Origin of the sequence: Eisenbergiella tayi, assembly GCF_001881565.1 — a bacterium.
GTDB classification, from domain to species: Bacteria; Bacillota; Clostridia; order Lachnospirales; family Lachnospiraceae; genus Eisenbergiella; species Eisenbergiella tayi.
Genome location: NZ_MPDJ01000003.1, coordinates 105,477 through 148,278 on the forward strand (window position 1 = coordinate 105,477; position 42,802 = coordinate 148,278).

41 protein-coding genes and 1 tRNA gene are annotated in these 42,802 nt (G+C 47.9%); 34 read left to right on the forward strand and 8 right to left on the reverse strand.

Annotated features, from left to right (window positions below):
• Positions 1–119: 119 nt before the first annotated feature.
• The 3 genes from BLA28_RS11750 to BLA28_RS11760 form a co-directional block, all read right to left on the reverse strand.
• The gene (locus tag BLA28_RS11750) at positions 120–896 is read right to left on the reverse strand and encodes a LytR/AlgR family response regulator transcription factor (protein ID WP_069158911.1); all 777 of its coding nucleotides are present in this window, start codon (positions 894–896) and stop codon (positions 120–122) included.
• Positions 897–1,246: 350 nt separating this feature from the next.
• Positions 1,247–1,543: a DUF1294 domain-containing protein gene (locus BLA28_RS11755; RefSeq protein ID WP_009250907.1), complete on the reverse strand. Its 297-nt coding sequence runs from the start codon at positions 1,541–1,543 to the stop codon at positions 1,247–1,249.
• Positions 1,544–1,553: 10 nt separating this feature from the next.
• Positions 1,554–2,774: an argininosuccinate synthase gene (locus tag BLA28_RS11760; protein WP_009250906.1), complete on the reverse strand. Its 1,221-nt coding sequence runs from the start codon at positions 2,772–2,774 to the stop codon at positions 1,554–1,556.
• A gap of 408 nt (positions 2,775–3,182) precedes the next feature.
• Here BLA28_RS11760 and argC point away from each other — a divergent pair, with 408 nt between their 5' ends.
• The 27 genes from argC to BLA28_RS11910 all read left to right on the forward strand — a co-directional run bounded on the left by argC (position 3,183) and on the right by BLA28_RS11910 (position 29,792).
• Positions 3,183–4,250 carry an N-acetyl-gamma-glutamyl-phosphate reductase gene (argC, locus tag BLA28_RS11765; protein WP_069159141.1) on the forward strand — a complete coding sequence of 356 codons (1,068 nt, stop codon included), beginning with the start codon at positions 3,183–3,185 and terminating at the stop codon, positions 4,248–4,250.
• A 33-nt stretch (positions 4,251–4,283) separates the two neighbouring features.
• Positions 4,284–4,520, forward strand: a complete 237-nt coding sequence (locus BLA28_RS11770) for a PF20097 family protein (RefSeq protein ID WP_044968670.1) — start codon at positions 4,284–4,286, stop codon at positions 4,518–4,520.
• 74 nt (positions 4,521–4,594) lie between these two features.
• Positions 4,595–5,092: a GNAT family N-acetyltransferase gene (locus BLA28_RS11775; protein WP_069159142.1), complete on the forward strand. Its 498-nt coding sequence runs from the start codon at positions 4,595–4,597 to the stop codon at positions 5,090–5,092.
• A gap of 10 nt (positions 5,093–5,102) precedes the next feature.
• Positions 5,103–5,861, forward strand: coding sequence for a nucleoside phosphorylase (locus tag BLA28_RS11780; RefSeq protein WP_044968704.1), 759 nt, complete (start codon positions 5,103–5,105; stop codon positions 5,859–5,861).
• A 130-nt stretch (positions 5,862–5,991) separates the two neighbouring features.
• Complete coding sequence (locus tag BLA28_RS34545) at positions 5,992–6,882, forward strand: GNAT family N-acetyltransferase (protein WP_081330180.1); 891 nt, start codon at positions 5,992–5,994, stop codon at positions 6,880–6,882.
• 142 nt (positions 6,883–7,024) lie between these two features.
• A complete protein-coding gene (locus BLA28_RS11795; protein ID WP_069158912.1) occupies positions 7,025–7,573 on the forward strand; it encodes a DNA-deoxyinosine glycosylase in 549 nt (182 codons plus the stop codon).
• Positions 7,548–7,991 (forward strand): GNAT family N-acetyltransferase, encoded by a 444-nt coding sequence (locus BLA28_RS11800; RefSeq protein WP_009250898.1) that lies wholly within the window; start codon positions 7,548–7,550, stop codon positions 7,989–7,991. The genes BLA28_RS11795 and BLA28_RS11800 overlap by 26 nt, the downstream gene beginning before the upstream one ends.
• A gap of 101 nt (positions 7,992–8,092) precedes the next feature.
• Complete coding sequence (gene argJ, locus BLA28_RS11805) at positions 8,093–9,316, forward strand: bifunctional glutamate N-acetyltransferase/amino-acid acetyltransferase ArgJ (protein ID WP_069159144.1); 1,224 nt, start codon at positions 8,093–8,095, stop codon at positions 9,314–9,316.
• Positions 9,317–9,340: 24 nt separating this feature from the next.
• Positions 9,341–10,228: an acetylglutamate kinase gene (gene argB, locus BLA28_RS11810; protein WP_044968666.1), complete on the forward strand. Its 888-nt coding sequence runs from the start codon at positions 9,341–9,343 to the stop codon at positions 10,226–10,228.
• A 73-nt stretch (positions 10,229–10,301) separates the two neighbouring features.
• Entirely contained in the window at positions 10,302–11,522 is a 1,221-nt protein-coding gene (locus BLA28_RS11815) for an aspartate aminotransferase family protein (RefSeq protein ID WP_069158913.1), read from the forward strand.
• Between the two features lie 17 nt (positions 11,523–11,539).
• Positions 11,540–13,033 (forward strand): sugar ABC transporter substrate-binding protein, encoded by a 1,494-nt coding sequence (locus BLA28_RS11820; protein ID WP_069158914.1) that lies wholly within the window; start codon positions 11,540–11,542, stop codon positions 13,031–13,033.
• Positions 13,034–13,370: 337 nt separating this feature from the next.
• Positions 13,371–13,802, forward strand: a complete 432-nt coding sequence (locus BLA28_RS11830) for a DMT family transporter (RefSeq protein ID WP_009250893.1) — start codon at positions 13,371–13,373, stop codon at positions 13,800–13,802.
• A gap of 450 nt (positions 13,803–14,252) precedes the next feature.
• Entirely contained in the window at positions 14,253–14,906 is a 654-nt protein-coding gene (locus tag BLA28_RS11840) for a ComEA family DNA-binding protein (RefSeq protein ID WP_081330181.1), read from the forward strand.
• A gap of 40 nt (positions 14,907–14,946) precedes the next feature.
• Positions 14,947–15,636, forward strand: coding sequence for a response regulator transcription factor (locus tag BLA28_RS11845; RefSeq protein WP_009250890.1), 690 nt, complete (start codon positions 14,947–14,949; stop codon positions 15,634–15,636).
• Positions 15,637–15,716: 80 nt separating this feature from the next.
• On the forward strand, positions 15,717–17,207 hold the full coding sequence (locus tag BLA28_RS11850; protein ID WP_009250889.1) for a sensor histidine kinase: 1,491 nt from the start codon (positions 15,717–15,719) through the stop codon (positions 17,205–17,207).
• Between the two features lie 80 nt (positions 17,208–17,287).
• Positions 17,288–18,247 carry a GerMN domain-containing protein gene (locus BLA28_RS11855; protein ID WP_069158917.1) on the forward strand — a complete coding sequence of 320 codons (960 nt, stop codon included), beginning with the start codon at positions 17,288–17,290 and terminating at the stop codon, positions 18,245–18,247.
• Positions 18,244–20,619 (forward strand): DNA internalization-related competence protein ComEC/Rec2, encoded by a 2,376-nt coding sequence (locus tag BLA28_RS11860; RefSeq protein WP_069158918.1) that lies wholly within the window; start codon positions 18,244–18,246, stop codon positions 20,617–20,619. Before BLA28_RS11855 ends, BLA28_RS11860 begins: the two co-directional genes overlap by 4 nt.
• A gap of 65 nt (positions 20,620–20,684) precedes the next feature.
• Complete coding sequence (gene holA, locus BLA28_RS11865) at positions 20,685–21,686, forward strand: DNA polymerase III subunit delta (RefSeq protein ID WP_044973070.1); 1,002 nt, start codon at positions 20,685–20,687, stop codon at positions 21,684–21,686.
• A gap of 26 nt (positions 21,687–21,712) precedes the next feature.
• Entirely contained in the window at positions 21,713–22,315 is a 603-nt protein-coding gene (locus BLA28_RS11870) for a hypothetical protein (protein ID WP_069158919.1), read from the forward strand.
• Positions 22,316–22,355: 40 nt separating this feature from the next.
• The gene (locus BLA28_RS11875) at positions 22,356–22,802 is read left to right on the forward strand and encodes a GatB/YqeY domain-containing protein (RefSeq protein WP_009250884.1); all 447 of its coding nucleotides are present in this window, start codon (positions 22,356–22,358) and stop codon (positions 22,800–22,802) included.
• Between the two features lie 119 nt (positions 22,803–22,921).
• Positions 22,922–23,554: an HAD family hydrolase gene (locus tag BLA28_RS11880; RefSeq protein WP_141702982.1), complete on the forward strand. Its 633-nt coding sequence runs from the start codon at positions 22,922–22,924 to the stop codon at positions 23,552–23,554.
• Positions 23,555–23,617: 63 nt separating this feature from the next.
• Positions 23,618–24,292, forward strand: a complete 675-nt coding sequence (locus BLA28_RS11885; RefSeq protein ID WP_069158920.1) for an HAD family hydrolase — start codon at positions 23,618–23,620, stop codon at positions 24,290–24,292.
• Positions 24,293–24,624: 332 nt separating this feature from the next.
• Positions 24,625–25,002 (forward strand): hypothetical protein, encoded by a 378-nt coding sequence (locus BLA28_RS11890; RefSeq protein WP_009250878.1) that lies wholly within the window; start codon positions 24,625–24,627, stop codon positions 25,000–25,002.
• 251 nt (positions 25,003–25,253) lie between these two features.
• Positions 25,254–25,826, forward strand: coding sequence for a DUF1653 domain-containing protein (locus tag BLA28_RS11895; protein ID WP_009250877.1), 573 nt, complete (start codon positions 25,254–25,256; stop codon positions 25,824–25,826).
• A gap of 49 nt (positions 25,827–25,875) precedes the next feature.
• Positions 25,876–26,826: a 5'-nucleotidase gene (locus BLA28_RS11900; protein WP_069158921.1), complete on the forward strand. Its 951-nt coding sequence runs from the start codon at positions 25,876–25,878 to the stop codon at positions 26,824–26,826.
• 59 nt (positions 26,827–26,885) lie between these two features.
• Complete coding sequence (mutY, locus tag BLA28_RS34875; protein WP_069158922.1) at positions 26,886–28,682, forward strand: A/G-specific adenine glycosylase; 1,797 nt, start codon at positions 26,886–26,888, stop codon at positions 28,680–28,682.
• Positions 28,683–28,766: 84 nt separating this feature from the next.
• Positions 28,767–29,792 (forward strand): glycosyltransferase family 2 protein, encoded by a 1,026-nt coding sequence (locus BLA28_RS11910; protein WP_044973078.1) that lies wholly within the window; start codon positions 28,767–28,769, stop codon positions 29,790–29,792.
• A 150-nt stretch (positions 29,793–29,942) separates the two neighbouring features.
• Here BLA28_RS11910 and BLA28_RS11915 read toward each other — a convergent pair whose 3' ends face one another.
• From BLA28_RS11915 to BLA28_RS11925, 3 genes are all read right to left on the reverse strand, one after another.
• Positions 29,943–30,452: a helix-turn-helix domain-containing protein gene (locus BLA28_RS11915; RefSeq protein ID WP_071699212.1), complete on the reverse strand. Its 510-nt coding sequence runs from the start codon at positions 30,450–30,452 to the stop codon at positions 29,943–29,945.
• Between the two features lie 98 nt (positions 30,453–30,550).
• Complete coding sequence (locus BLA28_RS11920) at positions 30,551–31,234, reverse strand: phosphatase PAP2 family protein (protein ID WP_069158924.1); 684 nt, start codon at positions 31,232–31,234, stop codon at positions 30,551–30,553.
• Positions 31,235–31,254: 20 nt separating this feature from the next.
• Positions 31,255–32,235 carry a diacylglycerol/lipid kinase family protein gene (locus tag BLA28_RS11925; RefSeq protein WP_069158925.1) on the reverse strand — a complete coding sequence of 327 codons (981 nt, stop codon included), beginning with the start codon at positions 32,233–32,235 and terminating at the stop codon, positions 31,255–31,257.
• A gap of 237 nt (positions 32,236–32,472) precedes the next feature.
• Between BLA28_RS11925 and glyA the strand changes: the two genes are divergently transcribed.
• The 6 genes from glyA to BLA28_RS11955 all read left to right on the forward strand — a co-directional run bounded on the left by glyA (position 32,473) and on the right by BLA28_RS11955 (position 39,162).
• Positions 32,473–33,711 carry a serine hydroxymethyltransferase gene (gene glyA / locus BLA28_RS11930; protein ID WP_044973084.1) on the forward strand — a complete coding sequence of 413 codons (1,239 nt, stop codon included), beginning with the start codon at positions 32,473–32,475 and terminating at the stop codon, positions 33,709–33,711.
• Between the two features lie 102 nt (positions 33,712–33,813).
• Positions 33,814–34,650: a TraX family protein gene (locus tag BLA28_RS11935; RefSeq protein WP_169897239.1), complete on the forward strand. Its 837-nt coding sequence runs from the start codon at positions 33,814–33,816 to the stop codon at positions 34,648–34,650.
• A 197-nt stretch (positions 34,651–34,847) separates the two neighbouring features.
• Positions 34,848–35,291 (forward strand): ACT domain-containing protein, encoded by a 444-nt coding sequence (locus BLA28_RS11940; protein ID WP_025485118.1) that lies wholly within the window; start codon positions 34,848–34,850, stop codon positions 35,289–35,291.
• Between the two features lie 34 nt (positions 35,292–35,325).
• Positions 35,326–36,537, forward strand: a complete 1,212-nt coding sequence (locus BLA28_RS11945; protein ID WP_069158926.1) for a homoserine dehydrogenase — start codon at positions 35,326–35,328, stop codon at positions 36,535–36,537.
• Positions 36,538–36,571: 34 nt separating this feature from the next.
• Positions 36,572–37,795 carry a cofactor-independent phosphoglycerate mutase gene (locus BLA28_RS11950; protein WP_069158927.1) on the forward strand — a complete coding sequence of 408 codons (1,224 nt, stop codon included), beginning with the start codon at positions 36,572–36,574 and terminating at the stop codon, positions 37,793–37,795.
• Between the two features lie 47 nt (positions 37,796–37,842).
• Positions 37,843–39,162 carry an aspartate kinase gene (locus BLA28_RS11955; protein WP_069158928.1) on the forward strand — a complete coding sequence of 440 codons (1,320 nt, stop codon included), beginning with the start codon at positions 37,843–37,845 and terminating at the stop codon, positions 39,160–39,162.
• 123 nt (positions 39,163–39,285) lie between these two features.
• Here the strand turns inward: BLA28_RS11955 and BLA28_RS11960 are convergent, their stop codons facing one another.
• The gene (locus BLA28_RS11960) at positions 39,286–39,921 is read right to left on the reverse strand and encodes a lactate utilization protein (RefSeq protein WP_081330184.1); all 636 of its coding nucleotides are present in this window, start codon (positions 39,919–39,921) and stop codon (positions 39,286–39,288) included.
• Between the two features lie 1,049 nt (positions 39,922–40,970).
• Here BLA28_RS11960 and BLA28_RS11965 point away from each other — a divergent pair.
• On the forward strand, positions 40,971–42,290 hold the full coding sequence (locus BLA28_RS11965) for a glycoside hydrolase family 3 protein (RefSeq protein ID WP_069158930.1): 1,320 nt from the start codon (positions 40,971–40,973) through the stop codon (positions 42,288–42,290).
• Between the two features lie 181 nt (positions 42,291–42,471).
• Here the strand turns inward: BLA28_RS11965 and BLA28_RS11970 are convergent.
• Positions 42,472–42,544, reverse strand: a tRNA-Gly gene (locus BLA28_RS11970).
• Positions 42,545–42,802: the final 258 nt, after the last annotated feature.

The following is a 42,802-nucleotide window of genomic DNA, read 5'->3' on the forward strand; positions in this document are numbered from 1 at the left end:
AGATGGTTGTTGTTAGCCATCTTTTTTTCTTTTTGAGGAAATAGTTCAGGGGCCGGTGTGACTCGCTTGAGTCACACCGGCCCCTGTCTGGGACTATCTATTTCCCGACAGCCCCTTTTTTAGAAATCTGTTCTGATTTCGGAAATCATGGCGCACAGCGCCTTTCTGCTAGAGGGCGAAATTTTTATCTTATGTCCGTCAATCATGGAAAGCTGGAAAAAGGAGATCTTGTCCACATATTTCAGATTGATTACCGCGCTGCAGCCGATCATGGCAAGAAGGCCGGATTCACTCACCCGGATATAACCGATGTCGAGCTTTGTGGTGCCTCTTGCGGAATAATCGATGTCAAATCCAAGAGTGGCGCAGAAGTTCAGCATGGTGGCAACGCATTCCCTGTTCTCCCCGTTTGCCTGATGAATGCGGACAAAACGGTCGTCAGGATAAGCGTACATGATATCTTCTTCCTTCAGGTAAAAGGTCTCCGTATCCGTCCGGAATTCCAGCTTTTTTTCCTGGCTGTTTTTTATCGTGAGGAGAATTTCCACCATTTCGGTCAGCTTGTCGGGCTGTATCGGCTTGTCCAGAAAATAACAGTTATCCGGCAGATCCTTTTCTTCCCTGTAATTTATTTTGGAACAGCAGAAGATGATAGGAAGCCTGCTTCCCGCTTTTCGCAGCTCCCGGGCGATTTCTGCCGCATTGCAGCCATCCTCCACCATATCCATAAACAGACCGTCGTAAATCATAGGGGTGGAAAGAATCGCATTTCTGTTGCCGAAAGAGTCCACATACAGGACTCCGGTAGTATTGATCCTCCGATCCGATTCCCTTCCCAGAAGACGTTCCGTCTGTTTTCTGTCCGCAATATTGTCGTCACATACCGCTAGATGCATAGTGCTTCCTCCTGTTATTTTTATTATACTCAAACCTTGCATGAGCCAAGAGGCTTTCCGTCCGCTGTCGGATCAGTGTTACCGGGACTGAAAAGGAATTTTCTCCAGTACTTTTCAGACCATGGAGATGAGACCGGTCAAGTGTGGCAGCCTCATCTGGCACACTTGACGCCTTCGGGCTCATCGGAATGTCCGGTCTGACGGACTGGAGAAAATCCTTTTCAGTCCCGGTAACACTGATCCGACAGCGGACGGAAAGCCTCTTGGCTCATGCAAGGTTTGAGTATTGTACATAAATCCATATGGAAAGGCCCGTCTGAGTATTGTATCAGACGGGCCGGATTCTTTTGCTACATAAGAGTGAACTGTACAGGTGCTGCTAACAAAAGGTATAGAATCGCTGCCAGCTGAACAATCAGTATGGCAGGCATGCCGAAAACAAAGCTTTTATGCTTGGTCTTATGGCGGAAGGCATACATTCCTGCTATGCAGCCTATGCTGCCGCCTATCACGGCGATCAGGAAAAGATTGGCCTCCGGTATGCGGAAAGCGCCTCTTTTGGCCCTTCGCTTGTCAATTCCCATCTCGGCAAAACCCACTATATTCACTATTATAACATAAAGAAGCAGAATTAAAATAACATTCATAAGAAAACCTTTACTTATTTTTTTCGATTTCCTGATGCTTCATGGCGCGTACCTTGCTGGAGAGGCCGAACAGATTGATGAAGCCTTCCGCGTCATGATGGTCATACAGGTCACCTGTGGTAAAGGAAGCGATGGATTCGTTGTACAGGGAATAAGGGGAGGTGGTGCCCGCCTTGATGATATTTCCCTTGTAAAGCTTGAACTTCACTTCTCCGGTAACGTATTCCTGTGTGCTGTCCACAAAAGCCTGAACTGCTTCACGAAGAGGAGTGAACCATTTTCCTTCATATACGATCTGTGCAAATTTATTGCCCATATCCAGTTTCATGGTGGAGGTTTCACGATCAAGAATCAGTTCCTCCAGCTGCTGGTGAGCTTCATAGAGAATGGTTCCTCCGGGAGTCTCGTAAACGCCGCGGGACTTCATGCCCACAACACGGTTCTCCACGATATCCACGATACCGATGCCGTGCTTGCCGCCAAGCTCGTTCAGCTTGCGGATAATATCGGAAACCTTCATCTTTTCTCCGTTAACACTGACAGGAATTCCTTTTTCAAAGGTCATGGTCACATATTCCGGTTCGTCCGGAGCTTTTTCAGGAGTGGTGCCGAGAACAAGCAGATGCTCGAAGTTAGGCTCGTTGGCAGGATCCTCCAGCTCAAGGCCTTCATGGCTGATATGCCACAGGTTGCGGTCACGGCTGTAGCTGCTGTCTGCGGAGAAAGGAAGGTCAATTCCGTGAGCCTTGCAGTATTCGATTTCGGATTCACGGGAATCCATGGTCCACTTGTCATTTCTCCATGCGGCAATAATTTTCAGATCAGGAGCAAGGGCTTTGATTCCCAGCTCAAAACGGATCTGATCATTTCCCTTACCGGTAGCGCCGTGGCAGATGGCGGCAGCGCCTTCTTTGCGGGCAATTTCAACCAGCTTCTTGGCGATGAGGGGCCTTGCCATGGAGGTTCCCAGCAGATACTTGTTCTCATATACGGCATGTGCTTTTACGCAGGGCATTACATATTCGTCACAGAATTCATCGATAACGTCCAGGACATAAAGCTTGGAAGCGCCGCAGAATTTAGCTCTCTCTTCCAGGCCGTCCAGTTCTTCCGCCTGTCCGCAGTCGATGCAGACACAAATGACCTCATAATCAAAGTTTTCTTTCAGCCAGGGGATGATAGCTGTGGTGTCAAGTCCGCCTGAATAAGCAAGGATTACTTTTTCTTTCATAATGTTCCTCTTTCCTGCCGCAGATGCCGGCATATTTGTTATATGTAGATTAATAGGAGCCTTCCGCCTGAAAGGGCCGGCTCATTTGTTCTGGATTTAATATACAACAAAACTTTTTAGATTGCAAGTGAAAAAATATGCATATTTTTGCTCATTATTTATGGAAAATATGCATAAACTTTAAAAAACTATTGCATATTATGCAAAATGGACGTATAATTATGCGAAAACCGGAGCCGGGATGATCTTTGTTCCATTAAATAATAGAAAAGGTTGAGTTTCCTGGAAAATCTGATTATACTGAGGTTAGTGCCGGTACAGGCAGGCGGATTGCTGCTTGCGGAAATACAGGAAAACGGATGGATGCAGGCGAAGGCCAGCCATACGGAACAGAAAGGAATGGAAAAAATGATAAAAGCAGGAATTATTGGAGCAACAGGATATGCAGGCGGAGAACTGGTGAGATTGTTAACCGCACACCCGGAGGTGGAAATCGCCTGGTATGGTTCCAGAAGTTATATTGATAAGAAGTATTACGAAGTTTACAGGAACATGTTCCGTATCGTGGATGATAAATGTATGGATGATAATATGGAAGAACTGGCGGATCTGGTTGACGTGATTTTTACCGCAACCCCCCAGGGCCTGTGCGCCTCCCTTGTGAATGAGGAAATACTCTCTAAAGTGAAAATTGTGGATTTGAGCGCGGATTTCCGTATTAAGGATGTAAAAACCTATGAAGAATGGTATGGCATCGAACATAAATCCCCTCAGTTTATTGAAGAAGCGGTATACGGTTTATGTGAAATCAACAGAGAAGCGGTGCGCGGCGCACGTCTTATTGCGAATCCGGGATGTTACCCCACCTGCTCCACCCTTTCCATTTATCCGCTGCTGAAGGAAGGCCTGATTGATCCCTCCACTATTATTATAGACGCCAAGAGCGGTACCTCAGGCGCAGGGCGGGGAGCCAAGGTGGATAATCTTTACTGCGAGGTAAATGAGAATATAAAAGCCTATGGCGTAGCAAGCCACAGGCATACTCCGGAAATAGAGGAACAGCTTTCCTATGCGGCTGGGCAGGAGGTGCTTCTCAACTTCACCCCTCATCTGGTTCCCATGAACCGCGGCATCCTGATCACGGCTTATGCGTCTTTGATGAAAGAACAGCTGCCGGACGGAACCAGTGTGTGCCCTTCCTATGAAAAAGTGCGCGCGGCTTATGACAAATATTATGATAAGGAAAAATTCGTCCGCGTTCTCGATAAGAATATCTGCCCCGAAACCAAGTGGGTGGAGGGCAGCAACTATGTGGACGTGAATTTTAAGATAGACGAAAGAACCGGCCGCATTATCATGATGGGCGCTATGGATAACCTGGTAAAAGGTGCAGCCGGCCAGGCTGTGCAGAATATGAACCTGATGTTCGGAATGCCGGAGACGGAAGGTCTGGAGCTGGTTCCGATGTTCCCGTAGGAAAAGGATACCTTAAATAAGGGGGAAATAATTATGGAATGTCCCTTTTGCGGCAGGCCTATGCAGGCCGGCAGAATCGATACGGCAAAGCCTGTAAATATTGAATGGTATCCGGAAGATAAGGAATCTTATCTGGAAAAAGCCGAAAACAGCATCACTGTAAAGAATACATATAAATTCGAGCGCCCGGTCGCATATTTATGCTTTCACTGCCACAAGCTGGTGATGGATGTGCCGGAGAGGGCAAACTTCAGGTTTACACAGGACTGATGCCACCAGGGAAAAATATTTTGTTTCAGAAGTTAATCTTCGCTGCAGGCAGCGCGGAGAAAAGGAGAACTGCCATGAGACTGCGTCCATACAGGAAGAGTGATGCCAAGGCCGTTAGGAACTGGATAGAAGACGAACGCACCCATGCCCTATGGTGCGGGAATCTTCTGCCGTTTCCTTTCACGGAAAAGGATTTTAACCAATATCTGGAAGAGACGGAGGAGCGCCGGGGCAACAGCAGCTTTACCGCTGTCATGGATGACGGTACCCCCGCAGGGTTTCTCCGGATGGGAATAAATCCTGCCCTGAACAGTGGATTTTTAGGATTTGTTGTTGTAGATGCCGGGGAACGGGGAAAAGGCTACGGAAAAGAAATGCTGCGTCTGGCTGTAAAATATGCTTTTGAAATAGCGAGTGTGCAGTCTCTGGCTCTGAATGTTTTTGACTGTAATAAAGCGGCCATGGGACTTTACCGGAATATAGGCTTTGAAGAAACCGCCCTGACACCGGAATGCTTTGTATTCCATGATGAAAAATGGGGAAGATGCAGGATGGAGATTAAAAAAGAATGAGGAAAAAATCATGCTGACAGAAACGTTTGATAAGGATACGGAACAAATGATCAGCCCGGAAGCTGTTTACGGAGTCCGGGAAAAGGTTTGCGATATCTGCATTGTTACCTTTTCTGATGTGGTGGTGGAAGAGATAAGGAAAAATTTCGATTGTACCACGGTGGCTGAAATCGGGAGTGTGAACGGGGGACGCCCGATCTATCTTCTGGAATATAAAGGGAAAAAGATTGCTTTCTACATGACGATGATTTCGTCCGCGGCGGCAGGCGCCTGCCTGGAAGAAGCCCGATGCCTTACCGGAGCCGGCAGCTATATTATGTTCGGCTCCTGCGGAGCACTGAATCGTGAGATCACGGCAGGAAAAATCATTGTTCCCACCCAGGCATACCGGGATGAAGGGCTTTCCTACCATTATGCGCCTCCTGCCGACTATATTACGATGAAAAACGCGGGACGGGTGTCGGAATGGCTTGAGGAAATGGGACTCCCCCATGTGTCAGGCCGTACCTGGACCTCCGACGCCATTTACAGGGAAACAAAAGCAAATGTGGATAAAAGAAAAGCGGAAGGCTGTATTGCCGTGGAAATGGAATGTGCCGGTATGCAGGCAGTCTGCGATTTCAGAGGCCTTGACCTGTATTATTACCTGATCAGCGGAGACCTCCTGGACTGTGAGGAATGGGATATGAGAATCCTGGGCGATGATGAAGAAAAGAAACATCAGCTGAAGAATTTTTATATTGCGTTGGAGATGGCCTTGAAGATTTAGATGGTATTTGGGAAGTGTATCATTCCTGGATGGACAGTCATTTGTCAGATTATAATACGGATCTTTATTATCAGGCAAGAGATTATATTGCGGCCTGTTATAAGGCTGGAGAAATATTGTAGGTGTAAAAATGGACCAGAACCAAATCAGAGAATTTGTAAATAAATATGACCCTTCCATCACCCGGTATGAGGCTTATTACTATGGCTATCCGGAAATAGCGGATGAACTGTGCCGCCTTGTAATGGAAGGAGAAAAAAGAGCGACCACCGGGCTGCTGAAACTGTATGAGCTGGAGAACGAGCCTCTGCCCCGGGAAGGAGATTATTCCGTCATCCTGGACAGCCGGGAACAGCCGCGCTGTATCACACGGATCAGCCGGGTGACACAGGTTAAGTTTTCAGATATTACGGAAGAGTATGCCCGGTGTGAGGGGGAAGGGGATAAATCCCTCGCCTATTGGAAAGAAGCCCACAGACAGGTTTTTGAGCGGGAATGCAGAGAAGACTGCGGAATCGGATTCACGGAAGACATGATTTGTGTATGCGAAGAATTTGACGTAGTATATAAGGAAGAAACAGTAGTTATAGAAGTGATGAAACCTGAGGATTATGAAGAAATACTGGATTTATGGCTGAATACGCCCGGAATGGGGCTGAATGAAAGTGATGATTCCAAAGAAGGCATTACGGCATATCTTAAGCGCAATCCAAATACCTGCTTCGTAGCCAGGAAGGGTGCCCGGATTGTGGGGGTGATCCTCAGCGGACATGACGGAAGAAGAGGCTTTATCCATCATACGGCGGTAGCGGTGTCCGAAAGAAAACAGGGAATAGGAAGCGCCCTGGTGGATGCGGCTTTAAAAAGTCTGAAACAGGAAGGTATCAAAAAGGTGGCTTTGGTGGTATTCCGAAATAATGAAACGGGGGATGCTTTCTGGGAAAAACAAGGTTTTTCCGTACGGGAGGATTTGAACTACAGGAATAAGGCACTGGCCAATCTTGTCAGGATTGATACGTAGGGGCACATTCCGTCTGCGCCGGTACCCGTCCCCCGTGCAGACAGAAGTGCAGGGCAGGTAATGACGTGCTGGGGATTGACAGATAAGATACGTAGGCGTAAACTGCAATGGGTTTTAAAATATATGCATAAGGAATGCTAAAATGGAACATGTATCACATGAATTTGAGCCGGTATGGAATAAGGATTCCCGTGTGCTGGTATTGGGCACCTTTCCTTCGGTGAAGTCCAGGCAGCAAAAGTTTTATTACGGGCATCCGCAGAACCGTTTCTGGAAGGTGACGGCGGCGCTGCTGGAGCGCGGAGTGCCGGAAAGGATTGAAGAAAAGAAAAAGCTGCTTCTGGAAGGCCATATTGCTGTTTGGGATGTGATTGACAGCTGTGATATTGAAGGCTCAAGCGACAGCTCCATACGGAATGTGAAGGCGAATGATATTGGCGGCCTTTTAGGAAGGACTTCCATACAGGCCGTATTTGCCAATGGGGATAAAGCGTATCAGCTTTATCTGAAATACTGCAGGGAGCAGGCGGGGATGGATATTATAAAGCTTCCCTCCACCAGTCCGGCCAATGCGGCCTGGTCACTGGAAAGGCTGACGGAAGCCTGGCGCGTGATGGAATGTTTTTTGCAGACAGAATCAGAATATAAAATGAAGGAGTATGGACATGGTACGAACGATGACAATCGATGATTATGAGGAGGTCAGCCTGCTGTGGCATAAAATCAAGGGATTTTCCATCCGCAGCATCGATGATTCCAGGGAAGGAGTTGCACGTTTCCTGAAACGCAATCCCGACAGCAGCGTGGTGGCAGTGGAGGATTCCAGGGTAGTGGGAGCGATTCTGTGCGGTCATGACGGCAGACGGGGATGCATGTACCATGTATGCGTGGATCCGGAGTACCGGATGAGAGGTATTGGCAAATCGATGGTGGTATTTGCGATGAATGCCCTGAAAAAAGAGCATATCAGCAAGGTTTCCTTAATTGCTTTTACTAAAAATGATGTGGGAAATAAATTCTGGCGCTGTATCGGATGGACAAAGCGCGAAGATCTGAATTATTATGATTTCGTCTTAAACAGTGAAAATATAGAGCGGTTTAACGATTGAGCTCCGAAACCTTTAAGCCAGGCAAGGCCGGGCATAAAGGTAAGGCTTTTCAGAAGAAAAGCTATGAAAAACGGGATTCAAGAGAACGGAGAGGAGAGAATATGGAGCGGATTAAGGGCGGCGTTACAGCCGCAAAGGGATTTCAGGCAGCAGGTGTGGAAGCAAATGTAAAGTACAAAAACAGGAAGGATATGGCAATGATAGTGAGCGGGGGTCCCTGCAGGGCCGCCGGTGTTTTTACCAGCAACGTGGTTAAGGCAGCACCGGTGGTATGGGACAGGGAACTGATTGATAACTCCCCTTACATTCAGGCGGTGGTAGTGAATTCCGGTATTGCGAATGCCTGCACGGGACGTCAGGGATATGCATACTGCCAGGAAACAGCACAGGCTGCGGCGTCTGCCTTACATATACCCGAGAACACGGTGCTGGTAGCTTCCACAGGTGTTATCGGCATGCAGCTTCCCATGGATAAAATCACCGCGGGCGTGGAAAAACTGGCTGTTTCTCTTTCGGATACACCGGAGGCGGGAACCCTGGCGGCGGAGGCTATTATGACTACGGATACCATTTCCAAGCAGGTGGCCGTACAGTTTGAAGCAGGCGGAAAAACGGTTACTGTAGGAGGAATGTCCAAGGGCAGCGGTATGATACACCCCAATATGTGCACCATGCTGGGCTTTGTCACTACGGATATCGCGATCTCCAAAGAGCTTCTGCAGGAAGCGCTCCGTGAGGATGTGGTTGATACCTTCAATATGATTTCTGTGGACGGCGACACCTCCACCAATGACACTCTGGTGGTGCTGGCTAACGGGTGTGCGGAAAATCCGGAAATAACGGAAAAGAACGAAGACTATGAGAATTTCGTAAAGGCCCTTCATGAAGTCAATGAAACACTTGCCAAGATGATGGCAGGCGACGGAGAAGGGGCAACCGCCCTTTTTGAAACCAGGGTAATACATGCAGCTACCAAAGAAGACGCCAGAACTCTCGCAAAATCCGTGATCTGTTCCAGCCTTACCAAAGCGGCGATCTTCGGGCATGACGCCAACTGGGGCAGGATCCTGTGCGCTCTCGGCTACAGCGGCGCCAAATTCGATCCGGAAGCCGTTGAGCTCTATTTTGAAAGCGAAGCCGGAAGAATCCTGATCTATAAGGACGGACAGGCGGCAGATTACAGTGAAGAAGAAGCGACCAAAATCCTTTCCTATCCTGCAGTGACCGTAGTGGCGGATATGAAAATGGGTGAAGCACAAGCTACGGCATGGGGCTGTGATCTGACCTATGATTATGTGAAAATAAATGCGGATTACCGCTCGTAGAAAAACGCTCAGGGAGGAAGAAAAATGGAACAGAAAGAAATGGATCAGGTAATGCAGAAAGCATCGGTGCTCATTGAAGCCCTGCCCTATATCCAGAAATTCAACCGTAAAATCATTGTGGTAAAGTATGGCGGAAGCGCCATGAGCAACGAGGAACTGCAGAGAAACGTCATTCAGGATGTCACCCTGCTTAAGCTGGTAGGCTTCAAACCCATTATCGTGCATGGCGGCGGAAAGGCCATCAGCAAATGGGTGGGAAAGGTAGGCAAGGAAGCGAAATTCGTGAACGGCCTGCGTGTGACAGATGAAGAAACCATGGAAATAGCGGAGATGGTTCTGGGCCGTGTGAATAAAAATCTGGTAACCATGGTGGAGGAGCTGGGCGTAAAAGCTGTTGGTATCAGCGGCAAGGACGGCGGTCTTCTCAAGGTGAATAAAAAATATGCGGACGGACAGGATATCGGTTATGTCGGTGAAATAAACAAGGTAGATCCCAAGGTGCTCTATGATCTTCTGGAAAAGGATTTTCTTCCTATTGTAGCGCCTGTCGGGCTGGATGATGATTTCAATACCTATAATATCAATGCGGATGACGCGGCCTGCGCCGTTGCCAGGGCCGTGGGCGCGGATAAGCTGGTTTTCCTCACGGATATCGAAGGCCTGTACAAGGATATCAATGACAAATCCTCTTTTATATCCAGATTATCCGCCGGCCAGGCAGAGGAACTGATTAACAGCGGAGTTATCGGCGGCGGTATGCTGCCCAAGCTGAACAATTGTACCGCGGCTATCCGGAACGGCGTAAACCGGGTACATATCCTGGACGGCAGGGTTCCTCACTGCCTGCTCCTTGAGATATTTACCAATGAAGGGGTAGGAACGGCGATTTATTCCGATGACGATGCGCTTTGAAGGGAGAATTTTGAAACAAAGTACATTTCAAATATTGAATTAATGTCCGCTGAAGCGGACAAGGGGTAAAAAAATGATGGATGAAAAAGTTTTAAGCATGAAAGAATATATCGATGAGGCGGAAGCCGCACTTTTACATACCTATAACCGTTACCAGGTGGTTCTGGATAAAGGCGACGGCGTTTACCTTACCGACATCGAAGGGAAAAAATATCTGGATTTTTGTGCCGGAATCGCCGTATTCGCGCTGGGTTATAATAACAGGGAATACAACGATGCTCTGAAAGGTCAGATAGACAAGGTGATCCACACTTCCAATTATTATTATAATGTTCCGGCAGTGGAAGCGGCGGTGAAGCTGAAAAAGGTCTCCGGCATGGATCGTGTCTTTTTTACCAACAGCGGCGCGGAGGCAGTGGAAGGCGCTCTGAAGGCGGCCCGCAAATATGCTTTCCTTAAGGACGGAAAAACGGATCATGAAATCATCGCCATGAACCATTCCTTCCACGGAAGGACCTTCGGCGCACTTTCCGTGACAGGAAACCCTCATTACAGAGAGGCCTTTGAACCCATGATCGGCAACATCCGTTTTGCGGATCTGAATGATTTCGACAGTGTCCTTGCTCAGGTCACGGATAAAACCTGTGCGATCATCCTGGAAACCGTCCAGGGTGAAGGCGGCATTTATCCCGCAACCGGAGAATTCCTGAAAAAAGTGCGCGCCCTCTGTGATGAAAAGGATATCCTTCTGATTCTGGATGAAATCCAGTGCGGTATGGGAAGAACGGGAGAGATGTTTGCCTGGCAGCGTTACGGTGTGAAGCCGGATATTATGACAACGGCCAAGGCGCTCGGCTGCGGCGTTCCCGTAGGCGCTTTCCTGATGACGGAGAAGGTGGGAGCCCATTCACTTGCCAGCGGCGATCACGGCACGACCTATGGCGGAAATCCTCTGGCCTGTGCGGCGGTGAGCAAAGTGCTTGATTTATTCGAAAAGGGCCATATAATAGATAATGTGAGAGAAGTCGGTGCATATCTGGAAGAAAAGCTGGGTGAGCTTGTGGATAACTATGATTTTATAGAGACGCACAGAGGGCTTGGCCTGATGCAGGGGCTGGTTTTTTCCATTCCGGTAGGCGATATTATTAACCGCGCCCTGGAAAAAGGCCTGATCCTGATTAATGCGGGAACGGATATTATCCGTTTTGTTCCGCCCCTGGTCATCACAAAGGAAAATGTGGATGAAATGCTTGCTATCCTCACAGAATGCCTGGATGAGAAAAAGACATCCTGAAAAAAAGGAGAAATTGCATGAAGCTTTGGAAAAGAATACTGGCTGTGGCAGTGGTTGCGGTGGCTGCCGGCGTGTTACTCTATTTTGGAATCGGCAGCAACAGGCTGGCAAGTCTGGAAGTAATTCCGGATAATGCCCTGATCAGCAGGCCTACGATAAACCTGTGGTATACGGACGAAGCCCTGGGAGATTATCTGGGGAGTGTTGCCCTGGATTTTTCCGAGGAAAAAAATGTCCGTGTTATTCCAAAGCTGGTTTCCGGTCTGGAATATCTGGAAAATATAAACAGGGATTCCCTGCAGACCAATACCTATCCGGATCTTTATATAATAAGCAATGAAAGTTTGGAAAAAGCCAGCCTTTCCGGCCTGGTCAGCCCCATCCGGGACGAGGCGGGAGCAGTGAATGAAAGCAACTTCTCCCGGCCGGCCCTGGAAGCGGTAACCTATGACGGGAAGCTTGTGGGCTATCCTTTTTATTTTGAAACGAGCGCCCTTGTGTATAATAAGACCTATATGGAGGCCCTGGCCCTGAGCGCCCTGGAGGCGGAGGCGGACGCTCTCGCCGGAGAAGAAGCCATGCAGGAGCTGGATGAAAACGGGGAACCGCTGGTGCCGGACGGTGTAGGGAATAATCCGGAGCCGGAGACTTTTACGGCGGACGAAGCCCAGCTTCAGGAGCGGATAGAAGCCATGATACCTGCCACTATTGATGACATACTGACCTTTGCCAACAGCTACGATGCGCCGGAACAGGTGGAGGCGGTTTTCAAATGGGATGTGGCGGATATTTTTTATAATTACTTCTTTGTGGGAAACTATATTGATGTGGGCGGCCCTACGGGTGACAACACAGAGAAAATAGATATTTATAATCTGGATTCCATCAAATGCCTGATGGCTTATCAGGATCTGAACCAGTTTTTTTCCATTGATCCGGAGGAGGTGGATTATGATTCCGTGGTCCGGGAATTTATAGAAGGAAAACTGGTATTCACCGTGGCTACGACGGATATTGTGGCAAAGATTGAGGAAGCGAAAAAGAACGGGGAGTTTCCTTATGAATATGGGGTAACTAATATCCCCAACATCAATGAAGAACTGCAGACAAAGAGTCTTTCTGTGACGAATGCGGTGGTGGTGAACGGCTACAGCCAGAAAAAAGATATCGCCAATGAATTCGCCGCTTACCTGACGGTGGACAGGGCGCAGAACCTGTACGAACGGACCGGAAGGATGCCGGCCAGGAAGGGTGTGACCTTCACCTCTCCCCAGGCGGAGGCTTTCGGCAGGGAATACGGGCTTTCCGTACCCATTCCCAAAATGATGGCAACCAGCAATTACTGGGTACAGATGGAAATCGCATTTACAAGAATCTGGTCGGGAGACGGCGTATCGGATACACTGAAAGCGCTTTCTGAAAAAATAATGACGCAGGTAACCGGACAGCCTTTTGAAGAGGAATATATCGAAGAGCCTGAAAAGGAAGAATATGCAGGCGAAGAAGAATAATCCGCCGGTCATAGGGGTAAAATGTAGGGAGGGAAGAAACGTAACAGTTCAGCCCCTCCCCTTTTGTCAGGTTTGCATTTCCGGCCCGGGATTTCCATCCCTGTGCAGCCTTGGATTCCTGTCCGCCGGTATTCCCCGTTCCCTCTTGTGTGCCGCGGTTCTGCAAGGTTCCTGTCAGGGCACACTTTCGTTCGGATAAATACGCAGCGGTACTAAGGCTGCACAGGGATGGAAATGCAAACCTGACAGAAGGGGAGGAACTGAACTGTTACGAAGAAACAGCTTCCTACGTTAAAATACCGGAGCGTATTTTGCGCTCCTATGACAGGAGGCCCATATGATTGGTTTGATTATTGCTTTGATTTCCGGCGCGCTGATGAGTATCCAGGGAGTTTTTAATACAGAGGTCACCAAGTCCTCCAGTATCTGGGTGGCGAACTGCTTCGTCCAGTTTACGGCACTGCTGGTGTGCCTGATTGCCTGGGCATTTTCCGACCGCAGTTCTCTGCTCGGCGTGTTTCAGGTACAGCCTAAATATATGCTTCTGGGAGGCGCTATCGGCGCTTTTATTACTTATACGGTCATTAAGAGCATGGATATGCTTGGACCGGCCCGGGCCGTAATGCTCATCGTCGTAGCCCAGTTGCTTGTCGCCTATCTCATAGAGCTTTTCGGCATGTTCGGTGTGGAAAAGACCGGCTGGGAGTGGCGCAAGGCCATAGGAATGGCCGTAGCCATAGCAGGAATAGTGATTTTCAAATGGAAATAAAGTGATCAGATAAAATATCCGCCGCCGACCTCAGGCAGTTCCATGCCCGTTTTTCTGAGCCGCCTGTCCGGCTTTCCGCTCCCTGCCGTTCTGCGCGGGCCGCTGCTCTGCAAGGTTCCTGTGCGGGCACGCTTTCGCTCGGATAAACACGCAGCGGTACTAAGGCTGCAAAATACGCAGCCTAAGGACCGGCGAGTTTATACGGCCCTTACAGGAATCCTTGCAGATCAGCGGCCCGTGCAGAACGGCAGGGAGCGGAAAGCCGGACAGGCGGCTCAGAAAAACGGGCATGGAACTGCCTGAGGTCGGCGGCGGATATTTTATCTGTATCAGTAAGTAAACTTTTCCTTGTAAAACCCTGTTTTTTATCTTACAATAAAAGAGCAGCGGCATACGGGGGCCTTTTTGTGCGATTGACGGAATTCCGTTAATGTGTGAAAAGGAGATAACATGTCAAATTGCAGAATTACTCCAGTACTTTTAATGGTACTGGTCTTTCTTTTCGTTTTAAACGGCTGCGGCAGAGGAATGGAGCTGCAGGAGCTGACGCAGCAGTCTGAGTCCGGGCAGGATGAGGACAGGAAAAAGACAGAAGAAGCCGCCGAGGCTTTGGCGGAAACGGCGGGGAGAGAGTCCGGGGAGGAAGAGATACAGCTTTCCCGATGTCTCGTACATATATGCGGCGCTGTGAAGGAGCCGGGAGTGTACAGCCTGCCTGAAGGCAGCCGGGTGGTGGATGCCATACGGGCGGCGGGCGGATTGACGCAGGATGCATCGGAAAGAGATGTGAATCAGGCGTCTGTTGTTGCCGATGGGATGCAGATTGTGGTACCCACGCTGGAAGAAGTGAAGAGCGGCGGTTATACATGGGGTGCTGCGGCAAAAGGCGGCGGGGAATCGGAAGACGGCCTGGTGGATATTAATACGGCGGACGCGGCGCTGCTGATGACGCTTCCCGGTATCGGGCAGACAAGGGCGGACGCCATTGTGGCTTACCGGGAGCAGCATGGAAGCTTCAGCACCATTGAGGATATTATGAAAGTGGACGGAATCAAGGAAGGCAGCTTTGCAAAGCTCAGGGACAGGATTACCGTCAGACAGTAAGGAATGAAATTCTTTAAAGTGAAAATTCGTTGGAGGAGCTATGGGAAAGCGGGTATTGGTTGTAGATGATGAGAAACTGATTGTGAAGGGAATCCGGTTCAGCCTGGAGCAGGACGGAATGGAGGTCACCTGTGCCTACGATGGAGAAGAGGCGCTGGAAAATGCCAAAAATACGGAATTTGATATAATCCTGCTGGATATTATGCTTCCCAAGCTTACCGGCCTGGAGGTCTGCCAGCAGATAAGGGAATTCTCCAATGTGCCCATTGTCATGCTCACGGCGAAGGATGATGATATGGATAAAATCATGGGGCTGGAATACGGGGCGGACGATTATATCACCAAACCGTTCAATATTCTGGAGGTAAAAGCCAGGATCAAGGCCATCATGAGAAGGACTACAGTCAGGGACAGCGCATCCAATGCGCCCAAAACCATTGTGAACGGCGACCTGCGTCTGGATTGTGACAGCAGGCGGGTATATATTGCAGGGAAGGAAGTAAACCTGACTGCGAAGGAATTTGATGTGCTGGAGCTTCTGGCGCTGAATCCCAATAAGGTTTACAGCCGTGAAAATCTTCTGAAGCTTGTATGGGGCAGCGATTACCCCGGCGATGTGCGTACGGTTGACGTACACATCAGGAGACTTCGTGAAAAGATTGAAAGCAATCCCAGTGAACCAAGATATGTGCATACCAAATGGGGCGTAGGCTACTTTTTCCGTGCCTGACCCGGTTTGGGAACAGCCCGGGAATTTCCCGGGCTGCTGAATTTGAACCGATGTCAGGCTGAATAGTAGGAGCTGCCAAAATGCTTACCAGGCTTAAGGAGTTAATTTATAAAATACCGGTTCTTCGGAGCATGAAGGTCTATATATTTTTGCTGATGCTTATTATGGGTATCCTTCCCAGCATTTTTATGAGAATAGGCATTCTTCAAAGCTATGAGGAACGTGCGGTTGACCTTCGGACTTCCGATACACAGACACAATTCAAGATTATCGCAAACCATCTTCTGAATAACAATTATCTTCAGGACACCTCCTCAGAAGCGATCAATGCGGAGCTGGAACAGATGTCCAATCTGTATGACGGACGTGTTATCATAATAAACAGTAATTTCCGGGTTGTAAAAGATACATACAGTATCAGTGAAGGAAAAACCATGATCTCGGAAGAGGTCATTCTCTGCTTTAAAGGCCAGAGCAGAACAAAATATGATAAGAAAAACGGCTATATCGAAATGACCATTCCCATTGAGGAAACCACGTCGGGCAAGAACCAGACAGGGGCGGCCGATGCGGTGAAAAAAGAAAACGGCAGCCAGGTGCAGGGAGTCATGCTTGCCAGTGTTTCCACGGACAGCATAGCCGCGACCATGGAGCTTCTGAACCGGAAGGCCCTGATTATCGAAATCGTTATGATCATCTGTATTTTCGGGGTGGCCGTGGGTTTTTCCACGATCCTTGTGAAGCCCTTTAACCGGGTAACACAGGCCATTACGGAGGTAAAGGACGGTTTTACGGATGAACCCATAGCTGTGCCTGATTATATTGAGACGGAGCATATCATAGACGCCTTCAACCAGCTGCTGACGCAGATGAAGGTAATCGATGATTCCAGGCAGGAGTTTGTATCCAATGTATCCCATGAGCTTAAGACGCCCCTTACTTCCATGAAGGTGCTTGCGGATTCCCTCATGCAGCAGCAGGATGCGCCTGTCGAACTGTACCAGGAATTCATGCAGGATATTGCGGATGAAATCGAACGGGAAAATAAGATCATAAATGATCTGCTGTCCCTTGTAAAAATGGATAAGACAGCGGCTCAGATGAACATTACCTCTGTGGACGTAAATGAATTGATAGAGTCCGTGCTCAAGCGGCTGCGCCCCATAGCGCGCCTTCGTGATGTGGAAGTGGTTTTTGAAAGCATACGGCCTGTGACGGCGGAGCTTGATGAAGTGAAAATAACCCAGGTATTTACGAACCTGGTGGAGAATGCCATAAAATACAATAAGGAGCACGGCTGGGTAAAGGTGCTTCTGGATGCGGATCATCAGTTTTTTACGGTGGAAATCTCGGATTCCGGAATCGGTATTCCGGAGTCGGATTATGATCATATTTTTGAGCGGTTTTACCGGGTGGATAAATCCCATTCCCGGGAAATCGGAGGGACGGGCCTGGGGCTTGCCATCACCAGAAATGCGGTGCTGCTTCACAGGGGTTCCGTGAAGGTAAGCAGCCTGGAGGGCCAGGGAACCTGCTTTACGGTAAAAATCCCCCTTACCTATGTGAGATAATTTCGGAAAAATGAGTGTAAACGCTTCCCCGGTACAAACGCCGGCGGAAAGGAATGATTGGACGGAGGTTCCATAAGCGGATGAAGGATGCTTCAAGCAAAAAAAAGGCGTTGGCGGCGGTATTCCTGCTTTGCGGCGTTTTTTCCCTGCTTTTTTCCGCATGCGGGAAACAGGAGAAAGCGCAGAGCGGAAAGGCGTTCGACATATACTATCTGAACAGAGAAGAAACCAAAATCGTAAAAGAAGTTTTTTATATTGATTCCCAGGAGCCGGAAAGCCAGATCCGTCAGCTGATTTCCGCGCTGGAGGCGACCCCTGAGGATGTGTCCCTGAAATCCCCGGTAGGGAACGGATTCCGGATTACCAGCTTTCAGGTGGAGGAAGGCGGACAGCTGGATCTGGATGTGGATGAGAGCTACAAAAAGCTGCCCTTTACCACGGAAATCCTGGTACGGGCGGCCCTTGTCAGAACACTTTCCCAGGCGGAGGGGATCAATCATGTGCTCATGACGGTGGGAGGACAGCCTCTCACGGATAATATCGGCGTAACCGTAGGCCCCATGACCGCAGACGCGTTTATCGATAATGCGGGAGAAGAGATGAACACCTATGAAGGGGTGAAGCTGAAGCTTTATTTTGCCAACGAAACAGGGGACGGCCTGGTGGAAGTCATCAAGCCGGTGGAATATAACAGCAATATTTCCATGGAAAAGCTGGTAGTGGAATACCTGGTGAAGGGGCCGGATAGCGAAGACGCCTTTCCGGTTATCAACCCCGCCACCAAAATTCTGGGTGTTACGGTAAAGGACGGAATCTGCTATGTGAATGTGGATGAGAATTTCATGACCCAGATTTATAATGTCACTGCCGATGTAGTGATATATTCCATAGTCAATTCCCTGGTCGAGCTTTCCAACGTAAATAAAGTACAGATAGCCGTGAACGGCAAAACAGATATTGTGTTCCGGGAAACCTTTAATCTCGTGAACTTGTACGAAAGGAACCTGGAACTGATTAAGACAGGAGAAAACCAAAAATGAGACGACCCTTATGCCTGGCAATGCTGGGCTTTGTGGCGGCAGTCAGGGTTATAACGTGGATAAAGCCGCTGCCTGTCCCTTCCCCTCCGGCGGAGGACGGGCAGCGGTGCACGATTGTGGGAACGGTCCGGGATATCGTCAGTTATACGGATGTGACGACCGGCCGTCCCATACAGCTTATTTTTTTAATGGCTGCGGCCTCAGATACCAGCTTCGATTTACAAAACAATTCTGAATTCAGCAATTCTGATCATTTCAATCAGCCAATATCCAATACAACAACTGAATATAAAGATGCAGCGCAGGTGATCTGCAGGCTTGCTTCGGAAAACTTGCTTTCCGAAGAAGAAAGCAGGCTTCCCGAAATAGGAAGCAGAGTCCGCTATCAGGGAAAGGCACGTCATTTCAGGGAGGCTACCAATCCGGGAGAATTTGACGAGAGAGCATATTATGCCGGCCTGGGGATCAGCATGCAGCTGACAGATGCAGTGCTTACCGGAAAGAGCAGAAATTATTCCGCTTACCGTCATTTCCTTTATGAAATCAGATGCCGTGCGGGTGATATCCTGGAAACAGTTTTTCCGGAAAAGGAGGCATCTGTGGCGAAGGCGATGCTTCTTGGGGAAAAGAAAGGAATCGACAGGGAGCTTAAGAGCCTGTACCAGGAAGCGGGAATTGCCCATATCCTTGCGATATCGGGATTACATATTTCTTTGCTGGGAATGGGGCTTTACCGGCTGCTGACACTGCGTCTGTCCCGGAAAACAGCTTCTCTGCTTTCCTCCTTCGTTCTTATTTCCTATCTGATAATGACCGGCGCATCCCCGTCGGCCGTACGGGCCGTATTCATGTTTTTCCTATACATGCTGGCCGGTCTGGCGGGCAGAACCTATGACATGCCCACGGCCCTTTCCCTGGCGGCGGCGCTGCTTCTTGTGGAAAATCCGGCTTACCTGTCAAACAGCGGTTTTCAGCTGTCATTCATGGCGGCAGCGGGTGCGGCGGTGGTGATTCCCCGGTTTTCCAGGATGGGAAGTGAAGCGGCCCGTGCGGGGGGAGGGATCAGATATACCCCGCCGGCCGGCCCTCTTAAAAGTAAGCTGATCGAGGGGCTTCGTGCCAGCTTTTGTATCAATCTGACAACACTTCCGGTGCTTCTTGCCTCTTTTTATGAATGGAACCTGTTTTCTGTGCTGCTCAATGTCCTGGTTATCCCGCTTATGGGAGTCCTTATGGGCGGAATCCTTCTGCTTGTGCTGACCGGGGGCCTTTTCACCGGCCTTGGGGCAGCAAGCGGTACGCTGCTTAGCATGATGGCATTGCCGGTCAGGGGAATTTTTCTTATTTATGAAAAATTGTGCCTGCTCACACAGCACCTGCCGGGAAGATGGCATGCGGGTATGCCCCATATGTGGCAGATTCTTCTTTTTTATGCAGGGCTGGCGGTACTCCTTGCGCTGGCTGAAAAAATCCCGAAAAAAGCCGGGTGGCCTCTGGCGGCGATACTGTGCCTGATTTTCGCAGTGAATCCCCGCGGTGAAACACAGCTTACCATGCTGGATGTGGGGCAGGGGGATTGTATTTATATCCGGACGGAGAGCGGAAACCATTATTTATATGATGCGGGCAGCACATCCCGGAAAGATACCGGTACCTGGCAGGTGATCCCCTTTTTGAAGTACCAGGGAGTCGATCGGCTGGAGGCTGTTTTTGTGAGCCACTGGGATGAAGATCATGTCAACGGGCTGGATGCGGTTTTCGAATGGGCGGATCAGAGCGGAATCCCCATAGGAGGCCTGGTGCTGCCGGGTGAAGGCCCTGACGGTGATGAACCGGATAAGCTCCTTGAAAGCGCCCGGAACCATGGAATCCCTGTATACCGCATGATAGCCGGAGAAGAACTATCCGATGGAAAAACATCATTTTTATGCCTGTATCCGCAGAAAAACGGATTTTATAAAGACAGGAATGCCTCCTCTCTGGTGCTGAAGCTGCGTGTGAAAGGGGATGGGGAGAAACCGGCCTTCACGGCGCTGCTTACAGGTGATGTGGAGGCGGAGGGGGAAATGCGTATGCTGGAAGAAGAGGAAGCAAAGTATTCCAGAGAGCTTTTAGAAGGCTGTGATATCCTGAAAACGGCTCATCATGGCTCGGATACCTCCACTACAGAAGAATTCCTGGATGCGGCGGCTCCTTCCCTTGCGCTGATTTCCTGCGGAAAAAATAATTCCTATGGACATCCTCATAAAGAAGTACTTCAGCGCTTCGAGGAAAGAGGAATTCCCGTACTCATAACCACGGACTGCGGCGCGGTTACGATAAGGGCTAAAAATAAAAAAATAAGGGTGGAGCCTTTTTTGGACGTTGACTGACAGACACGAATGTGTCATGATATTAGAGGACAAGAATGAAATGCGGCGAAGGAAGGAGGCCTGAAATGCAGCAGCTGTTGGAAGACATTAAAAACAGGCAGTTCAGGCAGGTTTATTTGTTATACGGACAGGAAGCCTATCTGAAGAACCAGTACAGGGACAAGCTGAAAGAGGCCCTTGTGCAGGACGGGGACACCATGAATTTTACCGTTTTCAAGGGTAAAAACAGTAATCCCGGCGAAATCATAGATCTGGCGGAAACCATGCCCTTTCTTGCGGAAAGAAGAGTGATTCTCATTGAGGACAGCGGTTTTTTCAAGAAAGGCGGCGAGCAGCTGGCGGATTATCTGAAGGAACCGGCATCCACGGTGTGCATCCTTTTTTCAGAGTCCGAGGTGGATAAAAGGAATAAGCTTTTTAAGGCCGTAAAGGACAATGGCTGTGCGGTGGAGTTTGCCACACAGGATGAGACCACGCTGAAAAGATGGGTGCTGGGAAGAATAAAGAAGGAAAACAAGGTGATTTCCTCTGCCAGCCTGGATTTTTTCCTCCAGAAAACCGGTTCGGACATGGAAAATATCAGCAGGGAAATGGAGAAGCTTTTCTGCTATACCCTGAAGAAAGATACGATTACGGAAGAGGATATAGAAGCTGTCTGTACCCATCAGGTGACAAGCCAGATATTTGATATGGTGGAGTCCATCGCCATGGGCAGGCAGCAGCAGGCTTTGAAGCTGTATTATGACCTGCTTGCGCTGAAAGAACCGCCTATGCGTATTCTTTTTCTCATAGGAAGGCAGTTCAATCTGCTCCTTCAGGTAAAAGAACTGAAGGCGAAAGGCTGTGACAACAGGAAGATCGGTGAAAAAACCGGATTGCACAGCTTTATTGCAGGCAAATATGTGAGCCAGGCCGCAAGATTTAAAAAGGAAGAACTGCGCGAGGCCCTGGAGGCCTGCGTGAGCACAGATGAAGCGGTAAAGAGCGGCCGACTGAATGACACCATGGGAGTAGAGCTTCTTATCGTAAGATACAGTTCCGGAGGCAGAGCTTCAGGACGTGCATAGAACAGACAGTACAAAGGAGAAAAGATATGAGCGGATTTATATCTGTCATCGTGTGGGTCGTTATTATGTTGGCCGTATCGGGAGTTTTAAGAGGGAAAAACAGAGGCGGCAGCAGTGATCAGAATCCCTATTATAAAAATAATACGCCGCCCCCGGTACCGCCGGCTTATACACAGCCGCCGTCAGCACCTCAGCCCTCCCGGCAGCCTGTGGGGAGAGAGACACAGGCCATGACAGGAACACAGGTGAAAACAGGGACAGCCAAGCCGGGCATGACCAATTATTCGGCCGGTACAGTGCCGGAGAAGAATAAAAAAGAGGGCATAAAGAATGTCGCCCACTCCGCTGTTCATAAAAAGGGCGGGGAAGCCGACATGTCCACAACCGATTATCTCAGGCAGAAGGCTGTTCTGGATGAAGCGGAACACCGTCAGGAAAAGAGGCAGGAGAACCAGCGGGCCAGATGGGAAACCGGCGGGCTGCCCGCTGCAAAGAGGTTATATGAAGGAGACAGCGTACCACAGGGTATGAGGCGTGTGACCTGTTCCTATTGCGGTGCGGACAATCTGGTTCCCCAGGGGAGCAGACAGAAGTATACCTGCTATTTCTGCAGGGAAGAATTAGAATAAGACTTTGATGGATGCGTTAAGCGCACGGAAAGGAGTAAATATGGGAAAAATAGAAGAAGTAAGGGCAGAGATGGTTGCGGCTATGAAGAATAAGGATAAGGACAGAAAGGATACTTTATCCGCTCTTCTGGCTGCGCTCAAAAACAAAGCCATTGATAAAAGAGCGGATCTGACCGAAGCAGAAGAAAACGAAGTTATCAAAAAGGAAATCAAGCAGACTCAGGAGACTAAGGAATTGGCCCCTGCGGACAGAACGGATATCATCGAGGAATGCGAAAAACGTCTGGCTGTCCTGAAGGAATTTGCGCCTGAAGAGATGAGCGAGGAAGCTATCCGCAAAGAAATCAGCGAAGTTCTTGCCGGGCTGGGAATTGAAGCTCCTACAGGGAAGGATAAGGGCAGGATTATGAAGGAGCTTATGCCCCGCGTTAAGGGAAAGGCTGACGGAGCCCTGGTAAATAAGCTTGTTGGAGAAGTGATACAATAATAAAGAAGCGGCTGGGCCTCTTCGTCCCTGTGCTTTTTCCGGTTGGAGAAAAGTACAGGGACGGAGGGGCCTTGTTATTATCTGATGTATTTGGATGGAACTGGCAGGGAGGGACAGAAATGCTGCGGACAATTTTGTTTGATATGTATGGAGTAATATTAAAGGAAAGCAAAGGTAATTTTGTTCCATATACTTTGAACTATTTTCCTGATCAGGAACATGAAAGACTGATTAGACAGTTTAAGGAAGAACAGCTGTTTACAAAAGCTGGAAATGGTTTAATAAGCTCAGATGATTTTTTATTACAATTAGGATTTACAAATCCGCAGCGTCATATGAAAAATTATCTGGAAAATTATTTGACACTGGATAATAGTTTTATACCTTTTGCTGAAAAATACTTTAGGAAATTCAGGTTTATTTTAGTGTCCAATGATGTTTCAGAGTGGAGTGCGTATATTACGGAATTTTATAATCTTAATAAGTTTTTTCATGAGAAAATTGTGAGCGGCGATATAAAATGCAGAAAGCCGGATATAAGAGTATTTAAATATGCATTAAAGCAAAGCAAAAGTTTACCACAAGAGTGTATTTTCATAGACAATAGTGTGGATAATTTGGTTGCAGCAGAAAGTCTGGGTATTATTCCTGTTTTATTTAATCGAGATAATGTGGCGTATGAGGGATTAACAGTTAATAATTTTGAAGAATTGGATCGGTTGATTATCAAAGGGATAAAATTGAATGAATAGTGATATCAACCTGTTGATAAGTAAACGAGATATACATATGCATAGGAGCATGCGGAGAAAGAAATGATAAAAGCTGTATATTTTGACCTGTTTTTTACGCTGATAATTCCATCTTATGAAAAAATTAATAATGAATATGATATACTGCATTTGTCGATGACTGAATGGGAAAATTATGCAGAAAATGATATGGTGTACCAGGAAAGAGCTTTGGGACAAGTCAAATCGGAAATGGAAATTATAGACAGAATTATTTCTGTTATTCCATTTCAAGTGAATGATATTCAAAAAAAGAAGATTTTATCTGCACGTGAAAAAAGAATGAAAAATGCATTACATAATGTACCAGAAGATTTGATTGATGTCTTAAAAATATTAAAAAACCGAAAGATAAAAATAGGTTTAATAAGCAATGCTGACATTATAGACTGTAAATATTGGGGTGAATCAAAATTAGCTTCCTTTTTTGATGATGTGATATTTTCTTGTAATGTGGGATATTTAAAACCGGACAGACAGATTTACGAACTTGCAATGCAGAATCTAAAGGTACTGCCGGATGAGAGTTTATTTGTGGGGGATGGCGGCTCCAATGAATTATTTGGAGCAAAATCAGCCGGGATGAAAACAATATTTACAGAGGCGCTTGAAAATAAGAATGGCGAAAAAAGGAATAATATTATGAAGTATGCGGATTATCATATTAATAATTTTGCCGAAATATTAAAGTATGTTTGATATGCATGCAGACGGGAATAGAAATGAGAAAAATTCTAACAGATGGTGCTAAAACATTTTCTATTTATAATTAATGAAGAGTTCCCTGAAATCAATGATAATTTATTTAAAGAAGCACAAAATAAAATGAAAGGTTTTTTTAATGCTCTGCCCAAAATTCTTTTTAAATAAATATTTTTATCTCAATTGAAACTTTTTTCTTCCATGCCGCATCTAATCTATAAAAGCTCGGTAATTACTGCCTGACAAATCCGAACAGGCGGTTAAGTCCGTATTATAGTACAGATGAAGTGCCATAATAGGCAAAAAGGTGCAGGGCGGAGGAAATGATCATGAGGGAAAAACTAAGGAAAAGAACAGGGCTTCTGGCAGTTACCGGGGTAATAATGCTTGTATGCGCATTCTTTATCACGGGAACGGTGATGAGCCAGACAAGGGACAGGGTGAAGGTGGATGAGAAGTATTATGTCCTTCTGGAGGAAGAATATCTGAAACAGGTAAGGGAGATCCTCAAACAGGAAGGCTATTCCAACTGCGGGCTGACGCTGACCTATACAAAGGAAGTGGGCGGTGAGCGCAGATATCATCTGCGTATCCATAACCAGCGGTTTGACCGGCTGAATGATATAGAAAAGAAGGCCATTCTTAACCGTGTTGGTAAAGTGGATTTCGGAGTGGAAGGCTGCAGCCTTTACCAGGAATATAACTGATCACACCCTGCGGGTACGATCAGTTATGGCATCCGTCTATGATAGCCGCCTTATCGGCGGGGACGGATGCTCTTAGGCCACTATGTTAACGGCATGGTCTGGACGGAAATCCAGGAATTTCTATAAGCACTTTAGATTTGGGGAATGACATTAAAATCGTTTGGGGGTATAATATAGCATAAAGCACGCCCGGAAACCTGAAAACATAACATAAATATACATCGGGCCATACGTGCGGACGGGAGAAAAATATGGAAAGAACCCCCAGGCCAAATGAAATATATCAGCATTTTAAAGGAAATCTTTATAAGGTAATCACGCTTGCAACCCACTCTGAGACAGGGGAAAGCATGGTGGTTTACCAGGCGCTCTACGGTGATTTTCAGGTGTTTGTAAGACCCCTGGAAATGTTCGTAAGCAAGGTGGATCATGACAAATATCCGCAGGTAAAGGCAGAATACCGTTTTACCCTGGTGCCCCAGATTCTGGGACAGGGAGCTCCGGAGGAAGAGCCGTTGCCCTCAGAACCTGAGGAAGAAAAGGGAATGAACGGTGACTCCTTCCGCCAGGAGGAAAATCTGTGGATGGAAGAGGAAGAAGCAGTTCTTGATCCTCTGCTCATGAAATTCCTGGATGCGGATACCTATGAGGATAAACTGAATATACTGGTCGGTCTGCAAAGCCGTATCACGGATGATATGCTGAATACCATAGCTGTTTCCCTGGATCTGGAACTGGAAGAAGGAGAGCTGGAAGAGCGATACCAGACATTAAAAAATTGTCTGATAACTTTGGAAAAGTATGAATGTAACCGCCTCAGATAGTATCGGGGCATTATGAAGACTCCGAACTGCACCGAAGGAGGAGTGCTTCATGGCATATGAATTGGATAACAGGCTGGTAATCGGTATTTCCACAAGGGCACTTTTTGACCTGAGCCTGGAAAATGAAATTTTTGAGAAAGAGGGAGTGGAAAGCTACCGGAAGTACCAGACAGAGCATGAAGGGGATATCCTGCGGCCCGGTCCCGGTTTTCCGCTGGTAAAGGCTCTGCTCGCGATCAATGCCCTGCCCGGGCAGGAGGGCAGAGTGGAAGTGATCATAATGTCCAGAAACAGTGCGGATACTTCTTTGCGTGTTTTCCGTTCCATCGAGTATTACGGTCTGGATATCACCCGCGCAGTACTGGCAGGAGGCGCGTCTCTTGCCCCTTACCTGGAAGCTTTCCGGACAGATCTGTTTCTTTCCGCATATGAGGATGATGTGCAAAGAGCGGTGGATTCAGGCATTGCTGCGGGAATAATCTGTGACGGAGGCAGGGAATATGCGCAGCAAGAGAATATCCGGCAGATTCGGATTGCCTTTGACGGGGATGCCGTTTTATTTACGGATGAATCGGAACGGATTTTTCAGGAGCAGGGTCTTGCTGCCTTTGAGGAAAATGAACGGCTGAAGGCGGACAGTCCGCTGGAGGAAGGGCCCTTTGCCCGCTTCCTCAAAACCATAGCGGCGCTGCAGCAGGAGTTTTCGCCGGAGCAGACTCCTATCAGGACAGCCTTGGTCACGGCCAGAAGCGCACCTGCCCATGAACGAGTGGTACGGACTCTTCGTGCATGGAATATAAGGATAGATGAAGCTTTTTTTCTGGGAGGCATTTCTAAAAAAGAAATTCTGGCGGCCTTTGGCGCCCATATCTTTTTTGACGATCAGGCGGCGCACACGGGAAATGCCTCGGCAGCAGTGCCTTCAGCCAGAGTGCCCAGCCCGGAAAGAAAAGGAAGAGATGACAGGAAAAAGAATCCTGGCAGAAAGAACATAGTGTAACGGTTCAGACTTATCTGAACTGTTATGACATAATAAAAAATACGGACAGCAGGTAATATATGAAGTATGAGAATATAAAGGAAGGTATATTTATAGAAAGGCCGAACCGGTTTATTGCTTATGTGGAAATAGACGGAAATCCGGAAAAGGTACATGTGAAAAATACCGGAAGATGCAAAGAACTGCTTCGGAAGGGAGTCCGGGTATATCTGGAAAAAAGCAGCAATCCGGAACGGAAGACAGCCTATGACCTGGTCGGAGTGGAAAAAAAAGGACTCATGGTAAATATGGATTCGGCGGCGCCCAATAAAGCCGCCGGTGAATGGCTGGCTTCGGGAGGTCTGTTCCCGGATGTGGAGGTGCTCAGGCCGGAATGTACCTATGGCAATTCCAGATTTGATTTTTATCTGGAAACAAAAGAAAACAAAATGTGGCTGGAGGTGAAAGGCGTTACCCTGGAAACAGAAGGTGTGGCAATGTTTCCGGATGCGCCTTCTTTACGTGCGCTTAAGCATGTGGAAGAACTGATAACCGCCAGGGAAAATGGCTATGAGGCGGGAATCCTTTTTGTGGTACAGATGGAAGGGATCCGGTATTTCACTCCCAACAGGCAGGCTCAGCCCGCCTTTGCCCAGGCGCTGGAAAGGGCGGAAGCGGCCGGAGTAGGGCTGTATGCCTATGGCTGCCATGTGACCAGGGACAGTATGCAAATCAGTTATGAAATTCCGGTGATTCTGAATCCGGATAAAGAACAGGATGGACTGGAAACTATTGCGGCTCCGCTGCTTAAATGGTATGATAAAAACAGGCGTGTCCTTCCATGGAGGGAGGATCCCGCACCCTACCGGGTATGGATTTCGGAGATTATGCTTCAGCAGACCCGTGTGGAGGCTGTGAAGCCTTATTTTCAGCGTTTTATGGAGAGCCTTCCCGATATTGCGGCACTTGCCGATGTGCCTGAAGACAGGCTTCTGAAGCTGTGGGAGGGCCTGGGCTATTATAACAGGGCCAGGAACCTGAAGAAGGCGGCCGGAGTGATCATGGCCGAGTATGCGGGTGTAATGCCTGCAGAGACGGAGGAACTTCTTAAGCTGCCGGGAATAGGCAGCTATACGGCAGGTGCGGTGGCTTCTATTGCCTATGGAGAACCTGTTCCTGCGGTGGATGGAAATGTGCTTCGGGTTATATCCAGATATCGTATGGATGACAGGGATATGCTGAATACTAAAGTAAGAAAAAGCGTGGAAGATGATCTGCAGGCGGTTATTCCGCAGGACCGCCCAGGTGATTTCAACCAGGCACTGATGGAACTGGGCGCTACGGTATGCATTCCCAACGGGATGCCGAAATGCGGAGAATGCCCATGGAAAGATTCCTGTAAGGCCCATATTCAGTCAAAAGAGACGGACTTTCCTAAAAAGGCGCCAAAGAAAATACGCACTGTAGAGAAAAAGACGATTTTGATTATACAGGATGCTGTGAGAACAGCGATACGCAAACGGCCGGATAAAGGGCTTCTGGCGGGAATGTACGAATTTCCTTCCGCAGAAGGCCATCTGAGCCGTGAGGAAGTCCTGGCTCTTTTAAAAGAAAAGGGGATGCATCCTTTACGGATAAGCAGGCTGCCTGACTCCAGACATGTTTTTTCCCATAAGGAATGGGAAATGATAGGTTATTGTATCCGTGTGGATGAGCTGGAGCCGGTGGGAGGCGTGAAGGAAGGGCTTTTATTTGTGGAGCCTGCCCGTACGGAGAAGGAATATCCAATTCCTTCCGCCTATGCGGCTTATACGGATTATCTGCAGATCCGTATAGGAAACGGGAAATATGAAGCTGAAAATGTAGATAATCAGTAACTGTGAAGGAAATGAGCAGTTACGATAATTGATGAATGCCGGGCGAACGGAAAGGAACGCTGCCGGTGCGGAATGGAGGAAGCTATGAAACTGCTGACAATAACAATACCCTGCTATAACTCAGAAAAATATATGCATAAATGCATCGAATCCCTTCTCCCGGGAGGGGAGGATGTGGAAATCCTGATTGTGGACGATGGCTCCACAGATGGAACAGCTGCTATTGCGGATGAATATGCGTTGAAATATCCTTCCATTATCAGAGTGATCCATAAGGAAAACGGAGGCCATGGATCAGCGGTCAACACCGGTATCGAAAATGCCACCGGGCTGTATTTTAAAGTGGTGGACAGCGATGACTGGGTGTCGGATACTGCCTATCGGGAGATCCTGGATAAGCTTACAGAGCTTACCGGCGGTGAAGAAGTGCTGGATATGATGATTGCCAACTATGTGTACGAAAAGGAAGGCGAGAAGCGTAAAAAGGTAATCCGTTACCATCATGTATTGCCGGAGGAAGAGTTATTTACCTGGAATGATGTCCACAGGTTCCATAAAGGACAATATATCCTCATGCATTCCGTGATTTTCAGGACAAAGCTGCTGAAGGACTGCGGGCTGAAGCTGCCGGAGCATACCTTCTATGTGGATAACATTTTTGTATTTGAGCCGCTGCCCTATGTGAAGAAAATGTACTATATGGACGTGAATTTCTACCGTTATTATATCGGAAGAGCGGATCAGTCCGTGAATGAACAGGTTATGATAGGCAGAATCGACCAGCAGCTCAAGGTGAATAAGATTATGGTTGATTATGTGGTGTCTAAAAAGCAGTTCCTTGCAACCCACAAAAAACTGCGTAACTATATGCTCAACTATCTGGATATCATCACTACGGTTTCATCGATCATGCTGATCTATTCCGGAGTTGAAGAAAATCTGGAGAAGAAAAATGAACTCTGGAAATATATCAAGCAGAAAGATCCTGTTGTTTTCTTCCGTCTCCGTTACGGCCTGCTGGGAAGCTATACCAACCTGCCGGGCAAAGGGGGAAGAAAAATATCCGTGGAGGGGTATAAGCTTTGCCAGAGGTTTTTTAAGTTTAATTAGTGGGGAGTTCCCCTGTGCCGTTCCCCGTTCCTCAGCCAGGCGCATTGGCGGGACAGGGGTGTGCGCTTTGCACTGACCAGTCAGACCGGGCATTGCGATGAGCCTTGGACGAAAAAAGTGCCGGATCAGCCGGCACTTTTTTTAGTCTTTTTATTCTTTGCGCAGGGCGGCAAAGAACGTGATCCAGAGGAGGAGGAACTGGAGGGCGAAGCGGATCCAGGAGAGGGTGTTGTCCCAGGGGGTGTAGTAGAGGTCCTGGATGCCAAGGGAGCTTTCGTCGAGAAGGAGGCCTTGATTCCAGAGGATCCGGCCGCTGATTCTGGTGGTGATGAAGAGGAGAATGAAGATGATGAGGAGGGCGAGGCGTTTTCTCCGGATGGTTTTTTTGAGGCGGCGGGTGGTGTCTTCCAGGATGGCGTTGGCTTTTTGCAGATCGATGCTGTTGTCCTGGTGGCGCTGGGCGTCCAGCAGTTCTACTACGGAGATGCCGAGGGCCTGGGAGAGGGGCTGAAGCAGATCGACTGCGGGCAGGGAGAGGCCGCGTTCCCATTTGGATACGGCTTTGTCTGTTACGTGAAGCCGGTCGGCTAGTTCCTTTTGGGTAAGATTTTTTTCGGTGCGGAGTTGTTTTATGAAAAGGCCGGTTGCTTGATTGTCCATAGCGGTTACCTCCTGTTTATTTGGTTATATTATAAGATATAGAGGGCAAAAAATCACCCGACTGTCGGTAGACAGACGGGTGATTTGAAAAATTCAGGTTATTTGGCTTCGTTGCGGGCGGTTTTGGCGGCCCTTCTGGCAGTGCGGTGCTGTTTGAGGTAGATAAGAACATCATAGTGGTAAACAATGCCGTACATGGCAGCTGCCATAACGAAGGCTGTCAGCATATCGAATACGGAATGCTGTTTGATGAATACGGTAGCCAGAATTATGGAAACACACAGGATACCGGAGGAAACGCGCACCCATTTCTTTTTGCCTGCCTGGGAACGGGACAGGGCTATGTGGGCTCCAAGGGAATTATAAACATGGATGCTCGGCCAGAGGTTGGTTGGCGTGTCGGTTCTGTAAAGGGATGCAACCATCTGGGTAAAAATGTTGTCCCGGGGCATGACGATGGGCCGTAAGCGCTGCCCGTTGGGGAAAAAGGTGGAAACCAACAGAAAGACAGTCATTCCGGTACAGAGGAATATTGCCGTTCTGTAATAATCATCCTTGTTGCGGAAGGCCAGGTACAGGACAACTCCCGGTACGTAGACAAACCACAGAAAGTAAGGAATGACAAATATTTCATTGAAAGGTATATAATCGTCTATCGCAAGATGTATAATCTGGTATTGCCAGATATGCCTTTGTTCAAGCCATGAAAACCAGGTCATGTAAACGAGGAAATACAAGGCAAAGGGGATAATGTGTTTATACTTTTCATAGATGTTTTTCATAATAGTCGCCTCATAATCAATTAGTAGTAAAAACGCAGCAGCTGTCTGGAACAGCTCACCAGGATGTCATCTGAAAGGCAGGTTACCTCACCGTCGGTATGCACCCAGAGGGGAACCGTGGTTCGGATTCGTATGGAGCTGCCGCAATAACGCTCCACACCATTGTAGCGGTAATGTTTTCCTGTGAAGGCTGAAGGCAGTACCATGAGAACCTTCCATTTGGGTACGCCGCTCACCGTACACAAATCCAGGATTCCGTCCGATGCATCGGCGCCGGGACAGAAATAGAATCCGCCGCCTTCATAGCAATGAGACATACAGGCAATGAACATCAGGCGGGATAAACTCACCTTTTGGGAGGAATCCCCATTTCCTTCCACTGTCAGTTCAGCAGCCGCATTCCCGGAGCGTATCAGCTGTTTTAAGGCGATGCCAAGGTAGGTCAGCTTGCCCATGCCTGCTTTGTTCAGGAAATCTTTTATTTTTGAGTGCATGGCCTCCTGGCATACCCCCGCATCAAAGCCGATGCCGCTGCTTACCAGAAAACGTCTGTCCTCCGCCGGTTTTTCCAAAGGCTGTCCGCCGTCGGAACTGTAAGCGGTATTATAATGAAGGAAGCCTACATCCATGGGCTGTTCCCTGGCGGAAGCCAGAATGCGTTCCAACGCTTCCACAGGGTCACGGCTGATTCCGGTATCCCGTGCGAGGTCGTTGCTGGAACCGGTAGGAATATAGCTGAAACGGGTTTTGGAAAAATTTACAATCCCCTGTACCACTTCATTGGCGGTGCCGTCGCCGCCTAATACCACCAGGTGGATATCTTCTCCGTCAGGAGTCAGAGCTCCGGTAAGGCGGCGGGACAGATTAACCATATCGCCGGGGCCTTTTGAAAAATAGACCTGATAAGGTATTAGTCTCTCCTCAAGAATGCTTTTTATCCGTTCCCAGTACTTCTGTCCCCGTCCGGAACGAGAGGCAGGATTTACCAAAAATGAATACATATGTATCTCCCCGGCTTTCCCCATAATTATTGATTTTCTAAGGTTGTATTGTAGCAGAAAAAAATAGGCAAGTAAAGGGTCTGGCGAGGTATTAAGAAAAGAATAAGAATAATTTTTAGATTTTTTTATATTTGCATTTCGAAGGATATATGCTATAATCATCCCATCGCAATTTAATATATTAACGCACCGCAATGTCGTTTGGCGGTGGATTTACTTATGCAGGAGGTTGAAAGGATGTATTCTCTGGACGATGTGAAGAAGACCGACCCGGAAATCGCACAGGCGATTGTGGACGAACAGGAAAGACAGAACAGCCATATTGAGCTGATTGCTTCTGAAAACTGGGTGAGCAAGGCTGTTATGGCCACAATGGGAAGCGTACTTACCAATAAATATGCGGAAGGGTATCCGGCCAAGAGATATTACGGCGGATGCGACTGTGTGGATGTGGTAGAGAATCTGGCAATTGAACGCGCCAAAGAACTGTTTGGCTGTGACTATGCCAATGTACAGCCCCATTCCGGCGCACAGGCCAATATGGCAGTACAGTTTGCCGTATTGAATCCGGGAGATACGATCATGGGCATGAACCTGGATCACGGCGGACATCTGACACACGGAAGCCCGGTGAATATGTCCGGAAAATATTTTAATGTCGTACCCTACGGCGTGAATGACGACGGCTTTATCGATTATGATAAAATGAAACAGATTGCCAGAGAATGCAAGCCTAAAATGATTATTGCAGGAGCCTCCGCTTATGCAAGAACCATTGATTTCAAGGCTTTCAGAGAGGCTGCCGATGAAGTGGGAGCCTGCCTGATGGTGGACATGGCCCATATCGCCGGCCTGGTTGCCGCAGGGCTTCATCCGAGCCCTATCCCTTATGCGGATGTGGTTACCACCACTACCCATAAGACACTGCGCGGGCCGAGAGGAGGCATGATCCTCTGCAATAAGGAAGCGGCTGAGAAGTATAACTTCAACAAGGCAATTTTCCCCGGAACCCAGGGCGGCCCTCTTATGCATGTCATCGCCGCCAAGGCAGTATGCTTCAAGGAAGCTTTAAGCGATGATTTCAAGGTTTACCAGCAGGGGATTATTGACAATGCGCAGGCGCTCTGCCACGGCCTGATGGAACGCGGTATCAAGATTGTTTCCGGAGGTACGGATAACCATCTGATGCTCGTGGATCTGACCAATTTTGACCTCACGGGAAAAGCTGTGGAAAAGCTGCTTGATGCTGCTCATATCACCTGCAATAAAAATACGATTCCCAATGATCCGAAGTCCCCGTTTGTAACGAGCGGTGTCCGTCTGGGAACGCCTGCCGTTACTTCAAGAGGAATGAATACGGAGGATATGGACAGGATTGCAGAGGCAATCGCTCTGGTGATCAAGGGAGGCGAAGACAAAATCCCTGAGGCAAGAGCCATTGTACAGACATTGACAGATAAGTATCCGCTTATATAAGCCGGAATTACAAGAAACGGGGCCGCTGGCCCCGTTATTTTTTGCCGCCTGAACCTGCAGCAGCGGCAGATAATACAAATGGAATGGACGGAAAGGATTATTATGGGAAAAAAGAAGAGCGGTGCACAGACCGTAATGAGAAATCTCAGGGATAAAAACGGGAGGTTTTCCGAAGATGCTCTGAAGATGCTGGCGTTGGTGACTATGTTTATCGATCATGCGGGAGCAGGCATCATAGAGTCTTTTTTCCTTGGGAAGCTCCCTTATGACAGCCAGGCATTTCAGGTCTGTCTGACTGTGGATGAAATAATGAGAAGTGTTGGACGTCTGGCCTTTCCCATATATTGCTATCTTTTGGTCCAGGGGTTCCTCCATACGAGGAGTACGGCCCGGTATGCCTTCCGGCTTCTGGGCTTTGCCCTGCTTTCCGAGATTCCCTTTGACCTGCTCCTTTTTGGAGGGATAACATTCGAGTACCAGAATGTATTCTGGACACTTCTGATTGGCCTTCTGACACTGGCGGGGCTGAGATGGGCGGAAAAAAGAGAAAACCGCTGTCTGTCCGTTGGAGCAGGCGTGGTATTTATCGCGGCGGGAATGGCGGCGGCCGGGCTTGTAGGCGCAGATTACGATTATAAGGGTGTCGTATTGATTGCAGCCCTTTATCTGCTGCGCGGCAACAGGAAGAGTCAGTGTATCTTTGCACCGCTGCTCTTTCTCGGTTCCTTTTTGCTGGATGTGCCTCTGGGGCTTCGTACGGGAGCTTCGGTTACCGCATCCCTCAGCATTGAGTTTTTCTGTATTTTTTCCTTCTTTTTCCTGTATGCCGATAATGGAAAGAGATATATGAAAAAAGGCAAATATTTCTTCTATTTCTTTTATCCCGGCCATTTGCTGCTTCTTCTGGGTATTCGCTGTCTGCTTATCTGGCTGTGGTAAAGACGAAAAAGCTGATAATCTGCGGTCTTCGGACGGATTGTATTTACAAAAATACAATCCGTCCGAAAGTTTTTATTGCTTTCCGGGTAGCCCTATGCTACAATATCCATCGGTGACACACAAATGTATGCAGTGGAAAGACAACTTTTAATAAAGGCTTTTACAGAGGAAGAGGCTTCGGATACAATATGAAAAATATGCAGAAAACAACAGATTATTACGTAGTAAAACAGAAGGCGGTTCCGGAGGTGCTCCTTAAGGTTGTAGAGGCAAAACGGCTTCTGGATTCAGGAAAAGCTGCAACCATCCAGGATGCGGTGGAAAAAGTGGATATCAGCCGGAGTTCTTTTTATAAGTACAAGGATGATATATTTCCCTTTCATGACAATGCACAGGGTACCACAATTACCCTCGCCATGTCAATTGAAGATGAGCCGGGGCTTTTGTCCGATGTGCTTAAGATAATCGCGGACTTTGGCGCCAATATTCTGACAATCCATCAGAGTATTCCCATCAACGGCGTTGCATCATTAAGCATCAGCGTACAGGTCTTAAGCACCACAGGAGATGTTTCCAGGATGCTTGAAACCATGGAAGAGAAGTCGGGAGTCCGTAACGTCAAGATTTTGGCGAAGGAATAGAGCTTTACAAAGAAAAGCAGATGGAGGAAGAGATATGATAAACGTAGCGGTACTTGGATATGGCACGGTAGGAAGCGGAGTTGTTGAAGTAATTGAGACCAATAAAGAAGTCATTGATAAAAGAGCAGGAGAAGAGCTGCATGTAAAATATATCCTGGATTTAAGAGATTTCCCCGGGGATCCTTATGAAGACAGGGTAGTGCATGATTACAGCATCATCCTGAACGATCCCGAGGTATCCATCATCTGCGAAACTATGGGAGGCAATGAACCGGCCTTCACTTTTTCCATGCAGGCGCTTAAAGCAGGAAAAAGCGTATGTACCTCCAATAAAGAACTGGTTGCCAATCATGGAGCGGAGCTGATCCGTACAGCCAGGGAAAATTGCTGCAATTATCTGTTTGAAGCAAGTGTGGGTGGGGGAATCCCTATCATCCGGCCTTTGAATGTGGCTCTTACCGCTGAACGGATTGAACTGATTAACGGTATTCTGAACGGGACGACGAACTATATTCTGACAAAAATGGCGGAAGAAGGCAGCGATTTTGACGCCTGCCTGAAGGAAGCCCAGGAAAAAGGCTATGCAGAGCGTAACCCGGAGGCGGATGTGGAGGGCTATGACGCCTGTCGTAAGATAGCCATTCTTTCTTCTCTGATGACGGGAAAAACGGTCCGCTATGAAGATATATATACGGAAGGAATTACCAAAATAACAAAAGAGGATTTCCTTTACGCTAAAAAGATGAATAAATTCATTAAGCTGCTGGCGAGCGCCAAAGCGCTGGACGGCGGATATGCGGCGATAGTCGCGCCCTTTATGGTAGGAGAAAAGAACCCGCTGCACAGCGTGAACGATGTTTTCAATGCCATATTTATCAGAGGAAATACCCTGGGAGACTCCATGTATTATGGAAGGGGAGCAGGAAAGCTTCCGACCGCCAGCGCGGTGGTATCCGATGTGATAGACTGCGCAAAGCACGGACGCAAGCATATCATCTGTATCTGGGAGGAAGAAAAGCTTTCCCTTAAGAGTGTTGATGATGCTTCCCGAAAGTTTTTTGTCCGTGTATCCGAAGGGGCTGAGGCCGAGGTGGCTAAGCTGTTCGGTGACGTGGAAAAAATAGAAGCGGAAGGTGTGAGCGGAGAATTCGGCTTTGTGACTCCGGTGATGACAGAAAAGGAATTTGCCGGAAAAATTGCGGAGCTGCCCGGCTTCATCAGCCGGATCCGCATGGAAGAAGATTAAAGACTGGCCGTGTTTCGGCGGAATCGAGGAATAGATGAAATATGTGGTTGTTTTAGGAGACGGGATGGCGGATGAACCCCTGTCCCGCCTGAATGGCAAAACACCTTTGTCCTATGCGAAGACACCGGCTCTGGATGTCCTCAGCAAAAAGTCTGAGATCGGCATGGTGAGCACCATACCGGAGGGCATGAAGCCGGGTTCCGATACGGCAAACCTTTCCGTGATCGGATATGACCCGAGAAAATATTATTCAGGACGTTCCCCTCTGGAAGCGCTCAGCATCGGCGTACCCATGAAGGATACGGACATTGCCATGCGCTGTAATATCGTTACTCTTTCGGAAGAGGAAGGAATCCCTTTCCCTAAAAGGAGGATCCTTGATCACAGCTCCGGAGAAATCAGTACGGAGGACTGCAGTATTCTCCTGCATGCGGTTATGGAAGAGATGGATAAGGATCCCTATCATTTTTATGTGGGAACCAGCTACCGCCATTGCCTGATCTGGGAAAATGGCCGGGTGGAAGAGCTGACTCCGCCCCATGACGTGCTGGGAAGGGAAATAGCCCCTTATCTTCCCTACGATGAAAAGCTGTATAAAATGATGGAAAGAAGCTATGAGATCCTGAAGGACCACCCCGTTAATGCAGAGCGCAGGCGTAATGGGCTGAATCCGGCCAATTGCTGCTGGTTCTGGGGGGCGGGAACCCGTCCGGCCCTTCCTTCCTTCCGGGAAAAAACCGGGAAAAAGGGCATTATGATATCCGCGGTGGATTTGCTGAAGGGCATTGCCGTAGGAGCCGGAATGGATGTGGCTGAAGTGGAAGGCGCCAATGGCGGTTTACATACCAACTATGAAGGAAAGACGCAGGCGGCTGTAGATGCCCTCACCAGGGATGGCTACGATTTTGCATATATCCATGTGGAAGCTCCGGATGAAATGGGCCATCAGGGAAGCCTGGAGAAGAAACTGAAGGCCATAGAATACCTGGATTCCAGGGTGATAGGCCCGCTTGTGTCGGCCCTTGACAAAAGCGGAGAGGAATACCGGCTGCTTGTAATGCCGGATCATCCCACGCCCATCCGGATACGTACCCATACGTCGGAAAATGTGCCCTATCTCATTTATGACAGTACAAATCAGCAGAAAAATGACTGGAATTATAACGAGGCAGAAGCGATCTTAAGCGGCAATTATATCCCGGAAGGGTATAAGCTCATGGATAAATTCCTGGAAATCAAGCATAAAAATCATCTGTAAAGAAAGGATAAAAGCCGCCGTCTTCCGGTGGCAGAGGAAAAGTAATTATGAAAAAAGTGGTTAAATTCGGCGGCAGTTCCCTCGCCAGTGCAGAACAGTTCATGAAGGTGAGCGGGATTATCAAGGCTGATGATGAAAGAAGGTTTGTAATACCCTCCGCGCCGGGAAAGAGGAATAAGAAAGATACCAAAGTGACGGATATGCTTTATGCCTGTTATGAGGCGGCGGAAAATGATAAGCCCTGCCAGGAGCTGCTGAAAGGGATCGAAGCCAGATATGATGAGATCATCAAGGGTCTGGGTCTGGAGCTTTCCCTTAAGGAAGAATTTAAAACCATTGCAGAAAACTTTAAAAAGAAAGCGGGCAAGGATTACGCGGCGTCCAGAGGGGAATATCTGAACGGAATCATAATGGCTGCTTATCTGAAATTTACTTTTATAGATGCGGCTGAAGTGATATTCTTCGATGAAAATGGAATTTTTGATGCAGCCAAAACCGACAAGGTGATGTCCGAACGTCTGGAAAAAGAAGAATATGCTGTTATTCCCGGATTTTACGGTTCACAGCCCGACGGCAGCATTCGGACTTTCTCCAGAGGAGGTTCTGATATTACCGGCTCTATTGTGGCGAGGGCTGTCCATGCGGAGGTTTATGAGAACTGGACGGATGTATCCGGCTTTCTGATCGCGGATCCCCGCATCATCCCTAATCCTGTGGGTATTGATACGATTACCTATAAGGAGCTCAGGGAGCTTTCCTATATGGGAGCCACAGTCCTTCATGAGGATGCCATTTTCCCTGTAAGAAAAGAAGGAATCCCGATCAATATCCGCAATACCAATGCGCCGGAAGAAAACGGAACCTGGATTGTGGAAAGTACCTGCCAGAAATCTAAATTTGTCATCACAGGAATCGCCGGCAAAAAAGGCTTTTGCTCCGTGAACATTGAAAAAGATATGATGAATGCGGAGATCGGGTTCGGACGCAAGGTGCTTCAGGCCTTTGAAGACAGCGGCATTTCCTTTGAACATGTTCCTTCCGGTATTGACACCATGACTGTATTTGTGCATCAGGATGAATTTATGGATAAGGAGCAGAAGGTAGTTTCCGCCATTCATCGCCTTGCACATCCGGATACCATTGATATTGAGTCTGATCTGGCATTGATCGCAGTGGTTGGCCGTGGTATGAAATCCACAAGAGGTACCGCCGGCAGGATCTTTTCCGCACTGGCTCATGCCAATGTCAACGTAAAAATGATTGATCAGGGCTCCAGCGAGCTGAATATTATTATCGGTGTGAGAAATGAAGACTTTGAAGCTGCCATCCGCGCTATCTACAATATTTTTGTGCTGGTGCAGATTTAAAAGCAGTATTTAAGTCAGCGGATAGAAGAAGAGTCCGGGACTGCCTCAGTAAGGGCAGCTCCGGACTCTTCTATATTATCCTTTTTTCCCGCGGGGGCTTTGACTGTAAAGTTCAGAAAATTATCAGAATCCCAGATCTTCAGCCACCAGAAAAACTTTGATCCTGCCGGTATGTCCGCTGCGTCTGGTGACCACAATCTGATTGCAGAAGCAGTCCGGAGAGAGGCAGTCCCCGCATTTCCCTGTGGCGGCGCAGGGTGTTTTTTTATCCAGCCGGACAGCGTTGGGAGGGCAGGCCATAGTCCTGGCCCGTTCAAAGGCCCCTTCCAGAGTAGTGGCTACCTTATTCATACCGGCAATAATTATCACATGCCGGGGGCCGTGAATCAAACAGGCCACACGGTTGCCGTTTCCGTCAATATTGACAAGCTCTCCCTCATATGTAATGGCATTGGTGCTCATAAAATAATAATCGGACATGACAGTGCGCCCATAGATTTCCCGCTGCTCCTCAGGAGTTTTAGCCAGGGAACGGTCAATTAATTCATAGCTCCCGTTTTTGAGAGCATCCATCATGCCGCTTTCCTGTACGGAGGCGCTCCCTCCCCAGGAAATACTGCTTCCATCCGGTATCAAGTCAAGGATTGCCCTGACACAGGATGCGCTGTCTTCATAAAAATAGCCTTCCATATTCCTTTTTTTCAAATTGGCAATGATTCCGTCACATGCTTTTGCAAATGCCTTTTGTCTGTTATCCATATTCTCCTCCATTTCAAACGATGTCCGGATTCCGTTCCGGTTCGGCAGCAGTTTCTTATTTTCAGTTTAAAACCACAGAATCCCATTGTCAATTCGTTATCAGTGCTCTCTCAGCACCTGACACATCCCAGGCATTACAATTACCGGTTCACAATATCGGAAAAAGAAGAAAATGTTTTAAATTGTCAGATAATTCTAAAAATAATAAGCAAAATATATATAATTGTATGTAATTGCTTGTTAAAAATGTAAAAATTAAAATAAAATGGTAAAAAGACAAAAAACATATTGACATTTTGAGTTTATACAGATATAATGAAGTCACAAACAAAGAAGAAATAAAAAAACAGAGGAAAGGAAGGTACAGACCACCGAAAACGTAAAGTAATTCCTTAAAAGAAATTTTAAAGGAGAAAAACAAAAACAGTACAAAACAACTTAATAGAGAAGCCTTAAAGATTGTTCATAAAGAAGAAAGGATTTTCTTTCAAGCGGAAGAACTTTAAAATGAAGGAAACGGGAACTATCTGGTAAACTGGTAACTGTAAATAAAGATTCTTTTGAAGAACGAGAAAATTTCTGACAGCAAAGAAGATTATCTTTAGTTTAAAGTAACGACAGAAGCCGATAGCTTTAGTTTAAAGAAAAGGTTCTATGAAGCGTAAAGAAACAGTATCTTTAGTTGAAAGAAGTAATTTATTATAGATGGTGACCAGATAAGAACAAAAGCCGTCATATTAAAGAAATCCCGGAAAGAAAAGAATGGAATCTTTAAAGAACAATAATAATATACTTTAGGGACGATGCTAAAACCGAAGCGAAATGAGTACACTTACTTGAGTGACGAAGGATCATCAAAGATTTATGATGAACACCGTTACAGTACATGAGTACAAGAAGTAGGAGGAGTGGAAAGTAAGCGGAGGAGAAAAAATGGAGGAAGAGGCCATTGGATAGCATAGTTTAGGAGCGGGTATCAATGATGAAAAGTGATTGATACCCGCTTCTATTTGTGGTACTGTTATGATAAGAACGGAAGGAGTGTTGGTATGGACCGGAGAGACAGAAGACGGAAGAGACGGGTTAGGAACCAGATAATTTCCTATATTGTGGCAGTAGTGCTGCTTGCCGGGTTAGTGACCGGCGGTTTTTTTGGTGTCCGGCACATTTCCAACGCGATGGAAGAGAAAAAACAGCAGGAGGAGTCCCAGTCTCAGGAGGAGTCGCTGGCCCAGGCTGAGGCCATGGATCAGACGGCTTCAGAAGCGGATGGGACGGGGGAGGAAACGTCGGAGACGGAAAGCGTGGAGTCTCAGGAGGAAATATTGGAGGAACTGGTGGAAGCCTGTGTGGCGGATATGAGCCTGGAGGATAAGGTCGCCGGACTGTTTATCATAACACCGGAGCAGCTGACCGGCGTGGGAACTGCGATACAGGCAGGGGAAGGCACGCAGGAGGCACTGAAGAAATATCCTGTGGGAGGCCTGGTTTATTTTGCCAAGAACATCCAGTCGGCGGATCAGCTGAAGGAGATGCTTGCCAAAACCGTGAACTATGCCACTTATCCCCTTTTTCTTGGAGTGGATGAGGAAGGCGGAAGCGTGGCAAGGGTAGCGGATCAGCTGAAGCTGACCAATGTGGGGCCGATGGCCGATATCGGGGCCGGAGGGGATCCCGGCGCAGCCTATACGGCCGGCCAGACAATCGGCAGTTATTTGAAGGAGTATGGTTTTAACCTGGATTTTGCACCGGTCGCGGATGTGCTGACCAATCCGGATAACAAGGTGATAGGAGATCGGGCTTTCGGCAGCGATGCGGCTTTGGTATCCCAAATGGTGGCAAGCGCGGTGCAGGGCCTTCAGGATACGGGAGTAAGCGCCTGTATTAAGCATTTTCCCGGACACGGAGACACCTCAGGGGATTCCCATGAAGGAGCGGTGGAAACGGACAGAACTGCGGAAGAAATGCAGGCAACGGAGTTCCTGCCTTTTCAGGCCGGAATAGAGGCGGGAACGGATATGGTAATGGTAGGCCATATATCGGCTCCGGGACTGACCGGAGGGGATGCGGCGCCGGCGTCAATCAATGAGAATATCATAACCGGAGTCCTGCGCAGACAGCTTGGCTATGATGGTATCGTGATTACGGATGCCATGAATATGTCGGCGATATCGGAGTATTATACGGCTGATGAAGCGGCGATAAAGGCTTTGAAGGCGGGGGCGGATATGATTCTTATGCCGGAAGATTTTGTCACGGCCTATGAAGGTGTGATTGCAGCGGTGAAGGACGGCACCATTGATGAAAACCGGATTAATGATTCGCTGAAGAGAGTTTACCGGGTGAAATATGCGGGTACCCTGCAATAAAACAGCGGCTTGTAATGAATGGAAGAGGTTCATTACAGGCCGTATTTATATGGAGAATGAATGGATAACATGAAAATCAGGCGAGGCAGGCAGAAAATCCTTTTTGTAAAATGTGCTTTGATAGTATAAAAACAGCGGCTTACCGGTATTCCGGAAGCCGCTGTTTTGCCGATTCTATAAGAGCGATAGACGGGGCTCGAACCCGCGGTCTCGACCTTGGCAAGGTCGCGCGTTACCAACTACGCCACTATCGCATTTCCTGAACAGAAATGAAGTGGAGATTCCTCTGTCCAACAGGCAAATATTACTATACAATAAGGATGCAAAAATGTCAATCCCTTTTTTTGAGAAATTTGTGGTGTGGGTTGAAAAACAATGAACCGGTAAGTCCCTGCGGCGTGTTTATGGAGCCCGTCTGCCCCAGCCATGTCCTCTGCGTGCCGGTATGGGGGTTCGCAGGCGCTGATCTGCCGGACATTCCAATGAGCCCAGGGGCATCCAAGTCGGCAGGT

Excerpts from the sequence above, each read along its gene's own strand:
- BLA28_RS11875 (WP_009250884.1), top strand. The coding sequence starts at position 22,356 with ATGGGAAAAATAGAAGAAGTAAGGGCAGAGATGGTTGCGGCTATGAAG.
- BLA28_RS11890 (WP_009250878.1), top strand. The coding sequence starts at position 24,625 with ATGAGGGAAAAACTAAGGAAAAGAACAGGGCTTCTGGCAGTTACCGGG.
- BLA28_RS11870 (WP_069158919.1), top strand. The coding sequence starts at position 21,713 with ATGAGCGGATTTATATCTGTCATCGTGTGGGTCGTTATTATGTTGGCC.
- holA (WP_044973070.1), top strand. The coding sequence starts at position 20,685 with ATGCAGCAGCTGTTGGAAGACATTAAAAACAGGCAGTTCAGGCAGGTT.
- BLA28_RS11950 (WP_069158927.1), top strand. The coding sequence starts at position 36,572 with ATGAAATATGTGGTTGTTTTAGGAGACGGGATGGCGGATGAACCCCTG.
- BLA28_RS11855 (WP_069158917.1), top strand. The coding sequence starts at position 17,288 with ATGAAGGATGCTTCAAGCAAAAAAAAGGCGTTGGCGGCGGTATTCCTG.
- BLA28_RS11945 (WP_069158926.1), top strand. The coding sequence starts at position 35,326 with ATGATAAACGTAGCGGTACTTGGATATGGCACGGTAGGAAGCGGAGTT.
- BLA28_RS11775 (WP_069159142.1), top strand. The coding sequence starts at position 4,595 with ATGAGACTGCGTCCATACAGGAAGAGTGATGCCAAGGCCGTTAGGAAC.
- BLA28_RS11935 (WP_169897239.1), top strand. The coding sequence starts at position 33,814 with ATGGGAAAAAAGAAGAGCGGTGCACAGACCGTAATGAGAAATCTCAGG.
- BLA28_RS11910 (WP_044973078.1), top strand. The coding sequence starts at position 28,767 with ATGAAACTGCTGACAATAACAATACCCTGCTATAACTCAGAAAAATAT.
- BLA28_RS11840 (WP_081330181.1), top strand. The coding sequence starts at position 14,253 with ATGTCAAATTGCAGAATTACTCCAGTACTTTTAATGGTACTGGTCTTT.
- BLA28_RS11880 (WP_141702982.1), top strand. The coding sequence starts at position 22,922 with ATGCTGCGGACAATTTTGTTTGATATGTATGGAGTAATATTAAAGGAA.
- BLA28_RS11760 (WP_009250906.1), bottom strand. The coding sequence starts at position 2,774 with ATGAAAGAAAAAGTAATCCTTGCTTATTCAGGCGGACTTGACACCACA.
- BLA28_RS11960 (WP_081330184.1), bottom strand. The coding sequence starts at position 39,921 with ATGGATAACAGACAAAAGGCATTTGCAAAAGCATGTGACGGAATCATT.
- BLA28_RS11780 (WP_044968704.1), top strand. The coding sequence starts at position 5,103 with ATGCTGACAGAAACGTTTGATAAGGATACGGAACAAATGATCAGCCCG.
- BLA28_RS11940 (WP_025485118.1), top strand. The coding sequence starts at position 34,848 with ATGCAGAAAACAACAGATTATTACGTAGTAAAACAGAAGGCGGTTCCG.
- BLA28_RS11860 (WP_069158918.1), top strand. The coding sequence starts at position 18,244 with ATGAGACGACCCTTATGCCTGGCAATGCTGGGCTTTGTGGCGGCAGTC.
- BLA28_RS34545 (WP_081330180.1), top strand. The coding sequence starts at position 5,992 with ATGGACCAGAACCAAATCAGAGAATTTGTAAATAAATATGACCCTTCC.
- BLA28_RS11915 (WP_071699212.1), bottom strand. The coding sequence starts at position 30,452 with ATGGACAATCAAGCAACCGGCCTTTTCATAAAACAACTCCGCACCGAA.
- BLA28_RS11845 (WP_009250890.1), top strand. The coding sequence starts at position 14,947 with ATGGGAAAGCGGGTATTGGTTGTAGATGATGAGAAACTGATTGTGAAG.
- BLA28_RS11770 (WP_044968670.1), top strand. The coding sequence starts at position 4,284 with ATGGAATGTCCCTTTTGCGGCAGGCCTATGCAGGCCGGCAGAATCGAT.
- BLA28_RS11965 (WP_069158930.1), top strand. The coding sequence starts at position 40,971 with ATGGACCGGAGAGACAGAAGACGGAAGAGACGGGTTAGGAACCAGATA.
- glyA (WP_044973084.1), top strand. The coding sequence starts at position 32,473 with ATGTATTCTCTGGACGATGTGAAGAAGACCGACCCGGAAATCGCACAG.
- BLA28_RS11900 (WP_069158921.1), top strand. The coding sequence starts at position 25,876 with ATGGCATATGAATTGGATAACAGGCTGGTAATCGGTATTTCCACAAGG.
- mutY (WP_069158922.1), top strand. The coding sequence starts at position 26,886 with ATGAAGTATGAGAATATAAAGGAAGGTATATTTATAGAAAGGCCGAAC.
- argJ (WP_069159144.1), top strand. The coding sequence starts at position 8,093 with ATGGAGCGGATTAAGGGCGGCGTTACAGCCGCAAAGGGATTTCAGGCA.
- BLA28_RS11800 (WP_009250898.1), top strand. The coding sequence starts at position 7,548 with ATGGTACGAACGATGACAATCGATGATTATGAGGAGGTCAGCCTGCTG.
- BLA28_RS11955 (WP_069158928.1), top strand. The coding sequence starts at position 37,843 with ATGAAAAAAGTGGTTAAATTCGGCGGCAGTTCCCTCGCCAGTGCAGAA.
- BLA28_RS11830 (WP_009250893.1), top strand. The coding sequence starts at position 13,371 with ATGATTGGTTTGATTATTGCTTTGATTTCCGGCGCGCTGATGAGTATC.
- BLA28_RS11820 (WP_069158914.1), top strand. The coding sequence starts at position 11,540 with ATGAAGCTTTGGAAAAGAATACTGGCTGTGGCAGTGGTTGCGGTGGCT.
- argB (WP_044968666.1), top strand. The coding sequence starts at position 9,341 with ATGGAACAGAAAGAAATGGATCAGGTAATGCAGAAAGCATCGGTGCTC.
- BLA28_RS11750 (WP_069158911.1), bottom strand. The coding sequence starts at position 896 with ATGCATCTAGCGGTATGTGACGACAATATTGCGGACAGAAAACAGACG.
- BLA28_RS11920 (WP_069158924.1), bottom strand. The coding sequence starts at position 31,234 with ATGAAAAACATCTATGAAAAGTATAAACACATTATCCCCTTTGCCTTG.
- BLA28_RS11815 (WP_069158913.1), top strand. The coding sequence starts at position 10,302 with ATGATGGATGAAAAAGTTTTAAGCATGAAAGAATATATCGATGAGGCG.
- BLA28_RS11755 (WP_009250907.1), bottom strand. The coding sequence starts at position 1,543 with ATGAATGTTATTTTAATTCTGCTTCTTTATGTTATAATAGTGAATATA.
- argC (WP_069159141.1), top strand. The coding sequence starts at position 3,183 with ATGATAAAAGCAGGAATTATTGGAGCAACAGGATATGCAGGCGGAGAA.
- BLA28_RS11885 (WP_069158920.1), top strand. The coding sequence starts at position 23,618 with ATGATAAAAGCTGTATATTTTGACCTGTTTTTTACGCTGATAATTCCA.
- BLA28_RS11925 (WP_069158925.1), bottom strand. The coding sequence starts at position 32,235 with ATGTATTCATTTTTGGTAAATCCTGCCTCTCGTTCCGGACGGGGACAG.
- BLA28_RS11795 (WP_069158912.1), top strand. The coding sequence starts at position 7,025 with ATGGAACATGTATCACATGAATTTGAGCCGGTATGGAATAAGGATTCC.
- BLA28_RS11895 (WP_009250877.1), top strand. The coding sequence starts at position 25,254 with ATGGAAAGAACCCCCAGGCCAAATGAAATATATCAGCATTTTAAAGGA.
- BLA28_RS11850 (WP_009250889.1), top strand. The coding sequence starts at position 15,717 with ATGCTTACCAGGCTTAAGGAGTTAATTTATAAAATACCGGTTCTTCGG.